Here is a 56,580-nt window from a genome sequence, read left to right as displayed (position 1 = left end):
GCTCGCCTTCGGCGTGGCGATCGCGCCGGCGCGCTGGGCCTTCGTCCCCGGCGCCGTACTGATCGTGATCGTCTTCTCGATGCTCTACTCGACCTTCATGCTCGGCCGCGGCCCCTCACCGGTGCTGCCGATCTACGCGGGCGTGGTCGGCGCCTACTTCGGCGTCGACCAGCAGCTGGGGTGGCAGCTCGTCGGGCTCACCGCCTTCGCCGGGCTCCTGACGACCGTCCTGCTCCTGGTTCCCTTCCTCGTGGCGCCGCACGGACCGGAGGAACGCGCCACAGCCCGCGCCCGGTCCGCGGTCCGGGCGTACGCGGAGCTGCCCGACGATGCCCCCGCCACCGTCGCGCAGCTCTCCCGGAACGCCGCCTACGCGGCCATGAACGACGCCCTGGTGACGCTGCGCTCCGCCTGGCCCGCGACGCGCGGCGTCCGGCACCGCGCCCTGGGCGATGAGCTGTTCGTGGCGCAGCGCGAGCTGGTGACGGCCATGTTTCGGCGGCTCGGCAACGACGCACCGGTCCGCACGTCGGGGCCCGTCGGATCGCTCGTCCTGCGGCAACCCTCGTGGCGCTACCTCGCCGCGCATGCGCTGCACCCCGATTCGGTGCAGTGGTACACGACCTGGCGGATGGCGCTGGCGGCCGCGTTGGGTGGGGTCGCATCGCTGGCCGTGGGCATCGGCTACCCGTACTGGGGCATCCTCACGGCCGTCATCGTGCTCAATCAGTGGATGGACCGCCGTTCCGCGCTGCTGCGCGCCGCGCAGCGCACCGTCGGGACACTGCTCGGCGTGGGCGTCGTGTTCGCCGTCTCGGCGCTGCACCCGGGCCCGTGGGCGTCGGTCGCGGTGGTGTTGATCTGCATGACGGGCATGTACCTGGCGTTCCCGTTGAACTACGCGTGGGCGCTGGTCTGCATCACGCCGATGGCCTTGGTCCTCGTTCAGGCCGCCACGGGCGCCGGCACCGTGCGGATCACCTCCGACCGGTTCCTGGACACGCTGATCGGTGCGGCCGCAGCCCTGGTGGTCATGTGGGTCAGCTCGCTCGGGTTCCCGCGACGCCTGGCCCGCACCCAGTCGCGGCGGTCGGAGCGCGCCGTGATCGCCGTGGAGCACGCCAACGAGCGCGGCCGGCAGTTCGAGCCCGACGGCCAGCACGCTCGCGTGGCACTGATGTACGAGCTGACGCACCACGTCGCCGTGATCGAACGGGCCGTCATCGACGACCCGAAGCTGGCGGACCTGCGCGCGCCCGAGATGCGGCTGGCCGACCGCGGGTACGCGGCCCTCGGCCGGGCGTGGCTCGCGCCGGCCGAGGACGACGGGTCAGGGCAGCGCGAGCAGCCGTGAGGTGAGCGCGAAGGCGCGGTCACCGTCGAGATCGGCGAGCGAGACGCCGGCGAGCTCGGTCGCCTCCGACGCCGTCTGGTACCGGAAGTGGTATTCGGCCGCGGTGGCTGCGTCGGCGATCGCGATGCCGGCGCTCTCCGGGTTCTGGGGCGACGCCGACCCGCTGTTGCCGAAGTACGTGGCCATGAGCTCGCCGTAGGCCCCCGCCTCGGGCGCCCCGCCCGAGTTCGCCCCGAAGGGCGAGGAGACGTACCCCGGCTCGATCACGGACACCCGGACGCCGAACTCCGCGGCCACCGGCGCCAGCGACTGGAGGAATCCCTCGATGGCGAACTTCGAGCCCGCGTAGGCATCCAGGAACGGGTGCGCGACGACGCCGCCGACGGAGGTGACGGTCAGGATCGTGCCCGCGCCGCGCTCCCGCATACCCGGGAGTACCAGCTTGGTGAGCGCGACCGGAGCGATGTAGTTGATCTCGATCTGCCGGCGCACGTCCTCGACGGTGAGTTGCTCGGCGGTGCCGATCTTGCCACGCCCCGCATTGTTGATCAGGGTGCTGATCGGCCCCAACTCGCGCTCGATGTCCGCGAACACGACCGCGGCGGCGGCGTGATCGGAGACATCGAGGTGCCGGACCGCGATGTCAACCCCCGCCGCCGCAGCGACGGCCAGCAACTCGGTCTCGCTCCCCGGGCGCCGGACGATCCCGACCACGGTGTGGCCGCGGCGGGCGAGTTCGACGGCGGCGTGCAGCCCCATTCCGGAGGAGGTGCCGGTGACGACGGTGACGTTTCTGTTCTCAGTCATGCTCCACAGCAACCGGATCGGCCGATAATATATTTCCAGCTAGCCGTGGTGAGACCCTCGTCCGAGGAGTAGCGCGCCATCACGGCGCCGACCCCACCTCGAACAACCCGTCGCGCCGCCGCGGCGCGCACTACCCTGAGCGCCATGCGCATCGCGATCCTCGACGACTTCCAGGACGTCTCCCGCGAGTACGGAGACTTCTCCGGTCTCGACGTCACCGTGTTCACCGAGCCCCTGACGGACATCGCCGGCCAGTTGGCCGGGTTCGACGGGGTGGTCGCGATGCGGGAGCGGACCCGCTTCCCCGCGGAGGTGCTGCGCTCCCTGCCCGACCTGCGACTCCTGGTCTCGACGGGGCGGCGCAACGCCGCCATCGACCTCGCAGCCGCATCCGAGCTGGGAATCACTGTGTGCCACACCGGCTACCGTCCCGCCGCGGCCGCGGAACACACGTGGGCGCTGATCCTCGGTGCCCTACGGCACATCCCCACCGAGGACGCGAACATCCGGGCCGGGCGCTGGCAGAGCACCGTCGGGAAGGAGCTGCACGAGAGCACCATCGGCATCGTCGGGCTCGGCGGCCTGGGCCGCCGAGTGGCGCGGGTGGCGAACGCCTTCCGCGCGGACGTGATCGCCTGGTCGAGCAACATCGACGCCGACAAGGCGGCCGAGGTCGGGGCGACCGTCGTGAGCAAAGACGAACTCTTCGAGCGGTCGGACGTCGTCACGATCCACTACGTGCTCTCGGAGCGCTCGCGGGGCATCGTCGGCGCCGCCGATATCGCGCGGATGAAGCCGGGGGCGCTGCTCGTCAACACGTCGCGGTCGGGTGTGCTCGACACCCCGGCCGCGGCCGCCGCCGCGCGCCGGGGCGACATCAGGCTGGCACTCGACGTGTTCGACACCGAGCCCCTCCCGGCCGACGATCCGCTGCGGGACCTGCCGAACTCGGTGCTCACCGGGCACGTCGGCTACGTCACCGAGCAGCAGTACCGCGCCTTCTACGCCGACGCGGCCGAGGACGTCCGCGCGTATCTCGCCGGCGCCCCCGTCCGCGTCATGAATCCCTAGGCGGTCACCCGGTCCAGCACGAGCGAGCCGCGCGGCGCCGCGGACCCGCCGATGACGGCCGCGCCGTCCAGGGCGGCTTCCGCACCGTCGAACTTCTCCGGAGTGTCGGTGTGCAGGGTGAACAGCGGCTCGCCCGCGTGCACCTCGTCGCCGAGCCCGGCGTGCCAGGTGACGCCCGCGCCCGCCTGCACCGGCTCGCCCTGCCGCTCACGCCCCGCGCCGAGGCGCCAGGCCGCGATGCCGACGCCCATCGCGTCCAGTCCGGTCAGTACGCCGGACGCGGGCGCGGCGACGGTCCGCGTGTGGGCCGCGACGGGCAGCGGCGCGTCCGGGTCGCCGCCCTGTGCCGCGATCATCGCGCGCCAACTGTCCATCGCGCGACCGTTCGCCAGGTGCTCGGCCGGGTCGGCGTCGACGCCCGCCAGCGCGAGCATCTCCCGGGCGAGCGCCAGCGTCAGCTCCACCACGTCCGACGGTCCGCCGCCGGCCAGGACCTCGAGCGACTCGGCGACCTCGAGGCCGTTGCCCGCGGTGCGCCCGAGCGGCGTGGACATGTCGGTGAGCAGGGCGACGGTGTTCACGCCCGAGTCGTGGCCCAATGCGACCATCGTCTCCGCGAGCTCGCGCGCCTGCTCGCGCGTCTTCATGAACGCGCCCTTGCCGACCTTGACGTCGAGCACGAGCGAGGCAGTGCCCTCGGCGATCTTCTTGCTCATGATCGAGCTGGCGATCAGCGGGATCGCCTCGACGGTGCTGGTGACATCGCGCAGGGCGTAGAGCTTCTTATCCGCCGGGGCCAGGCCGGAGCCGGCGGCGCAGATCACGCCGCCGACCTTCTCGAGCTGGTCGAACATCTCCGCGTTGGACAGGTCCGCGCGCCAGCCCGGGATCGCCTCGAGCTTGTCGAGCGTGCCGCCGGTGTGGCCGAGGCCACGCCCCGACAGCTGCGGGACCGCGACCCCGTAGGACGCGACCAGCGGAGTGAGCGGAAGGGTGATCTTGTCGCCGACGCCGCCGGTGGAGTGCTTGTCGGTCGTCGCCAACGGGGCACCGTCGCGGCGCAGGCCCGAGAAGTCCATCCGCTCGCCGGTCCCGATCATCGCGGCGGTCCAGCGCGCGATCTCACGGCGGTCCATCCCGCGCAGGAAGACGGCCATCGCCAGTGCCGACATCTGGTAGTCGGCCACCACCCCCGTCGTGAACCCGTTGATCACCCAGTCGATCTGGCCGTCGGACAGCGCCTTTCCGTCGCGCTTGGCGGCGATGATGGAGACGGCGTCGTACACCTCGGTCATCGTGCTACCTCTTCCATGTCGTCGGGCCCGAAGGCGTCGGGCAGGAGCCGGCTCAGCGGCACCGGACCGGAGCGGTGATCGACGAGCAGGTCGCCGCCGCCGTGTTCGTGGAGCAGTTGGCGGCACCGGCCGCACGGGAGCAGGACGTCTCCGTTCGCATTGGCGCACGAGAAGGCGACGAGGCGTCCTCCGCCCGTCGTGTGGAGCGCGCCGACGAGTCCGCACTCGGCGCAGAGGGTCAGGCCGTATGAGACATTCTCCACATTGCAGCCGGTCACCACGCGCCCGTCGTCGACCAGTGCGGCCGCGCCGACGGGATAGTTCGAATAGGGCGCGTAGGCGTTGTCCATGGCCCTGACGGCGCTGCGCCGCAAGACCTCCCAGTCGATATCGGGCACTGCGTACCACTCCCTTCCGAGCCTTGTTGATCGCCTATCAATTACGGTCAGGCAAACCTAACTAAATCTGTTCGGCCCCAACGGATCGGGACCGTGGTTTCGATTCCACATTCCCGTGGGTTTAAGGTCAAGGCGTGGGTTCAGGTATACATCGCGACTGACGCCGGTGCGAGGGCTCGATACCCTCCGTCGACCGATCTCCCGTCGTATCCAACAACGATGTCGAAGGCAGGGCTCGATGAGCAGTACTACCGAGGTGGCGGCCGCCGAGGAGCCGCGCCGCGTCTCCCTCTACAAGGGCGATCCGGGCATGTTGAACTGGGTGCTGCACCGCATCAGCGGCGTCACCATCTTCTTCTTCCTGTTCGTCCACGTGCTCGACACCGCGGTGATCCGCGTCGACCCGACGGCCTACGACAAGGTCATCGAGACCTACAAGACCCCGATCATCGGCCTGCTCGAGATCGGGCTCGTCATGGCCATCCTGTTCCACGCCCTCAACGGCGTCCGGGTGATCCTCGTCGATTTCTGGAGCAAGGGTGTCCAGTATCAGAAGGCGATGTCCATCGTGGTGTGGACCGTCTTCCTGCTCACCGGCGCCGGAATGGCCGCGCGCCTGCTCTACATCATGATCTCGCACGGGTAGGGGCAACGACAGATGACTACAGCGAACGAACCCAAGCTCGCCAAGACTCTCATGAAGCAGTACGACCGCCCCGCATCCCTCGACGCGCCGCGCTCGCCGCACCGCCCCGCGGGCAACAACTTCGAGAAGTGGGCGTGGCTGTTCATGCGCTTCTCGGGCGTCGCCCTGCTCGTGCTCGTCTTCGGGCACGTCTTCATCATGCTGGCCATCGACAACGGCGTGCACCGCATCGACGCGGCCTTCGTCGCGAAGCGGTGGGCCAGCCCCTACTGGCAGGTCTGGGACATCACGATGCTGTGGCTCGCACAGCTGCACGGCGGCAACGGCCTCCGCGTGATCATCGACGACTACGCCCGCAAGGACCGCACCCGGTTCTGGCTCAAGACGCTGCTGGCTCTGTCGATGATCCTCGTGGTCGTCCTCGGCACCTACGCGCTGCTCACCTTCAATACGGCTACCAACTAGCGCGCGAGAGGACTCACCCGCATCATGCAGGAACATCGTTACGACGTGGTGATCATCGGTGCCGGCGGCGCCGGTATGCGCGCGGCCATCGAGGCCGGGCCCCGCGCCCGCACCGCGGTGCTCACCAAGCTCTACCCCACCCGCTCCCACACCGGCGCGGCGCAGGGCGGCATGTGCGCCTCCCTCGCCAACGTCGAGGAGGACAACTGGGAGTGGCACACCTTCGACACGGTCAAGGGCGGCGACTACATCGTCGACCAGGACGCCGCGGAGATCATGGCCAAGGAGGCCATCGACGCGGTGCTCGACCTGGAGAAGATGGGCCTGCCCTTCAACCGCACCCCGGAGGGCAAGATCGACCAGCGCCGCTTCGGCGGCCACACCCGCGACCACGGCAAGGCCCCCGTCCGCCGCGCCTGTTACGCCGCGGACCGCACCGGCCACATGATCCTGCAGACGCTGTACCAGAACTGCGTCAAGCACGACGTGGAGTTCTTCAACGAGTTCTACGTCCTCGACATCGCGCTGACGGAGACCGAGGACGGCCCCGTCGCCACCGGCGCCGTCGCGTACGAGCTCGCCACCGGCGAGCTGCACGTCTTCCACGCCAAGGCGATCATCTTCGCCACCGGCGGCTCGGGGCGCATGTACAAGACCACGTCGAACGCGCACACCCTGACCGGCGACGGCATGGGCATCGTCTTCCGCAAGGGCCTGCCCCTGGAGGACATGGAGTTCCACCAGTTCCATCCGACGGGCCTCGCGGGCCTGGGCATCCTCATCACCGAGGGCGTGCGCGGCGAGGGCGGCATCCTCCGCAACGCCGACGGTGAGCGGTTCATGGAGCGGTACGCCCCCACCATCAAGGACCTCGCGCCGCGCGACATCGTCGCCCGTTCGATGGTGCTCGAGGTGCTCGAGGGCCGCGGCGCCGGCCCGAACAAGGACTACGTCCTCCTGGATGTCACGCACATCCCGGAGGAGACCCTGATGGCCAAGCTGCCGGACATCATGGAGTTCTCGCGCACCTACCTCGGCGTCGACCCCGTCACCGAGCTGGTTCCCGTGTACCCCACCTGCCACTACGTGATGGGCGGCATCCCCACCAACATCCACGGTGAGGTGCTGCGCGACAACGAACACATCGTCCCCGGCCTCTACGCCGCAGGCGAGTGCGCGTGCGTGTCCGTGCACGGCGCCAACCGCCTGGGTACCAACTCGCTGCTCGACATCAACGTCTTCGGCCGCCGTTCCGGCATCGCCGCGGCGGAGTACGCCAAGACGCACGACTTCGTGCCGCTGCCCGAGAACCCGGCCGACATGGTCGAGAAGTGGGTCGCGTCGATGCTCAGCGACCACGGCAACGAGAACGTCATGGCGATCCGCACCGAGCTGCAGCAGACGATGGACAACAACGCCGCCGTCTTCCGCACCGAGAAGACCCTGACGCAGGCCCTCGAGGACGTGCGCGCCCTCAAGAAGCGGTACGAGCACGTCACCGTCACCGACAAGGGCACGCGGTTCAACAGCGACCTGCTCGAGGCCATCGAGCTGGGCTTCCTGCTCGAGCTGGCCGAGGTCACCGTCGTGGGCGCGCTGAACCGCAAGGAGACCCGCGGCGGCCATGCCCGCGAGGATTACCCGACGCGCGACGACGTGAACTTCATGGTGCACACCATGGCGTACAAGGAGGGCGAGGGCCTGGAGTCCGGGATCCGTCTCGACACCAAGCCCGTCGTGCAGACCCGCTACGAGCCGATGGAGCGTAAGTACTGATGACCGCCGCAGTCGACACCCCCGCCACCGTCCAGCCGCCGGTTCCGCCCGGCTCCACGATGGTCACGATCAAGGTCTACCGGTTCAACCCGGAGGATCCCGACGCGGCGGGCTGGCAGAGCTACCGGGTTCCCGCGCTCCCCTCGGACCGCTTCTTGAATCTGCTCCTCTACATCAAGGGCTACCTCGACGGAACCCTGACCTTCCGCCGCTCCTGCGCCCATGGCGTGTGCGGCTCCGACGCCATGCGCATCAACGGCGTCAACCGCCTCGCCTGCAAGATGCTGATGAAGGACTTCCTGCACGGCGACAAGGACGTGACCATCACGGTCGAACCGATCCGCGGCCTGCCCGTGGAGAAGGACCTCGTGGTCGACATGGAGCCCTTCTTCGACGCCTTCCGCGCCGTGAAGCCCTTCCTGGTGACCTCGGGCAACGAGCCGACCCGCGAGCGCATCCAGTCCCCCACGGACCGTGAGCGTTTCGACGACACCACCAAGTGCATCCTCTGCGCCTGCTGCACCACCAGCTGCCCGGTGTACTGGATGGACGGCTCGTACTTCGGCCCCGCGGCCATCGTCAACGCGCACCGCTTCATCTTCGACAGCCGCGACGAGGGCGCCGCCGAGCGCCTCGAGATCCTCAACGGCGTCGACGGTGTGTGGCGCTGCCGCACCACCTTCAACTGCACCGACGCGTGCCCCCGCGGCATCCAGGTGACGAAGGCCATCCAGGAGGTCAAGCGCGCCCTCCTGTTCAGCCGCTAGAACCCTTACTGCAGCCCGGAACGCCCCGGACCTCACCCGAGGTCCGGGGCGTTTCCCTTTCGACGAGAGGCGCCCCGTGCCCGCGAACCTGATCAGCACCCCGATCGACGACGGACTCCTGCGCGGCCACCTCGACCTCGAGGCGACGGCGCGCGGCCTCCTCCCGCACCGCCTACCCCCGGCGGCCCGCCGCCGTATCCCGGATGCGCGGCTCGCCTCCGCGGAGGCGCAGCCGTCCGGCGTGCGCCTGACCTTCCGGACCACCGCCACCGTCATCGAGCTCGAGACGCTGCCGACCAAACGCGCGTACGCCGGCCTCCCTCCCCTGCCCGACGGTGTCTACGACCTCGTCGTGGACGACCGCCTCGTCGCCAGCACGACGGTGCCGGGCGGGAACGTCGACACCGTCATCGACATGGTGACGCAGGAGGCCGAGCTCACCGAGGGCCCTTCCGGCACCGCGCGATTCGCGGATCTGCCCGCGGGCGAGAAGGACGTCGAGATCTGGTTGCCCCATAACGAGATCACCGAGCTGGTCGCGCTGCGGACGGACGCCGCGGTGCACCCGCAGCCGCGACGCGATCGCCTCTGGCTGCACCACGGCAGTTCGATCAGCCACGGCTCGGGCGCGATGCACCCGACGGGGACCTGGCCCGCGATCGCCGCCGCGGCAGGCGGGGTCGACCTGATCAACCTGGGGTTCGGCGGCAGCGCCGTCCTCGACCCGCTCGTCGCCCGCGCCATCCGCGACACCTCCGCCGACCTGATCAGCCTCAAGATCGGCATCAACCTCACCAACATGGACGTGATGCGCCTGCGCGCGTTCGTCCCCGCCGTGCACGGCTTCCTGGACACCATCCGCGACGGCCACCCGACCACGCCGCTGCTGCTCGTCTCGCCGATCCTGTGCCCGATCCAGGAGGACACCCCTGGACCGGTGATGCCCGTCCCGTCGGCCGCGGGCCTGCGGTTCGAGGCCACCGGCGACCCGGCGGAGATCCCGGCGGGAAGGCTGACGCTGAGCGTCATCCGCGACGCCCTCGGGCGCATTGCGGCCGACCGGGCCGGTGAGGACCCGCACCTGCACCTCCTCGACGGACGCGCCCTGTACAGCGCGGACGACTACGCCCGCCTCCCCCTCCCGGACGAACTCCATCCCGACGCCGCCACCCACGCCCTGATCGGAGCGCGATTCGGCGAGCTCGCCTTCGGAGAGGGCGGCGCCTTCCCGTCCTGACACCCGGCCCGTTCAGGCGCCGACGAGCCGGTTGGCGAAGGTCGAGACGGTGTAGACACCGACGCCGAACACGACCTCGAGCGCGTTTCGTGGCGTGAAGCCCGCGTCGAAGAACTCCTGGAGGTCCGCATCCGCCACCCGCCCGGCACCGTCGAACAGCCGCCCGACGAACGTGACCGTCGCCGCGACTGCCGCGTCGTCGGAGCGCATCCCGGCGGCGATATCGCGCACCACGTCCGTCCGGTCCATCCGGGCGAGCTCCGCCGAGTGGATCCGGACGCAGACCTCGCAACCGTTGCGATGGGCGACGGTGAGGATCACGGTCTCCCGTACCACGGGAGGCAGCGACGCCGCCTCGAACGCCGCGCTCGCCGCGAGGAAGCCGTTGAGCAGGGCCGGTGACTCCGCCTGCAGCGCGGCGGCGCGCGGCACTCCGCCGAACTTCGCGCGGATCGCCTCGAGGGCCGGGCGGGACTCGTGCGGTGCCGTGTCGACCGTGTGCATCGTGAATTCCATGATTACTCCCTTTTTAGACAACTTGGTTGACTATTGGCGTCACGATACAGTCAATCCGGTTGACGAAACAAGGGGTGACGCGGTGTCGAGACCGGGCTACGAGCTACCGCTCCTCCTTCTCGGCGGCTTCCGCGAGGCCGTCGACGAGGCGCACCGCATCCTGGCCGACCAGGGCTTCCCCGAGGCCCGCCCGCGGGACGGGTTCGCGATGCAGGCCGTCGGCGACGGCTCGACCGCCGGCGAGATCGCCGCGACACTCGGAGTGTCGAAGCAGGCCGCCGCGAAGACCATCGCCCGCCTCGTCGACCTGGACTACGTCGCCGTCGGCCACGACCCCGAGGACGGTAGACGGCGACTCGTCGCGCCCACCCCTCGCGGTCGCGCGATGCTCCGGGCGAGCGCAACAGCTTTCGAGGGCGTCCGCGACGCATGGACACAGCGGATCGGTGCCGGCCGACTCGACGCCATGCTCGACGACCTGGCATCTCTGGCGGCATCGCCGATCCGCCTCGACACTCTGGCATCGCTGACTCAGGATGCGGACGACCAGCGGAAACGCACATCACGGGCGAGCGACGCCGAATAGCCATTGACGTGACACCACAGTGGTGTCATAGTTGATGTCATGGACATCACGCCCTACGTCAACGACCTCCAGCGTCAGCTCATCGCCGCGGCGGAGCGCGACTTCGCCGATGCCGGCGTCGACGACGCCGGCGCGAGCGCGGAGCGGCTCGCTTCAGGCCTGGACGCCGCCGTGCGGCTGGTCCTGCTCGACGCGCTGTCCGCGGCCGCGGCCGAGATCACCCGTGACCTGGTGCCGGGCTCCGTCGACCTGCGCCTGCGCGGCCGCGAGGTGGACTTCGTCGTCGCCGCGCCGTGCGCGGAACCGGACGACGCGGCCACCCCCTCCAGCGGCGTCGAGTTCGACGACGCCAGCACCTCCCGGACCACCCTGCGCCTGCCCGACGCGCTCAAGGCCCAGGTCGACGAGGCCGCCGCCGCGGAGGGCGTGTCGGTCAACACGTGGCTGGTCCGCGCCGTCGCGGCGGCACTGGCTCCCCGCAAGCGACGATCCGTGCAGCGCGCGCTCCGCACCGGCGACGACTTCGCCGGCTGGGCTCGCTGACCCCTCCCTGAACCCGGAGTCCAACAGCTCGACGCCGAACCCCGCACCCCGCGGGGTCGGCCGAGCACACCCCGAAAGGCCCGCCATGCCCGTCTTCCCCACCCCCGAGCCCATCGACCTCGCCGTCAACCTGCAGGTCGGCGACCTCGAGGTCGTCGCGACCGACCGCACCGACACCGTCGTCACCGTCTCCCCGAGTTCCCCGAACAAGGCCGCGGACCGCCGGGGCGCCGAGGCCGTCCGCGTGGAGTTCGACGGTGCCCGGCTCGTCATCGTGGGCCCCAAGCCGACGTTCGGGCTCATGAGCTTCCTCGGCGCCGCCGAGTCCGTCGACATCACCGTCGAGTTGCCCGCCGGCTCCCGGTTCACCGCCGAGAGCGCCGTCGGCGGGGTCCGCACCGAGGGCCGCCTGGCGGCCACGCGGATCAAGGCGAGCACCGGCACCGTCGAGCTCGAGACGACGGGCGACCTGTGGCTGCGCGCGGGCCACGGCAACGTCACGGCCGGCGCGGTCGAGGGCACCGCGGAGATCACCGCCGACCACGGGCGGATCCGGATCGCGGCCATCGCGGGCGACGCGGTGCTCAAGGCCTCCCACGGCAGTGTCCGCATCGGGGAGACGACCGGCGGCGTCGAAGCGAACCTGTCCTACGGCGACCTCGACATCGACCGCGCCACCTCGTCCGTTGCGGCGAAGACGGCGTACGGCGCCATCACCCTCGCCGAGGTCTCGGGCGGCGTGATCGACCTCGAGAGCAGCTACGGAAGGCTCACCGTCGGTGTGGCGGAGGGGGTTCCGGCGTGGCTCGACCTGTCCTCCAAGGAGGGACGCGTGCGGAATCGTCTCGAGGAGGGCCTCCCGGACGTGGGCGATCCGGACGCGGAGCCGGCGGGCGCGCACCTCTCCGTGCGGGCGCGAGCGAAGTTCGGCGACATCGACATCCGGCGCGCTCGCTGAGCGCACATCCCTCGTCAGGAGAACATCATGACCATGACCACCACCGCGGCGATCGAGGTCCGTGGCATCGAGAAGAGCTACGGCGATCTGCCGGTGCTCCGCGGGGTCGACATCGACGTCGCCCCCGGCAGCGTCTTCGCCCTGCTCGGCGCGAACGGCGCGGGCAAGACCACACTGGTCCGCATCCTGTCGACGCTGCTGCGCCCCGACGCGGGCAGCGCGACCGTGCACGGCTACGAGGTCACCGCGCAGCCGCAGCGGGTCCGCGAATCCATCAGCCTCACCGGGCAGTTCGCCGCCGTCGACGAGATCCTCACGGGCCGGGAGAACCTCGTGCTCGTGGCGCGGCTGCGCCACCAGGACGACCCCGGCACCGTCGCCGACGCTCTCCTGGAACGGTTCCGCCTGACGGACGCGGGCGGACGCCGCGTCGGTACCTATTCCGGCGGCATGCGGCGGCGCCTCGACATCGCCATGAGTCTCATCGGCGACCCCGCGGTGATCTTCCTCGACGAGCCCACCACCGGCCTCGATCCGGAGGCCCGGATCGACGTGTGGGAGATCGTGAGAGAACTGGCGACACAGGGAACGACGGTCCTGCTGACCACCCAGTACCTCGAGGAGGCCGAGCAACTGGCGGACCGCATCGCGATCCTGCGCGACGGCCGGATCGTCGCGAACGGCACCCTCGCCGAGCTGGGGCGCCTGCTGCCGGCGGCGAGGGTCGAGTACGTCGAGAAGCAACCCTCGCTCGAGGAGGTCTTCCTCGCGCTCACCGGATCTCGCACCGAACCCACCACGGAGGACCGACCATGACCAGCTACGCCGTCTCGGACACCGGTGCGCTGCTGGGCCGATCACTCAAACACATCACCCGCAGCGCCGACACGATCATCACCACCGCGATCACGCCGATCGCGATGATGCTGCTGTTCGTCTACGTCTTCGGCGGGGCGATCAAGGGCAGCACCGGCGGCACGAACTACGTGAACTACCTGCTGCCCGGAATCCTGTTGATGGCCATCGCATCCGGCATCGCCTACACGGCGCTGCGCGTGTTCAACGACATGCAGGGCGGGATCTTCGAGCGCTTCCAGTCGATGCCGATCGCGCGCACGTCGGTGCTGTGGGCACACGTGCTCACGTCGATGGTCGCGAACGCGATCACCGTCGTGATCATCCTCGGCGTCGGGCTGCTCATGGGCTTCCGCTCCTCGGCCGGCCCGCTCGCCTGGCTCGGCATCGCCGGGATCCTGACGCTGTTCACGCTGGCGCTCACCTGGATCGCGGTGGCGGTCGGTCTGACCGCGAAGTCGGTGGACGGCGCGACCGGGTTCTCGTACCCGCTCATCTTCCTGCCCTTCATCAGCTCCGCGTTCGTGCCGACCGCCACGATGCCCGGGCCGGTGCGCGCCTTCGCCGAACACCAGCCCGTCACGTCGATCGTCGACACGATCTCCGCCCTGCTCGCCCAGCGCCCCGTCGACGGTGCCGCTCTCGCCTCCGCACTCGGCTGGAGCGCGGGCATCCTGGTCGTCGCCTACGGCGCCGCGATGCTCGCGTACCGTCGCCGGATCCGCTGAGCCGAACCGGCGCTCAGTCCTTCTGGTGCGTGGGCGTGGCGAAGAACTGCACCAGCACGAAGGCGATCACGAGCGCCGCGGCGGGCAGGATGATCGTCGAGCCCATCGCGTCGGCGAACGGGCCGCGGAGGAACTCCGGCAGGGCGCCGGTGGACATCGCCCCGCCTCCCCCACCGGCGGCGGCGTGCCCCGTGGCGGCGGTGAACTTCTCTTCGATCTGGTGCTGCATGAGCACGCCGACCGCCGCGCTGCCGAGCACAGCGCCCACCTGGCGGGTCATGTTGTAGACGCCGGAGCCGGCGCCCGCCAGCTGCAGCGGCAGGTTCCGGTTCGCGGTGGCCGCGAGCGGTCCCCAGATGAACGCGTTACCGACACCCATCAGCCCGATCGGCAGAAGGATGCCGACCACGGGCGTGGTGTCGTGTGCGACGAAGGCCAACCAGAACAGCGCGATCGCGTTGGCGGCGAAGCCGAATCCGGTGAGGTAGCGCGGGTGCACTTTGTCGGCCAGCTTGCCCGACGGTGCCGCCAGGGCCCCGGAGATCACGGCGAGCGGGATGAGCAGCAGCGCCGAGCGGGTGGGCGTGAGGCCCATCGACTTCTGCGCGAACAGCATCAGCGGGATCGACATGCCCGTCACCGAAAAGCCCATGCACGCGATGGCCGCGTTGGACAGCGAGAAGTTGCGGTCTTTGAACAGCGACAGCGACATCAGCGGCTCGGCCGCCTTGGACTGCCACCACACGAAGACCATCAGCAGCACTACGCCCGCGGCGATCATCCCCCAGATCTCTGCGGACCAGTCCTCCTTCTGCCCCTCCTGCAGTCCGAAGGTCACCAGGAACAGGCCGGCCGCGCTGAGCAGGATGCCCGGGATGTCGAGCTTGTGCTTGTGCGTGGGCAGGTTCGGCACCAGGATCACCGCGGCGATGAAGGCTGCGATACCCACGGGCACGTTGACGAAGAACACCCACTCCCAGCCCAGCCGGTCGACGAGCACGCCGCCGGCCAGCGGCCCGACGAGGATCGCGACACCGGCGACGGAACCCCACAGCGCCATCGCCGTACCGCGCTTGGCCGCCGGGAATGTGCGGGTGATCACGGCCATCGTCTGCGGCGTCATCAGCGCGGCGCCGATGCCCTGCACGACGCGGGCCGCGATGAGCATGCCGATCGTCCCGGACAGGCCGCACCACGCCGACGAGAGCGTGAAGATCGTCAGGCCCACGAGGTAGAGCCGCTTCGGGCCGAACATGTCGCCCAGGCGCCCCGCCAGCAGGAGCGGCACCACGTACGCCAGCAGGTAACCGCTGGTCACCCAGATGACGCCGTTGAGGTCCTTGCCCTGGGTGAGGTCGATCCAGATGGAATCGGTCGCGACCGAGACGATCGTGGAATCGACGAGGATCATGAAGAAGCCCACGACCAGCGCCCAGAGGGCGGGCCAGGGCCGGTACCCCGAGGGCAGCCCGGGCAGCGCGCCCGGATCGTACTGCTGCGGTGCAGCGGTGGCGTCATTCGCCATGGTGGTGAGCCTTCCAGTCCAGGGTTTCGTCATCGAGCCGTCCGACGGTGCGCCGCAGCCAGTCGGCTTCGGCGGCGCGCATCGCGATCAGGTAGTCCAGGTCGAGCAGGTACGCCGCGGCGGTGCGCTCGAGCGCCCGGGCATGGCCCGCACGCATCTCCGTCAGCTCGCGGTCGACGCGTTCGAGTCGCCCCGCGAGGAGCGCACGCACCACGCCGCGGTCGAGGTTGTGCGCCTCCGAGACCGCGAACGGGAACCGCGGATACTCCTCGGCGGGCCGGGCCAGCAGGTCGGCGACGACGGCCTGCAGCCGTTCCCGCCCGGCCGGAGTGATCCCGTACGTCGTGCGCTCGGGCCGGTTGCCGTCCCGTTCCGTGGACACGGCGACGACCATGCCGTCGTCGGCCAGCCGGTTCACCGCGTGGTAGAGCGAACCCGCCCGGAGCTTGACCACGAGGTCCTCGCGCCGGTCGACCATCGTGGTGAACATCTCGTAGGGGTGCATGTCCCGCTCGGTGAGCAGCGCGAGCGCCGCGATCGCCAGCGGTGCCATCTCCCGCGTCCGCGCCATCCCCACCTCCGATCCGTGCGCTCGGCGGCAACACTACGCCGCGAGTACTCCAGACGGAATATGTGCAGCCGGGGTATTCGCCCGAATCGGACGTAACGTCGCTATGTCCCTGATCACAGCGGAATCCGCTCGCAGTCATGCCCCCACTGTCGCGGGCACAAGTGTCAGTTCGTGACCGCTGCGGCGTCCGTCACGCGCCAGGCCCGGGCCGCCGACGGCTTCTTCCCGCACGACATCATCCGCGGCGGCAGGTCCTCCGCCGTGACCGTCATGGTCCACGCGCGCCCGTCCTCGTGCTCGACGGTGACGGCGTGGACACCGGCGGCCGGCGCACCGTCGGACGTGGTGCGCAGGGCATCGGGACCGACGGGACCGAGGACCTCGCGAACGGCGACCTCCGCCGCCTGCTCGGCCGGCGGGATCGACGAGCGGCCGCGCAGTCCGGACGTGGACACCACGCCCGCGCGCGCGGCGTCGAGGGCCTCCCCGGCCTGCGCGCTCGACACGCGACCGTAGGTGTAGCCGGTGGGCAGCACGATCACCACGGGGGCGAACCGGTGGCCGCCGGTGTGCGAGCACTCCCACACCACCGGCTCGGGGTAGCGGGCGGCGAGCTCGGCCGCGATCGGCCGGCCGAGGACCGCGCAGCACACGTCGCGCTTGCCGTTGGTGCACACGAGCGCGATCGGGCCCGCGAGGTCGCCGGCGGCCGGGTCGTCGACGGGCAGGCGCGGGATCTCGGCGTAGTCGGCGACGGTGAACATCCGCAGCGAGCTCCGGCCGGTCACCGAGGCCGCGACGAACACCCGCATCGGCCCGGTGCCGCCCGCGCGGCCGGGCCGGTGGATGAGGAGCACCCGCAGAGCGCGGTCGTCGGCGAACCGTTCGATCGCCTCCCCCACCTCCGGAGCGAAGGTTGCGCCGGAGAACGGATCACGGCCCCAGCCGGACTCGTTCTCGATGCAGAGCCAGCCCGTCTCCGTCGTCGCGGTGCCGGGGAGCGGCTCGTCCGTGAAACTCGAACAACGCTCCGTCATACCGCCACCGTAGCGGACTACCATGAGCCGCGATGATCGCGCGCGCCCTGAGAACCGCAACCGTCGTCGGCCTTCTCGGTGCGCTCGTCGCCCCGGCCGGCGCGACGCCGGCCCCCGCACCGTCGCCCACTCCCGGGCCGGCCGTGGCCACCCTGGTGACCGACGCCTGCCCGCACAAGCACGTCCCACCGCCCGCCGTCGACGCCTCCGAGGTACCCAAGCCCGGGGCGCCCACGCCCGCGCCGCTCGCCGTCCCGGACCCGCCGGTCGGGGGCGCGAAGCTGGGCGGGTGCGGCCTCGTCGTGCCCGACGGTGCGCCGCCCGCCCCGCCCGGCATCGACTCCGCGGGCTGGCTCGTCGCCGACGCCACCGACGGGACGGTGATCGCCGCGAAGGATCCGCACGGCCGGTACCGCCCCGCGAGCACGATCAAGCTGCTGCTGGCGCAGGTCGCGCTCCGCGACCTGAAGCTCGACACCGTCGTCGAGGGGACCGCGGAGGACGCCGCGCAGGAGGGGGACGCCGCCGGCGTCTCCCCCGGCGGCCGGTACACCGTCAAGGACCTGCTCGAGGGCCTGCTGCTGATCTCGGGCAACGACGCCGCGCACGCCCTCGCGCGGCAGCTCGGCGGCGTGGACGCCGCGGTCGCGAAGATGAACGAGCTCGCGTCCGCGCTCGGGGCGCACGACACGCGGGCCGCGACCCCGTCGGGCCTGGACGGCCCCGGCATGAGCACCAGCCCGTACGACCTCGCCCTCATCCTGCGGGCGGCCCTGCAGGACAAGCGGTTCGTGGAGATCGCCGCGACACCGCGGGTCACCTTCCCCGGTCACCCGCCGGTGCCGACGACCGGACCGCCCACCCCCCTGCCTCCGGGGGCGAGCGCACCGCCCGCGCCGACATCCGTTGCGCCCTACCCGATCCTCAACGAGAACCGGCTGCTGACCGATTTCCCCGGCGCGGTCGCCGGTAAGAACGGCTACACGGACGACGCGAAGAAGACCTTCGCCGGCGCCGTCGACCGGGACGGTCATCGCTACGTCATCGTCCAGATGTTCGGCCTCACCCACGCGGGCAACACCTACTGGGACCAGTACCGCCGCCTGCTCGACTACGGCGTCGCGCTGCGCGGCAAGTCCGTCGGCACGCTCGTCGCCGCCACGGGATCCGGTGCGGCGGAGCACCGCCCCGGCGAGGGACACGACGCGGTGGTCGCGAGCGGACCGTCGGGCATGGGCAACGGGACCCGGGTGCTGATCGGCCTGGGCGGCCTCGCGGTCATCGCGGCGCTGGTCGGTGCGGCCATGCGTACGAACCGGGGCCGCTGACGTGGTCACCGCGCCGGCCGGGGCGGCGACGGTGCCCGACAAGGGACTTCGCTCGAACTCCCTGGGGCTGCTCAGCAACATGGCGATCGGCCTGTCGTCGACGGCGCCCGCGTACAGCCTCGCGGCGACGCTCGGCGGCGTCGTCGCGCACGTGCACGGCAAGGCGCCCGCGATGTTCGTGGTGGCCTTCGTGCCGATGCTGCTGGTGGCCCTCGCCTACAAGGAGCTCGCCGCCGACACCCCGGACGCCGGGACCACCTTCACCTGGGGCAGTAGGGCGTTCGGGCCGTGGGTCGGATGGATGGGCGGCTGGGGCCTCGCCGTGTCGGCGATCATCTGCCTGGCGAACGTCGCGGAGATCTCCGCGACCTACCTCCTGCGCTTCGTCGGATTGAACGCACTCGCCGAGAACCGGCTCGCGGTGGTGGGTTTCGGGTGCGTGCTGATCGTGGCGATGACGTGGGTGTCGTACCGCGGGATCGTGGTGTCCGAGCGGATGCAGAACGCGCTGATGTCGATCCAGTTCGCCGTTCTCGCCGTCGCGGCGGGGGCGGCCCTGTGGGCCGTGTACGGCGGGCACGCCGGAGCTCAGGCGGTGCGGCCGACCTGGGATTGGTTGGACCCGACGGGCCTGAGCGCCTCGCAGATCGCGGCCGCCGTGATCCTGTGCATCTTCCTGTACTGGGGCTGGGACGCGTGCCTCGCCGTCGGCGAGGAGACCAAGGACTCCTCCTCGACCCCGGGCCGGGCCGCGGTGCTCGCCACCGTCGTCCTCATGGGCACCTACGTGCTCGTGGCGGTTGCCGTGCAGGCCTATTCGGGATTCGGGGACACCGGCATCGGGCTGGGCAACACCGACAACCACGACGACGTCCTGACGGTGCTCGGCCGTCCGGTCGGCGGTGCGGTGCTGGCGGGCCTGCTCGTGCTCACGGTGGCGCTGTCCGCGCTGTCCTCCACCCAGTCGACGGTGCTGCCCACGGCCCGCGGAACCCTCGCGATGGCGGTCTATCGGGCGGTGCCCGAGCGCTTCGCCCACGTGCACCCCAGGTATCTGACACCGTCCTTCGGCACCGTCGTCATGGGCGCCTCCGCGCTGGCCTTCTACCTGACGCTGGCGTTGCTCAGCAGGAACACACTCGAGGACTCGATCAGCTCGCTCGGGCTGGCCGTCGCGTTCTACTACGCGATCACCGCGTTCGCCTGCGCATGGTACTTCCGGCGGACCGTCCGGCGGTCGCTGCGGAACCTCGTGCTCCGGCTGGTCCTCCCCGTGCTCGGCGGGTCCGCGATGATCTGGGCGTTCGGGCAGAGCGCCGTCGACATGATCGCCCCCGACTACGGACGGACCGTGATCGGCGGCATCGGCGGGGTGTTCGTCATCGGCATCGGCATGCTCGTGCTCGGGATCCCGCTGATGATCGGCTGCGCCGTGCAGCGCCCCGCGTTCTTCCGCGGCCGCACGCTCCCGCGCGCCGGCGCGCCCGAGGACGCCTGAATCAGCGCCTGCGGCGCAGCAGGGAGCCGAGGCCGAGGCCCGCGACCAGACCCGCTGCGCCCGCGATCGCGGTCCGTGCCGCTTCCGGCTCGGACCGGATGACGGGCGAGATCACCACGGGATCGGGGGCCGACGGGATGACGTAGCGCTGGTTGCGCGGGTCCGTGGCCGCCCAGGCCGTGGCGAACAACAGCATCCGCGCGGTGAAGTAGATGAACAGCATGATGCCGAGGATCGGGCCGAAGGTCGCGCCCGCGGGACTGCGCAGCGTGGCACCGATGATCAGGGTCGCGAACTGGGTGAACACCGTGAAGACGACGGCCATCAGCAGTCCGGCGTGCAGGGCGTTGCGCCACGGGAAGCTGACGCGGGGCATCCGCGCGATGACGAAGGTCCACAGGACCCAGGTCGCGAACACCGTGATCAGCAGTGTCACGCACGCGATCAGGATCGCCAGGCCGGGAACGTGATCCAGGCCGACGGCGGTGAGCAGCGTCCTCGTCAGTGGGCTGCTGCCCACGGCGATGAGCGCCGAGCACACCACGATCGCGGCGAAGAGGCCGATGAGTGCCGCGAGATCGCCCAGCTTCTTGCTGACGAAGTTCTGCTCGGGCTCCTCGCTGTCCCACATCTCGGTGAGCGCGGCACGCACGTTGCCCACCCAGCCGAGGCCGGCCCACAGGCCACCGAGCAGGCCGATGAGTCCGACGGTGCCGCGCGAGGAGATCGCTCGGTCCAGCAGCTGGTTGATCGTGGTGGCCATCTCCTGGTTGGACATCAGGTCGCTGATCCGCTGCTTGATCTCCGCCAACAGCTCGGCATCGTTGACCAGCACGTAGCCGCCGATCGAGAACACGACCATCGCGAGCGGGAACAGCGCGAACACACTGAAGTAGGTGATCCCGGCGCCGTAGTAGTCGCCCTTGTTGTCCTGGTACCGCATGGCGGCGGCCATCACGTGATCGAACCACGGCCATTTGTCACGGTACTTCTGGAGCATTCGGGAATCCTCCTGCGGGTGTTCGCTACGTCACATCGGCTAGGGCGCCAGGAACCCTACCCTGTCGTAGACGTCCGCGAGGGTGCGCGCCGCGATCTCCTGTGCGCGCTCACGTCCCGATGCCAGCACCCTGTCCAGTTCCGCGCGATCGTCGAGGTACCCCTTGACCCGGTCGCGCAGCGGCGCGGCGAAGTCGACGAGGACGTCCGCGACCTGCGTCTTCAGATCGCCGTACCCCTTGCCCTCGTAGGCCAGTTCGAGGTCGGGGATCGGGGTGCCGGTGAACGCCGACTCGATGGTCAGCAGGTTCGACACGCCCGGCTTGTTCGCCCGGTCGAAGCGGATCTCCCGCTCCGTGTCGGTGACCGCCGACTTCACGCGCTTGGCGATGACCTTCGGGTCGTCGAGGATGCTGATCAACCCCGCGTCCGACTCCGCGGACTTGCTCATCTTGGCGGTCGGGTTCTGCAGGTCGTAGATCTTGGCGGTGTCGGAGACGATGTGCGCCTCGGGCACCACGAAGGTCTTCTTGAACCGGGTGTTGAAGCGCTGCGCGAGGGTCCGAGTCAGCTCCAGGTGCTGCCGTTGATCCTCGCCGACGGGCACCAGCTGCGGCCGGTAGAGCAGGATGTCCGCCGCCATGAGGATCGGGTAGGTGAACAGGCCGACCGACGAGCTGTCCGTGCCGTTCTTCGCCGACTTGTCCTTGAACTGCGTCATCCGGCTGGCCTCGCCGAAACCCGTGATGCAGGACAGGACCCAGGTCAGCTCGGCGTGCTCGTGGATCTGCGACTGCACGAACATCGTCGACCGCTCGGGGTCCACACCGAGCGCCAGCAGCTGCGCGGCCGCGAAGGCGGTGCGCTCGCGCAGGGCCTTCGGATCGTGCGGCGTGGTGATGCCGTGCATGTTCGGGATGAAGTAGAAGGTGTCGAACTCGTCCTGCAGCTGCACCCACTGCCGCACCGCACCCAGGTAGTTGCCGAGATGGAACGAGTCCGAGGTCGGCTGGATACCCGACAGCGCGCGCTGCCGCTTCGTGGGGGTGGGGGCGGTTTCCGTCACGGGGAACGAGTCTATCGGCCCCGTTCCGGCCCGTCGCCCCAGTATCGGGCCCGACGGTGCCCGCCCGGTCCGACTGCCGCGCCGGTCCGGCCGCCACGGCCTCCGAGCCGGCCGCGCGCGCTCAGGCGTATTCGACGGTGACCGGCGCGTGGTCGGACCAGCGCAGGTTGTACGCATCCGCCCGCTCGACCACGGCCGACGACGCCCGCTTCGCCAGCGCGTTGTTGGCGATCTGCAGGTCGATGCGCCAGCCGGAGTCGTTGTCGAAGGCCTTGCCCCGCCACGACCACCACGCGTACGGGCCGGGCACGCCGGGGTGCAGGTCGCGAACGACGTCCTTGAATGCGCGCCCCTCACCGATGTACTCGCTCATCCAGGCCCGCTCCTCGGGGAGGAACCCCGAGTTCTTGACGTTGCCCTTCCAGTTCTTGATGTCCAGCTCGGTGTGGCCGATGTTCCAGTCGCCGCACACGACGACCTCGCGCCGCCGCCGTCCGAGCTTCGCCAGGTACGCGCCGAACTCCGCACGGAAGCGGTCCTTCTCGTCCTGCCGTTCGGTACCGACGTCACCGGAGGGGAGGTACAGGGAGGCGACGGTGAGATCCTCGAAGTCCGCCTCGATGTAGCGGCCCGCGTGGTCGAACTCCTCGCTGCCGAAACCGATCCGCACGGCGTCGGGCTCGTTGCGGGACAGCACCGCCACGCCGTTGCGGCCCGCCGTCGAGGACTCCGCGGCCGCCAGGTGCCAGCCCGCCTCCAATGCGGGCGCGAGCGCGGTCAGCGTCTGCTTGTGGGTGGCACGCACCTCCTGCAGCAGCACCACATCGGCCCTCGTCTCGCGCAGCCAGGGCAGCATGCCGAGGTTCTCGTCGGACCGCTGCTTCACCGCGGCGCGGATCCCGTTGACGTTGATCGAGGTGATGATCACGCGAGCGCCTCCACCGTGAGGCCCAGGCCGGCCCACTCCGACCGGACGCGAGTGATGTCGGCGGCGTCGGACACGCCGAGGAGCACGCGCGGTCCCCGCTCCGCCAGGATCTGCACGAAGACGGCGACGCCCTCCTCATCGGCCATGACCTGTTCGGCCTGCGCGATGCCGAGCACCACGGCGCCGGGGCCGCCGAGCCAATCGAGGTCACCGATGCTGTCCGCGAGCGCGTCCCAGTTGCCGCCGAAGTCGAGCGGGAACTGCAGGACGGCCGAGACCTCGTTGAGCAGGGCGGCCTTGGTGCGCATCCGGCTGCCGCGGGCCACGAGCACGCGGGGACGGTCGCGACGCTTGAGGGAGTCCAGATCGGTGCCGGTCAGGGCGGCGCCGGAGCCGGACTGGAGGAATTGGGGAAGGGTGCTCATCGGATCCTCGTGAAGGTCTCGTAGTGGTCCAGGGTGTACCAGGCGCCGCCGTCGGCACCCGTGATGATCCGCTCCGCATCGCGCCCACGGCCGGACTTCTTGATGTTGACGTCCCACTCGGTGTACGTGGCGGTCTTGCCCTTCGAATCGGTCTTGGGCAGCCGGTTCTCGAAGTTGCCGAAGTTACGGCCGCCCTGCGTACCCGACCCGTCGTTCGGGGGCCATGTGCCCGCGTCGATCCGGGCGAGTGTCGCGAGCACTCGCTGCGGGACCGCCGAGTTCGACGGTGCCCCGGCCGACGAGCGCGCCGGGCCGGGCTTGGCCGTCACCGTCGGCCCCTTCACCACGGACGAGGACGCGACCGGTGCCGCGGTGGCCCCGGGCTGTGCCGACGACTTGCCGCAGGCGACGAGACCGACGAGGGCGAGTACCACTATCGCGCAGAGGGCCAGGATCCTTCGCATACCCCAAGACCCTACCGACGAGCACCGACAGGTTCCGCGCTCCGTCGTGCTACCAGCACCCCGATGGCGAACACCAGCAGGCCGGCGACCGCGAGCCCACTGCCGACCAGGGCGGGCGCGGTGTACGCGCCGCCGGCGGCGATGACCGCTCCGCCGAGCAGCGCGCCCAGCGCGTTCGCGATGTTGAGCGCGGAGTGGTTGAGCGTCGCGGCGAGGGTCTGCGCCTCGCCCGCGACGTCCATCAGCCGGGTCTGCAGGGCGGGCACCAGCGCCGAGGCGGTGAGACCGATGAGGAAGAACAGGGCCACGGGGGCGACGGGCTGCGGCGCGAACACGGAGAACAACGCCTGCAGCACGACCAGCGCGACGAGCGCGACGGCGATCGACCCGATCACCGAGCGGTCCGCGGCGCGACCGCCGACGGCGTTGCCGATCACCATGCCCACGCCGTAGACGGCCAGTACGATCGGCACCGAGCCCGCGCTCAGCCCGGACACCGAGGTGAGCGTGGTGGAGATGTAGGTGTACACCGCGAACATCCCGCCGAACCCGACGATGCCCGTGAGCAGCGCGAACCAGACCTGCGGCCGGGCGAGCGCTCCGAGCTCGGTGAGCGGGTTGGTCACCGGAATGCTGACCGCGGGCAGGAAGGCCAGCAGCGCGGCGACCGTGACGGCGCCGATGACCACGACGACGCCCATCGCGTACCGCCAGGTGAACGCGTTGCCCAGCCAGGTCACGAGCGGCACCCCGATCACGTTGGCCACCGACAGGCCCATGAGCACCTGCCCCACCGCGCGGCCCCGCCCCTCCGGCCCGGCCAGGTGCGCCGCCACCAGCGCTGCGACGCCGAAGAAGGCGCCGTGCGGCAACCCGGCGACGAACCGGGCCGCCATGAGCGTGCCGTAGGTGGGGGCGAAGACCGACAGCGCGTTGCCCACGGTGAACGCGACCATCAGCCCGATCAGCAGCAGCCGGCGCGGCACCCGGGCGAACGCGGCCGCGATGAGCGGCGCCCCCACGACGACGCCCAGCGCGTAGGCGGAGATCACGTGCCCGGCGACGGGCTCGCTGACCTCGAGGTCCTGCGCGATACCGGGCAGCAGGCCCATGGCTGCGAACTCGGTGGTGCCGATACCGAAACCGCCGAGCGCCATCGCGCCGACCGCGAGCCTGGTCCGGGTAGAGGAATCCACGTGGCCGTGCAACGCCCAGGCCTGTTCCCTCCTTCCCGCAGCCCCTGTGACCTCGTTCACGGGGAATCGGTCGGTTATGATGCAGACGAGGTCATGAGTGTCAGCGCACAGCCCCGGCTTGCTGACCGGCAACCCTCCGCCGCGGTGGGGTGCCCCGGGTGATGACCTGGTTTCCCGGTGATCCCTGCCGGGCGGCAAGCGCGAGGAGAGGTTCGGTGACCATCAGCATCCGCACAGGTCGATCCATCGACAGGTCCCCGGGCGACTGGGCCCGGGTTCCGGACGGTGCGATGCAGTCCCTGTCACTCGGCCCCCTGGTGCTCGAATCAGGTGTCGTCCTCGAGGACGTCACGATGGCCTTCCAGCGCTGGGGCCGCCCGAACGCCGACCGCAGCAACGTCCTGCTGGCCCTGCACGCCCTCACGGGCGACTCGCACGTCACCGGCCCGCCCGACGCCGATCACCGCTCAGCCGGCTGGTGGGACGGCCTGATCGGCCCCGGAGCGGCGGTGGATACGGACGAGTGGTGTGTCGTCTCCGCGAACGTCCTGGGCGGGTGCTCGGGTTCGACGGGGCCGGCGTCGCTCGCCCCCGACGGTCGGCCCTACGGTTCCCGCTTCCCCGTCATCACGGTGCGCGACCAGGTGGAGGCCGAGGCCGCGCTGCTGCGAGCGCTCGACGTGCACGACATCGCGTCGGTCGTCGGCGGCTCCATGGGCGGCGCGCGGGCCCTCGAATGGGCCCTGATGTACGGCGAGTTCCTGCGCTCGGCGCTGATCCTCGCCGTGGGCGCCCGCGCGACGGCCGATCAGATCGGCACCCAGACCACGCAGATCGCTGCGATCACGGCGGATCCGCACTGGCACGGCGGCGATTACCACGACGCCGACGGTGCGCCGACCGCCGGCCTGGGTGTCGCCCGCCGGATCGCGCACTTGACCTACCGCACCGAGATCGAACTCGACAGCCGGTTCCGCAACGACGCGCAGGGCGATGAGGAGCCGCTCGCGGGCGGCCGCTACGCCGTCACCTCCTATCTCGACCATCAGGCCGAGAAGCTGGTCAACCGGTTCGACGCCGGCAGCTACGTGGTGCTCACCGAGGTGCTCAACCACCACGACGTGGGCCGCGGTCGCGGCGGCGTCGAGGCCGCGCTGCGCGGCTGCCCGGTCCCCGTGGTCGTCGGCGGAATCGATTCCGACCGTCTGTATCCACTGCGCCTGCAACAGGAGATCGCCGACCTGTTGCCGGGCTGCGAGGGCCTCGTCGTCGTGCACTCACGCGACGGCCACGACGGCTTCCTCACCGAGATGAACGCCGTCGCGGAGCTGCTGTCGCGCACCCTGGACATCGCGCGCCGCTGACGGAACGCCGCCGAGGGCCTACGGGGCCGGGCTGGTCACCGTCGGCGCGCCCTCGGAGGACGACGGTGCCACCGGCACCATCCGCGGCTCGATCGCCCCGAGGACACGCCGAGACGGATCGGGCGACGCATCCGAGGGCGCGGCACCGTCGGGACGCGCAGTGCCTCCCCCGACGCGCGCACGGGGAGCGCTCAGCCCGTTGCCGGGGAGGAACTCGGAGGACGGCAGAGCCGACCCGGGCGGCGGATTCTGGCCGGAGCCCTCGGCGGGCGGCATGATCGTCGGCGACGGCGTTCCGGACGGCGTGCCCGTCGGGAGGGACGGCAGGATCGTCGTCGGAAGCGTCCGGGTCGGCGTACTCGGTACGGTCGGCGTCGGTGTCGGCCACGGGGCCCGCGTGGTGGACGGGTGGACGGGCGCTGGCGCGAAGGTGGTCATCGTCGGGGTCACCTCGTCCCGGCCGGTGTCCCGGGGAGCCGAGGTGGGTACGAGCGTGTCCACGGGCGGCAGGGTCGAGGCGACGGCGGACGTCGGCGGTGGCCCCACCTCCGAGGTGGGCGCCGTCTCTGCGGACGAGCGCACCTCCGTCGAGGTCGGAACGACCTGATCGGTGGTCTGACCCGCCGGACCGATGATGCCGGTCACGTAGCCGGTGGCGAGGATCGCGCCGGTCAGCGCGGCGAGAACCAGCAGGGGCAGCACGGCGGCGGTCAGGCGGACGCTGTGCCCGCCGATTCCACCGAGGCCGCTGCTCACCAGGGACGACGGCGCCGTTCCCGCGGACCAGCGGTCCGCCGCGAGCAGCGCCGCGCCGGTGGGGGCGATCGCCTCGGGCTCCTCGACGGACAGCGGCTCCGCGCCGGCGGCCCGGGCGATGTCGGCGACGGCCTCGCGCACGCCGGCGTTCTGCGCGCCGCTGCCCACCAGGACCACCGCTTCCGGGCTCGTCTCGGCTCGACCGATCGTGGAGTGCAGGAATTCGGCCACCCCGTGCGCCGCGCCGACTCCCGCGTCCGGCCCGTCGACGACGACGCCGCGCGCCCGGCGCTCGGCGGTGACGGCTCCGCCGCGCACGGTGTAGATCCGCAGGCCACCCGCTCCCAGATTCGCGATCATCACACTCGGATAGCGAGCGATCAGGCCGCGCTCGTCGAGCGCGCGGAGGACCGCGTCCGATTCACGAACGATCCCCGCGGACCGGACGCCGCCCCGCGCGCCGCAGCGCACGGACATCAGGCCCCGGCGCGATTCGACGGTCACGGCGGCGGCGTCGACGGTGCGCTCGGAGTGGCTGGCCAGCAGGTCGAAGCCCGACGAGAGCAGGTTGCCCCGCCGCCCGAGGCGGTACGGCCCGGGATCGATCGTGCGGGCCTGCCGGCCGACGATCCGCCCGTCTTCGAGATCGAGAAGGACGCAGTGCACGGGTCCGGGGCCCACGGACGCGCCGAAGGACGAGATCCCCATGGCACCTCCGTTCGAGTCGCTGACCGAGTCGTTACCTCAGCACATCGTACCCGATGCCAAAACGTTACATACAGGAATCTACATTTGAAGTTTGTATTGCCGGGGCTACTTGGTGCCCAGCGGACTGATCCCCCACGACACGACGAGGATCGCCACCGCCGCCACGGCCAGCACCGAGACGTCGAACCACCGACTGCGGACGCGGAGCAGACCCTGACGCCGCTCGGGGAGGGTCGCGCGCAGGACGGCGGCGAACCCCGTACCCGCGCCGACGACGACGAGGCCGCGGCGCCAGTACTCGAGCCCGACGAGCACCATTCCCACCGCAAGGATCGACACCACCACGACGTACCCCGCGTTCGCGATCACCGTGCGCACCGTCCGGGCACGGCGGAACTGCTCGACCGCGGGCTCGGACACTACGCCCCGTCCGCGCGGGCGAGGTCGCGCTCGGCAGCCTCGATCACGTTGCCCAGCAGGAAGGCCCGGGTGAGCGGACCGACGCCGCCGGGGTTGGGCGAGAGATGACCGGCGACCTCGTCGACGCCCGCCGCCACATCGCCGCGCAGGCCCTCGGCGGTCCGACTGACGCCCACGTCGAGCACGGCGGCACCGGGCTTGACCATGTCCGCGGTGATCAGACCCGGGACGCCGGCGGCGGCGATCACGATGTCGGCGCGGCGCACCTCGGCCGCGAGATCGCGGGTTCCGGTGTGGCACAGCGTGACCGTCGCGTTCTCGGACCGCCTGGTCAGCAGCAGGCCGATCGGCCGGCCGACGGTGACCCCGCGACCGACGACCACGACGTGCGCCCCGGCGATCGGCACGTCGTAACGACGCAGCAGGTGCAGGATGCCGTGCGGGGTGCACGGCAGCGGCCCGGGTGCGCCCAGCACCAGCCGGCCCAGGTTGGTCGGGTGCAGGCCGTCCGCATCCTTGGCGGGGTCGATCCGCTCGAGGATCGCGTTCTCGTCCAGGTGTTTCGGCAGCGGCAGTTGCACGATGTACCCGGTGCAGGCGGGGTCGGCGTTGAGCTCGTCGATGACGGCCTCGAGCTCGGCCTGCGAGATGTCGGCGGGCAGATCTCGGCGGATCGACTCGATACCGACCTTCGCGCAGTCGGCGTGCTTGCCCTTGACGTAGGAGCGCGAGCCCGGGTCGTCGCCGACGAGCACCGTACCGAGGCCGGGGGCGACGCCACGCTCGCGCAGCGCGCGCACCCGCTCCCGGAACACCTCGAAGAGCTCGTCGCGGGTCGCCTTGCCGTCCAACACCTCAGCCGTCACAGCCATATCCTATCCCCCTGATCCGGCGTGCCGATTCCTCCCGGTTCGAGTCGCGAGTGTTCGAGATCCATCCGATACTGAACCCATGACTGATCACAACTCCCTCCACCAGGGATTCCAACAAGGGATCCAACAGGGCATCAAGGCCACCTGGCAGGCCGTCCTCGCCCTCGGCGTCCTCTCCGTCCTGATGGGCGTCGTCATCGCGGTGTGGCCGGGTCCGACGACCCTCGCCATCGCGATCCTGTTCGGCATCTATCTGCTCATCAGCGGCGCCTTCCAGGTGATCGCCGGGCTGATCGGTGAGGCGCAGCACCGCGTGCTCTCGGTGATCAGCGGCGCGCTGTCGATCGTCATCGGCGTGGCCTGCTTCCGCGACGACTTCATCACCTCGATCGCGATCCTCGGCATCTGGATCGGCGTCGCGTGGATCTTCGCCGGCATCACCCAGATCGTCACGGCAGCGAGTGACCGGCTGCTGCCCGGCCGCGTCTGGGTCGTGATCCTCGGCATCATCACCCTGATCGGCGGCGTGGTGCTCGTCTCCAGCCCGTTCTCGGTGGGCGTTCTGGTGTGGGTGGGCGGCATCTGGGCCGTCGCCATCGGCATCACGCAGATCATCACCGCCCTGCAGCTGCGCAGCGCCGCGAAGCGGTTCGGCGCCCAGCAGCCCTCGCAGTACGCCGGCTGATCGGGCCTCCTCTCCCCCATGCGGAGCACGGGTGACAGGATCGTCACCCGTGTTCCGCATTCTGTTCTTCGAGCCCCGGATCGCCCCCAACACGGGCAACGCGATCCGCATCGCCGCCGTCACCGGGTGCGAACTGCACCTGGTCGAGCCGCTGGGCTTCGACCTCTCCGAGCCCAAGCTCCGCCGCGCCGGCCTGGACTACCACGACCTCGCGCACGTGAGCGTCCACGCCGATCTCGACGCGGCGTGGAGCGCCCTCGCGCCGGAGCGCGTCTACGCCTACACGGCGCACGCGACGCGCCACCACCATGAGGTGGACTACCACCCGGGCGACGTCCTACTCTTCGGCCCCGAGCCCACCGGGCTGCCGCCCGAGGTGCTCGCCGACCCGCATGTCACCGCGGCGCTACGCATCCCCATGCTCGCGGGCCGACGCTCCCTCAACCTCGCCAACTCCGCCGCGATCGTCGCGTACGAGGCGTGGCGGCAGAACGGCTTCGACGGTGCGCTCTGACGCCCGGTGCTAACCCGCCGGCCGCGCGTCGGGTTCGTTGAACCCCGTCTGGCTGTTGAGCATCGGGCGCAGGCGCGCGGTCTTCTCGGCCGTCCAGCCCGGCGGCTCCAGGATCGCCGCCCACGCGTCGACGACCGCCTTGACGTACGTGTGCCCGTGCCCGTCGGGCACGCTCCCCGCGACCGCCAGGTCGGCGGAGACCTGCAGGAAGGTCACGATCGGGATCCACGACACCGAGGACAGGACGTCGGGGCCGCGCTTCTCCTTGAGCCAGTCCGGCTGACTGAACAGCAGGTCCGGGCTCCACCGGCCGATCGGGTCGGAGGCGTGCTGCAGGTACACCGCGCGCGGATGGGACCACGGCCGCGCCGGGTTCGCGAGATCCTCTGCGCGCGCCGCGAACCGCACGTCGGCGCCCTGCTGGTACACCGGCAGCCACTCGGGCGAGCCCGCGTCCCGCTGCCGCGTCAACCGCACCCACATCTCGTTGTTGAAGGTCGGCCCGGAGAACAGCGCACCGTCGGTCCTGGCGACGAGGTTGTTGAGGGACAGGAAGGGCGCCTCACCCCCGAACGATCCGAGGCTCTCGCCGAACACGACGAGCTTGGGCCGCTGCCCCTCGGGCAGCGCCTTGACGCGCTTGTCCACGGCCTCGAACAGGGCCTGGCCGGCGTCGAGGGCGTTCTGCTTGTCGACGAGGAAGGACAGCCAGCTGGGCAGGAACGAGTACTGCATGCTGACGATGGCCGTGTCGCCGTTGTACATGTACTCGAGCGCGCCGGCCTCGGCCTCGTTGATCCACCCCGTGCCGGTCGTGGCCGCGACCGCGACCACCTTGCGGCGCAGGCCGCCGGTGCGTTCGAGTTCCGCCGCCGCCTTCTCCGCGATGTCCTTGTACCGGTTCGGGTTCCCCGAGTCGGAGGACTCCAGGCCGGCGTAGGCGCGAATCGGCTCCATCGCGGGTGCGCCGTTGAAGGCCGTGAGGTGCGCGACGGTCTGCGCGTTCGATACGAACACCCGCCCCTGCTTGCCGAGCGAGGACCAGTCGACCAGCGACCCGGGCCCGCCCGAACGGAAGGCGCTGGTGGGCGCGGGCCGATCGGCAGCACCCTCCTGGCTGGCCTTGGAGAATGCGGTGTTCATCGTGTCCATCGCGACTCGCACCACGACACCGTTGACGATCTCGATGCTGAGGAACACCACCAGCGCGACGGCGACCACCGCGGAGACGCGGGGCGGGCACACGCGGTTGAGGCGCGCGATCAGCCAGCGCACGATCCACCGCACACCCTTACCGAGCTCGACGAAGGCGTAGAGGAGGATCACCGACAGCACCCCGATCTGGAGGTAGTCGACGAAGGTCAGGTACGCCACGCCCATCAGGTCGCGCAGGTCGGTCTGCCAGGCGTCGAAGAAGACCACCATCCCGATCGTGCCGATGACGCCGATCGCCAGGAGCACCCACCACCCCTGCTTCGGTACCGGCGGGCTGCTGTCCTTCGATCGCATGAACCGCACCAGCCACACGGCGACGACCCCGATGAGATACCCGATCGCACCCGAGCCGCCACTCACCAGGCTCTGGAACAGCGGGCCGCGGGGCAGCAATGACGGGGTCAGCGAGAGCCAGAGGAAGACCAGGCCCACCGCGGTTCCGGTGAAGGTGTAGCGGTGCGACCACCAGTCCCGCACCCGGTCCAGCACGCGCACCGACTGCTCGGCGGCGTCCCCCGCCACCCGTTCGACCGACTCGCTCACCCGGACCTCCCCCTTCACGATTGCGCTGCGAACTCCGATCATGCCCCGTCGGGATCGGCTGCGCCCGCGAACGTGTACGGGATCGGCTCCGCCCGGTTCTCGTCGACGGTGATCGGCCGGCCCATCTGCGGGAAGGCGCGCTGCGCGCAGCGCGGCCGGTCGCAGACCTTGCACCCGGCGCCGATCGGAACGAAGGAGTCGGGATCGTCGAGCGCCAGGCCCCGGGAGTAGACCAGACGGTGCGCGTGCGCGAGGTCACAGCCGAGGCCGACGGCGAAGTCCCGCCCCTGTCCCAGGTATCCGCCCGCTGCTCGTTCGGACGTCGTCCGCGCGATCCACAGATAGCTGCGTCCGTCGGGCATCTGCGCGACCTGCGTCCGGATCCGGCTCGGTGTCGCGAAGGCATCGTGGACGACCCACAGCGGACAGCCGCCGCCGGCGCGGGAGAAGTGGAACGCCGTGGCGGACTGTCGCTTCGAGATGTTCCCGGCGCGATCGGTGCGGACGAGGAAGAAGGGCACCCCGCGGCGTCCCGCGCGCTGCAGCGTGGACAGCCGGTGGCACACCGTCTCGAAGCCCACCTCGAATCGCGCGCACAGCAGGTCGATGTCGTACCGGAGCTCTTCCGCCGCCCGGAGGAACCGCTCGTACGGGAGCACGAGCGCGCCGGCGAAGTAGTTCGCGAGGCCGACCCGCGCGAGGTCCCGGGAGTCCGTGGGCAGCGAGGTCTCCGCGGCGACGATCCGGTCGATCTCCGCCGCTTGCGTGAGGAAGCCGATCTGCGTGGCGATCTGGAAGGCCCGTTGCCCGTGATCGAGGCGCCGCGCCAGCGTGAGCACGCGCGCCTGCGGGTCGTAGGACCGACGGGGCCCGGGGCGGTCCGGTTCGCCGCCGGAGATCCGCACGGTGACGCCGTGTTCGTCGCGCAGCAGGCGGGCCAGCTGCAGATCCAACCCACCGACGGTGAGCGCCCCGCTCGCGAACAGCTCCTCCGCGGCGCGGTCCAACGAATCCACGTGGTTGCGGCGGTCGTAGAAGAAGTCGCGAACGTCCTCGTAGGGTGTGGAGACCGCCCCGCCTGCACCCCCGGCGATGCCGCTGGAGAGCCGGTCGACCTGCTCGGTGGCACCCTTCAGCTGGCGGTGCATCGCCACGACGGCCCGCGCGACCGAGGGCGACCGGGCCACGATGTCGTCGAGTTCGGCGGCGCTCACCTCCCCCGCCTCCCCGCTCTCGACGAGGGCGTCCTGCAGGTCGGCCACGAGCCGCGCATCGGACTCCGGCGCGAAGAAGGACATGTCGAGGTCGAAGGTGGTGTTCAGTCGCACGAGCACCGGTACGGACAACGGGCGCTGGTCGTTCTCCAACTGATTGACGTAACTGACCGACAGCTCCAGGGCCTTGGCGAGCGCCGTCTGGGTGAGGCCACGTTCGTCCCGGAGCCGCTTGATGCGCCCGCCCGCGTACAGCCTCTGCATGAACGGAAATCTAGCACCGACGCTTCCACAACCTTCGCAATCTCCGGGATCCGCCTTCACAGAGATCCACATCTGCAAGCTATTTCGCACCGAACCGCTGCTGCATAACGTGTGAATCGAACCCGTTCCCGACCCAGAGGAGCCCCCTCGTGCAGACGCACACCGTGCGCACCCGTCGCTCAGCCGAGACCTTCCCCCGCGAGGAACACCTCGCGTGGAAGATCGCGGAGGTCGCCGCCGACCCCGTCGCCGTGCCGGACGACACCGCCGAGATGCTGGTCAACCGGATCATCGACAACGCCTCGGTCGCCGCCGCGTCCGTCGCGCGCCGCCCCGTCGCGAACGCGCGGGCACAGGCGCTCGCGCACCCGTACCAGCCCGGCGCCGCAGTCTTCGGCGTCCCCGGCCGGTACTCCCCCGAGTGGGCGGCGTGGGCCAACGGCACCGCCGTCCGCGAACTGGACTTCCACGACACCTTCCTGGCGGCCGAATACAGCCACCCCGGCGACAACATTCCGCCGATCCTCGCGGTGGCCCAGCACCGGGGCTCGACCGGCGCCGACCTGATCCGCGGGCTGGCCACCGGCTACGAGATCCAGATCGACCTGGTCCGCGCGATCTCGCTGCACGAGCACAAGATCGACCACGTCGCGCACCTCGGTCCCTCCGCCGCCGCCGGCATCGGCACCCTGCTGGGGCTGCCCACCGAGACGATCTACCAGGCCATCGGACAGGCACTGCACACCACCACCGCGACCCGCCAGTCGCGTAAGGGCGAGATCTCCAGCTGGAAGGCCTACGCCCCGTCGTTCGCCGGCAAGATGGCGGTCGAGGCGGTCGACCGCGCGATGCGCGGTGAGGGCGCACCGTCGCCCATCTGGGAGGGCGAGGACGGCGTCATCGCGTGGCTCCTCGGCGGCCCCGAGGCCTCCTACGAGGTGCCGCTCCCCGGCGCCGGGGAGGCCAAGCGCGCCATCGGCGACTCGTACACCAAGGAGCACTCCGCGGAGTACCAGAGCCAGGCCCCGATCGATCTCGCCCGCCGGATGCGGGAGCGCATCGGCGATCTCGAGCAGATCGACAAGATCGTGCTGCACACCAGCCACCACACGCATGACGTGATCGGCACCGGCTCGAACGATCCGCAGAAGTTCGACCCGCACGCCTCCCGCGAGACCCTCGACCATTCCGTGATGTACATCTTCGCGGTCGCGCTGCAGGACGGGACCTGGCACCACGAGCGGTCCTACGCCCCCGAGCGCGCGCAGCGGCCCGACACCGTCGAGCTGTGGCAGAAGATCTCCACCGCGGAGGACCCGGCGTGGACGCGGCGCTACCATTCGACGGACCCGAACGAGAAGGCCTTCGGCGCCCGCGCCGAGATCACCCTGAAGACGGGTGAGGTCATCGTCGACGAGCTCGCAGTGGCCGACGCGCACCCGCTGGGCTCGCGGCCCTTCGCCCGCGAGCAGTACATCGAGAAGTTCCGCACCCTCGCCGACGGGGTCATCGGGAAGGCCGAGCAGGACCGCTTCCTCGAGGTCGCGCAGCGCACGCCCTCGCTCGGGGCCGGCGAACTCGATCAGCTCACCTTCATCGCCGAAGACGAGGTGCTCGCCCGCACCCCGAAGCTGAACCCGGGGCTCTTCTGATGAGCGACAGTGACGCCGGCGTCGGCGGCCTGCTGGCGGCGCGGGCGTCGGCGAACGACAAGCGCAGGGCCTTCCGCGCGGCCCTCGCCTCGGATCGGATCGCCCGGCTGCCCGGCGCGTTCAACCCGTTGACTGCGAGGCTGATCCAGGAGATCGGCTTCGAGGGCGTGTACGTCTCCGGCGCCGTGGTCGCCGCCGACCTCGCCCTGCCCGACATCGGCCTGACGACCCTCACCGAGGTCGCGACCCGGGCGCAGCAGATCGCCCGGGTGACCGACCTGCCCACCGTGGTCGACGCCGACACGGGCTTCGGCGAGCCCATGAGCGCGGCCCGCACCGTCACCGTCCTCGAGGACGCGGGCGTCGCCGGCCTGCACCTGGAGGACCAGGTGAACCCCAAGCGGTGCGGCCACCTCGACGGCAAGGCCGTCGTCCCCACCGACGAGGCCGTCCGCCGCCTGCGCGCGGCCGTCGCGGCCCGCCGCGACGAGGACTTCGTCATCTGCGCGCGGACGGACGCGGCGGGGATCGAGGGCATCGACGCCGCCGTGGAGCGCGCGAAGGCCTACGCGGACGCGGGCGCCGACCTGATCTTCACCGAGGCGCTGCACACGACCGCCGACTTCGAGCGCTTCCGCGCCGCGGTCGACATCCCGCTGCTCGCGAACATGACCGAGTTCGGCAAGTCCGACCTCATCGACGCGGGCACCCTCGAGACGATCGGGTACGACGCGGTGATCTACCCGGTCACCACGCTGCGGCTGGCGATGTTCGCGGCGGAGGAGGGCCTGCGCGAGATCGCCGCGCAGGGCACGCAGAAGGAGCTGCTCCACCGGATGCAGCACCGCAGCCGCCTCTACGACCTCTTGCAGTACGAGCGCTACAACGACTTCGATTCCGGCATCTTCACTTTCAACCTGAACGGGAACCAGTGATGACATCTGCAATCCCCGGTCGGCCTTCCGCCTCCAGCCCGCCGCCGGACATTCGCAAGGGTCTCGCCGGCGTCGTCGTCGATACGACGGCCGTGTCGAAGGTCGTGCCCGAGACCAATTCCCTGACCTACCGCGGCTACGCCGTGCAGGACCTCGCCGAGCACTGCAGCTTCGAGCAGGTCGCCCACCTGCTGTGGAACGGCGAGCTCCCGACCGACGCACAACTCTCGCTCTTCACGCAGCGCGAGCGCGCGGCGCGCCGCGCCGACCGGTCGTTGTTGAACCTGGTGGCGCGGCTTCCCGAGACCTGCCATCCGATGGACGTCGTCCGCACCGCGGTGAGCTACCTCGGCGCCGAGGACACCGACGAATGGAACCGCGATCCCGTTGCGCTCCAGGCCAAGGGCCTGCGTCTGCTCGCCGTCCTCCCGACCGTCGTCGCCGCGGATCAGCGCCGTCGCCACGGCCTGCAGCCGATCGCGCCGGACCACACGCTCGGCTTCGCCGCGAACTTCCTGAACATGTGCTTCGGCGAGGTCCCCGAGCCCGCGCTGGTGCGTGCCTTCGAGGTCTCGCTGATCCTGTACGCGGAGCACAGCTTCAACGCCTCGACCTTCGCGGCCCGGGTGGTCACGTCGACCATGTCGGACATCTACAGCGCGGTCACCGCCGCCATCGGCGCCCTCAAGGGTCCGTTGCACGGCGGCGCGAACGAGGCCGTCATGCACGACATGGAAGAGATCGGCGATCCCGCCGCCGCCGAGGCCTGGATGCGCGGCAAGCTCGAACGCCGGGAGAAGGTGATGGGCTTCGGACACCGCGTGTACAAGAACGGCGACTCGCGCGTCCCCACGATGAAGCAGGCCTTCCTCGAGATCGCCGACCGCACCGACGGTGGCCGCTACGTCCGGATGTACGAGATCCTCGAGACGACGATGGCCGACGCGACGGGGATCAAGCCCAACCTGGACTTCCCGACGGGCCCCGCGTACCACCTGCTGGGATTCGACACGGAGGTGTTCACGCCGATCTTCGTGATGTCCCGGATCACCGGCTGGACGGCCCACATCATCGAGCAGACCGAGGCGAACGCCCTCATCAGGCCGCTCAGTGAGTACGTCGGAGTGGCGCAGCGGCCCGTGGTGGCGTAGCCGCGCGGCGGACGCCGCCCTCATCCGGGAAACGCACGGGTCGTCCTGTTCCCCGGATCGGTGGCGGCGCCCGCCGCGCGGTCCATATCATCGAGCACGACAACGGCGGGGCGCACTGTCCCCGACCGCTGGCAGAAGTACGTCGGAGTCCCACGAAGACCGGTGGTAGCATAAAATATGTTTAATAAAGTCCTGGTGGCGAACCGCGGCGAGATCGCGATCCGCGGCTTCCGTGCGGCCGTGGAGAGCGGCGCGCGAACCGTCGCGGTCTACCCGTACGAGGATCGCAATTCCCCGCACCGGCAGAAGGCCGACGAGGCGTATCAGATCGGTGTCGAGGGACATCCGGTCCGGGCGTACCTGAGCGTCGACGAGATCCTGCGGATCGCGGTGAAGGCCGGCGCGGACGCGGTGTACCCCGGCTACGGGTTCCTCTCGGAGAATCCGGACCTGGCGTCTGCCTGCGCTGAGAACGGCATCACGTTCGTGGGTCCGCCGACCGAGGTGCTGGAGCTGACCGGCAACAAGGCCCGGGCCATCGCCGCGGCACGGGAGGCCGGGCTTCCGGTGTTGACGTCGACGGCGCCGTCGTCGGATGTCGACGAGCTGATCGCGGCGGCGCAGGACATGCACTTCCCCGTCTTCGTGAAGGCCGTCGCAGGCGGCGGTGGGCGCGGCATGCGCCGCGTCGCCGTGATCGAGGACCTGCGTGACGCCATCGAGATCGCCTCGCGGGAGGCGGAATCCGCCTTCGGTGATCCGACGGTGTTCCTCGAGGAGGCGGTGATCGACCCGCGGCACATCGAGGTGCAGATCCTCGCGGACAACGCGGGCAACGTGATCCACCTGTTCGAGCGCGACTGCTCCTTGCAGCGGCGGCACCAGAAGGTGATCGAGATGGCCCCGGCGCCGAACATCTCGGAGGACCTTCGGGAGCGGCTGTGCACGGACGCGGTGAACTTCGCCAAGCAGATCGGTTACAGCTGCGCCGGCACCGTCGAGTTCCTGGTCGACCCGAAGGGCCGGCACGTGTTCATCGAGATGAACCCGCGGATCCAGGTGGAGCACACCGTGACCGAGGAGGTCACCGACGTCGACCTGGTCGCCGCGCAGCTCAAGATCGCCTCCGGCTCCACGCTGCCCGAGCTGGGATTGACTCAGGAGAACATCCGCCTCAACGGCGCCGCGCTGCAGTGCCGCATCACCACCGAGGATCCCACGGACGGCTTCCGCCCGGACACCGGCCGCGTGTCGGCGTACCGCACGCCCGGCGGCGCGGGCATCCGCCTCGACGGCGGCACCTCCGTCGGTGCCGAGATCAGCCCGCACTTCGATTCGATGCTGGTCAAGCTCACCACCCGTGGCAGGGACCGGGCCACGGCCATCGTCCGCGCCCGACGGGCGTTGGCGGAGTTCCGCATCCGCGGTGTGGCGACGAACATCCCGTACCTGCAGGCGGTCCTGGCCGATCCCGCGTTCGTGGCGGGCGAGGTCACCACGTCGTTCATCGAGCAGCGTCCGGAGCTGCTCACGGCCCGCGGCTCCTCGGACACGGCGAGCAAGATCCTGCGCTACCTCGCCGATGTCACCGTCAACAAGCCGCACGGTGTGCGCCCGACGAGGGTGTACGCGATCGACAAGCTGCCGGCGGTGGATCTGTCGGCGCCGGCCCCGGAGGGATCGAAGCAGCGGCTGGAGCGGCTCGGCCCGGCCGGCTTCGCGGCGGACCTGCGGGCGCAGACCGCGCTCGCGGTGACCGACACGACCTTCCGTGACGCGCACCAGTCGCTGCTCGCGACCCGGGTGCGGACCTCGGCACTGGCGACGATCGCTCCGTACGAGGCGCGACTGACCCCCCAGCTGCTCTCCGTGGAGGCGTGGGGCGGCGCCACCTACGATGTGGCGCTGCGGTTCCTGCACGAGGATCCCTGGGAGCGCCTGGCCACCCTTCGGGAGGGGCTGCCCAACATCTGCTTGCAGATGCTGCTGCGCGGCCGCAACACCGTGGGCTACACGCCGTACCCCCAGCAGGTGACGGACTCCTTCGTCGCCGAGGCCGCCGCCACCGGCGTCGATGTCTTCCGGATCTTCGACGCGCTCAACGACGTCGAGCAGATGCGCCCGGCCATCGAGGCCGTCCTGGCCACGGGCACCGCCGTCGCCGAGGGCGCCCTGTCCTACACCGGTGACCTGTCGAACCCGGCCGAGTCCCTGTACACGCTGGACTACTACCTCGGCGTCGCGGAGCAGATCGTCAAGGCCGGCGCGCACATCCTGGCGATCAAGGACATGGCCGGACTGCTCCGGCCCGCGGCCGCCACGAAGCTGGTCACCGCGCTGCGCAAGGAGTTCGACCTCCCCGTGCACGTGCACACCCACGACACTCCCGGCGGGCAGCTCGCCACCTACCTCGCCGCGTGGACCGCCGGCGCGGACGCCGTCGACGGTGCCGCCGCCCCGCTGTCCGGCACGACCAGCCAACCCTCGCTGTCATCGATCGTCGCCGCCACCGCGCACACCGAGCGGGACACGGGGATCGACCTCGACGCGGTCTGCGCGCTCGAGCCCTACTGGGAGGCCGTACGGGGGGCCTACGCGCCCTTCGAGTCCGGTCTCAAGGCTCCGACGGGACGGGTGTACCACCACGAGATCCCCGGCGGGCAGCTGTCGAACCTCCGGCAGCAGGCGGGAGCGCTCGGCCTCGCCGAGCGGTTCGAGGACATCGAGAACGCCTACGCCTCCGCCGACCGGATGCTCGGCCGGCTGGTCAAGGTCACGCCGTCGTCGAAGGTCGTGGGCGATCTGGCCCTCGCCCTCGTGGGTACCGGCGTGTCCGCCGACGAGTTCGCCGCCGATCCCGGCAAGTACGACATCCCCGACTCGGTGATCGGCTTCCTCCGCGGCGAGCTCGGCACCCCGCCCGGTGGCTGGCCCGAACCGCTGCGCACCCGCGCTCTCGAGGGCCGCGCCGAAGCCGCCCCCGTCAGCGACGTTCCCGCCGACGAGGCGGCCGAACTCGAGGGCACCTCGGAACAGCGCCGGGCATCCCTCAGCCGGCTCCTGTTCCCCGGCCCGATGCGCGAGTTCACCGAGCACCTCGCCGAGTTCGGCGATGTCTCGAAACTGTCGACCAACCAGTTCCTCTACGGTCTGCGGCAGGGCGAGGAGCACCGCGTCCAGCTCGCGACCGGCGTCGAGCTGCTCATCAAGCTCGAGGGCGTCGGCGAGCCGGACGAGCACGGCAACCGCACCCTGGTCTGCACCCTCAACGGGCAACTCCGCACCGTATCCGTGCGGGACCGCGCCGTGCAGGCGGACGTGCCCGCCGCGGAGCGCGCCGACAAGAGCAACCCCGGTCACGTCGCCGCGCCCTTCGCCGGCGTCGTCACGCCGACGGTGCACGCGGGATCCACGGTCGAGGTGGGCGATCAGATCGCCACCATCGAGGCCATGAAGATGGAGGCCGCGATCACGGCCCCCGTCGCCGGCACCGTCGGACGGGTCGCCCTCGCCGGGCCCACCCAGGTCGACGGTGGCGACCTCGTCGCCGTCATCGACGCCTAGAGATCACGGAGAGACCGAGGGCCCGGCCGCATTCGCGCGGCCGGGCCCTCGCCGTCGGGCGCCGGGCTACAGCGTCGCGCGGACGGCCTGCGCCGCGGCGACCAGGTTGCGCAGCGAGGCCACCGTCTCCTCCGTGCCCCGGGTTTTGAGGCCGCAGTCCGGATTCACCCAGAGGCGATCCGCGGGAACGGCTTCCAGAGCGGCGCGGAGCGATGCCTCGACCTCGGCCTGGGCGGGCACGCGGGGCGAGTGGATGTCGTAGACGCCGGGGCCCACCTGATTGGCGAAGCCCGCCCCGTTGAGGTCGTCGAGGATCTCCATGCGCGAGCGGGCCGCCTCGATCGACGTGACGTCCGCGTCGAGGTCGGCGATGGCGCCGATCACGTCGCCGAACTCGGAATAGCACAGGTGCGTGTGGATCTGCGTGTCGTCATCGACGCCCGAGGTCGACAGCCGGAACGAGCCGGTGGCCCACTCCAGGTACGCCGGACGATCCGCGGCGCGCAGCGGCAGCAGCTCGCGCAGCGCGGGCTCGTCGACCTGAATGATCTGCACGCCCGCCCGCTCGAGGTCGACCGTCTCGTCGCGGATCGCGAGCGCCACCTGATCGGCGGAGTCGGCGAGCGGCTGATCGTCGCGCACGAAGGACCACGCGAGGATCGTGACCGGGCCGGTGAGCATGCCCTTGACGGGCCGCTCGGTCAGGCTCTGCGCGTACGTGATCCACGCGACCGTCATCGGCTCGGCCCGCCGCACGTCGCCGTACAGGATCGGCGGCCGCACGCACCGCGTGCCGTAGGACTGCACCCAGCCGTTGTCGGTGGCCAGGAAGCCCTCGAGTCGCTCGGCGAAGTACTGCACCATGTCGTTGCGTTCGGGCTCGCCGTGCACGAGGACGTCGATGCCGAGGTCCTCCTGGAGCCGGATCACGTCGCCGATCTCGGACTGCATGCGGCGCACGTACTCGGCCTCGTCGATCCGTCCGGCACGCAGATCCGCACGGGCGACGCGGATCGCCCCGGTCTGCGGGTAGGAGCCGATCGTCGTGGTGGGCAGAAGGGGCAGGCCGAGCCGGTCCCGCTGTGCGACGGCGCGTTCTGCGGCAGCGGCGCGGCCGGTGCCCGCCGCACGGAGGGCGGCGAGCCGATCGCGGACGGCACCGTCGTTGAGACGTTCGTCGGCGCCGCGCGCGGCGCGCACCGCGGCGCTCCGCGCGAACTCGGCCGCCACCACGGGCCGGCCCTCCGTGAGCGCTCGGGAGAGGACCGCGACCTCGCCGATCTTCTCCTCGGCGAAGGCCAGCCAGGACCGTACCCCCTCGGCGCCGGCCGGTTCGGGCGCCGCCTCGGCGGCGACGCTGTACGGGACGTGGAGCAGCGAGCATGACGTGCTGACGGCCAGCGCGGCAGCGGACCCGGACAGTGCGCCCAGTGCGGCGAGCGCCGCGTCGAGATCCGTACGCCAGACATTGCGGCCGTCGACGATGCCGGCGAGCAGCAGCTTGCCCGCGAGCGCCGGGGTCCCGGCGACGAGGTCGACGACAGCGGGATCGGTGACCAGATCGACGGCGATCGCCTCGATTCCCGTGGCCGCCAGGGCGGCGAGCGACGGTCCGGGCGAGCCGAAGTAGGTGGCGACGGCGATCGACGGGCGCTCGGCGGCCGACGCCAGCGCGCCGTACGCCTTCGCGGCGGTGTCCGCGAGGCCCAGCCCCGCCTCGCTGACCAGCACGGGCTCGTCGAGCTGGACCCACCGCGCGCCCGCAGTGGCGAGTCGTGCGAGCAGCTCGCGGTACAGCGGCAGCAGCTCGTCGATCCGGTCGAGAGGGTCGCCGGCACCGTCGACGGCCTTGGACAGCGCGAGGAAGGTGACGGGCCCGACCACGACGGGGCGGGCCGGAACCCCCTGCGCGAGCGCCTCGTCGAGGTCACCGAGGACCTTCTCCGGATGCAGCGCGAAGGCGGTGTCCGGGCCGATCTCGGGCACCAGGTAGTGGTAGTTCGTGTCGAACCACTTGGTCATCTCGAGCGGGGTGACCTCCGCGGTGCCGCGCGCCGCGGCGAAGTAGCGGTCGAGCGGGTCCTCGATGCCCGCGACGCGGGACGGCAACGCGCCGAGCAGCTCGGCGGTGTCGAGGATCTGGTCGTAGTAGCTGAAGGTGTTCGTGGGCACGGAGTCCAGGCCGGCGGCGACCAGGCGTGCCCACTCGTCGCGCCGCCGGCCCGCGGCGGCCTGATCGAGATCGGCGCGGCTCACGGAGCCCTTCCAGTAGCCCTCGATCGCGCGCTTGAGCTCGCGACGGGGGCCGATACGGGGAACACCGAGAACGGTGCGGGTGAAGTTCGGTGCGGTCACGGGTGGACCGTTCCTTTCGTGCGTAACGGGCGGTGACCGCCTGTCCGGACGCACGTACGCACGACGACGAGCCCGCCTGCCGACGGCCCGTCCTCCCGCGGTCGCGCGCCCATTCCACGAGGCGGCACACCACCGGACGCGGCGCGTCCGGTACAGCGGGCAGGTATTCGGACTCGCAGGCCTCGTACTCGTTCCTACCGGTCGCTGCTTCCCAGACCGAGGGTCCAGTGCGTCGTCGCGACTTTCGTTCCTGCTCACCGCTGCGGGACAGTCCCGGATTCCCACCGGGTTCCCTCTTCACGTCGCGGCGCACCGCGCGCTTCGATGCCGCGTCCGAGGCCTCGGGCGGCAGACCAGCTGCGCTTCCAGCATGCCAGTTCGCGCTTCCGTGCCCGCGCGTGGGCACCGCCCGGAGCACGGTCCGGCCGTCCACCCCTCCGGTTCAGTCGTCGACGGTGAACCGCTTGAGCCGGCTCGTGTGTCCGGCGATCAGCCGCACGCGGGACTTCGGCACACCGAGGTGGGCGGCGAGCAGGACGACGGCCGCGGTGTTCGCCTTCCCCTCGGTCGCGGGTTCGCGGACGAACAGGGTCAGCGCACCGTCGTCGCCGACCTCGACGACGGGTCCCTTGCGGCTCCCCGGCTTGATCGTGCAGGTCACGGTGCGCGGGCTCATCGGTCCATGATGTCAGGTTCGCCACTGAGTACGGTGGATCCATGGGGTTACGGAGGATGGGACTGGGCGCCGCGGCGATGCTCGCCGTAGTGGTGGTGCTCGCGGGCGGTGCCGTGTGGTGGTCCACGGCCCACGAGACGCCGCTCTCGCGGCATCTCCCCACCGAACTGAAGCCGCGCACCTTCCCCGCCGTCAGCACGACGGGGCTCGATCCGTCCAGGGTTCGCATCATCGAGAATCTGCGGCGGGAGTTCGACGCGAATCGGCCCGGCACGTACTACTCGGAGGGCGTGGAGGAGCCGTGGTGCGCCGACTTCGTCTCGACGGTGCTCCGCGATTCCGGCCTGCCCCTGCGCAACCCGAACTCCGGCACGTGGCGGATTCCGGGCGTCTACACGCTCACCGAGTACTTCCAGAAGGCCGGGAAGCTGGAGCCCGCGACGCCGTACCGCCCGCGGCCCGGCGACGTGGTGCTGTACGCACCGGAGCACCCGCAGTTGCGGCAGCACACGAACATCGTCGTGTCCGTCGACGGTGACACGGTCACCACGGTGGGCGGCAATCAGGAGGGTGGGATCAGCGCGCTGACCTACCGACTGGCCGACACCTTCGGCATCGTCGGGTACGGGGTGCCCGTCCGATGACGGTGCTCGACGCGCTGCGGGCGCGGATCGCCACTGCGAGCACACCGGGCGCGCGCACGGACGGGCTGCGGATCGCCCTCTCGATCGAGGGCGGGGGCTCGCGATCGGCGTACTCGGCGGGAATGGCCATGGCCGTCGACGAACTCGGCCTGCTGACGGCCTTCGACGCGGTCTACGGGACGTCGGGCGGCGGGCTCAATGCGGCGTGGCTGTTGTCCGGGGAGGGGCTTCGCTGGCTGCCCTCCTGGGGCTGGGACGCGGTCCTCGCGGAGCGGGTGGTGCACCCGCGGCGCGCCCTGCGCGGCGGCGTCGTCGTGGACACCCGCCGCCTGGTGGACCGGGTGTACTCCGACGTGACCCCCATGGATTTCGCGGCGATTCTCACCAACCCGATCAGCCTGCACCCCTTGGCCGTCGATGCGCACACGCGACGCGTCGCCGACCTCTCCCCGTACCTCACCGACACGGCGTCCGTGCGCACCGCGCTGCGCGCGACGACGGCGCTGCCGCTGCTCGCCGGTCCCCCGGTGCGCCTGGCCGGGCGGGAGTTCCTCGACGGAGGGCTTGCGGAGAAGGTCCCGCTGGCAACCCCGATCGAGCAGGGCGCCACCCACCTGCTGGTGCTGCGCACCGTCGAGGCCGGCGCCACGCCCCGGTCCTCGCGGGCCGAGAAGTGGATCCTCGACGCGTATTTCACGGCGCGGCGCGCCGCGCCGGCGCCCGAGCCCGTCGTGCCGGGCGCCGCCGAGGTGCTGCAGATCTGGGTTCCGGAGGGCAGCCCGGCCGTCGGCCGGCTCTCGAACGACGGTCCGCTGATCTCCCGCGCCGTGGAGATCGGCCGCGCGGCGGCGCGGCGCGCCCTCACATCGTGAAGTCGGCCGATTCCGCCAGCACGAGGGCGCTCAGCGGCTGGTAGCTCAGGAATCCACCGGAATCACGACCACGGTGCCCTGGTGGAACATCACGGACCAGCGATTCTCGCGGCGCCGCCACACGGTGAGCCTGCGGGTGATCCGGTCGCCCTGCGCCAACGTGTAGGTGAGCAGGTAGACGGAAGCCCCGAGTGCGCGGACCTGGAACTCACTGGTCTCCCAGTCCGATTCGTCCGGCGGCGAGTTCAACCGCTGCTCGATCACCTCGCGGACGTACTCGCGGCTGTACCGCCGTCCCGAGGCGCCGATCTCCCAGAAGTCCGGGGCGACGGCGTCATCGAAGTCCGCGAGGGTGCTCCACGCCGAACCGTGGAAGAGGGGCTCGCGGCGGCGGAGCTCCGCGAGCACGTCGCGCAGCTCCGGCGCCGTGCTGCGATCCGGTTCGTACGCCTCCTCCATCACTACCCAAGGCTAGCCTCACTGCCAATCGCGGGAGCGGGAGGGCACGGACAGGTCCATGCGCTGCAGCCTGTCGGCGACGACGGTGACCGCCCCCTCCGCGTTCTGCAACTTCCCCCGCACCAGCAGCGCGGGCGCCGACTGCGCGAGCCGCCGGTACCGCGCCCACAGCCCGGGGCTGCACACCACGTTGACCATGCCCGTCTCGTCCTCGAGGTTGAGGAAGGTGACGCCGCCCGCGGTGGCCGGCCGTTGCCGGTGCGTGACGGCCCCGCCCACCAGGACACGGTCACCGTCGGGCAGCGACAGGAGCCGGTCGGCGACGACGACCCCGAGGGCGTCGAGCGTGGGACGGAGGAACTCCGTCGGGTACTTCCCCGGAGTGACGGACATCGCCCACACGTCCGCAGCGGCGAGCGCCGATTCGCTCATGCCGGGTAGCGTCGGCGGAGCCCCCGCGGTCGCAGTGCCGGGCAGCCGATCCGGGCGTTCCCTCGCCGCCGCCCCCGCCTCCCAGAGCTCTCGCCGCCGGCCGCGGCCGAAGCAGTCCAGCGCCCCTGCCGTGGCCAGCGCCTCGGACTGCGCCACAGTGAGCTCCACGCGGGATGCAAGATCCACCAGGCTCGTGTACGCACCACCCGTATCCCGCTGGGCGACGATGCGTTCGGCCAGCTCGTCACCGATGGTGCGGATCGCCCCGAGGCCGAGCCGCACCTCGAGCCCCGCGTTCTCCAGGTTCGCCCACACCAGGCTGGCGTTCACGTCGGGGCCGTGCACCACGACGCCGTGCCGGCGCGCGTCGGCCACGAGGGACTGCGGCGAGTAGAAGCCCATCGGCTGTGCCCTCAGCAGTGCCGCGCAGAAGGCCGCGGGGTGGTAGCACTTGAACCACGACGAGTAGAACACCAGCGACGCGAACGACTGCGAATGACTCTCGGGGAAACCGAAATTGGCGAACGCCACCAGCTTCTCGAAGATCCGGTCGGCCACCTCCACCTCGATGCCGTGCTGCTCCTTCGCGCCCGCGCGGAACAGATCCCGCAACCGCTCCATCCGGTCGACGGAGCGTTTCGAGCCCATCGCGCGCCGCAGCTGATCCGCCTCCGCGGGACTGAACCCGGCCACGTCGACCGCGAGCTGCATGAGCTGCTCCTGGAAGAGCGGCACCCCCAGGGTGCGTTTCAACGCCTTCCACATCGACGGGTGCTCGACCGTGGGTACCTCCTGCTCGTTGCGGCGGCGGATGTACGGGTGCACCGAGCCGCCCTGGATGGGACCGGGCCGGATGAGGGCGACCTCGACCACCAGGTCGTAGAACTCCCGCGGCTTCAGCCGCGGAAGGGTCGCCATCTGCGCGCGGGACTCCACCTGGAAGACACCGACCGAGTCGGCGCGGCAGAGCATCTCGTACACCTTGTGATCCTTCAGGTCGAGCTTCGCGAGATCGACCTCGATGCCCTTGTGCTCCGCGAGGAGGTCCTGCATGTAGTGCAGCGCGCTGAGCATGCCGAGCCCCAGCAGGTCGAACTTCACCAGACCGACGTTCGCACAGTCCTCCTTGTCCCACTGGAGCACGCTGCGATCCTCCATGCGGGCCCACTCCGTGGGGCACACGTCGGCGATGGGGCGGTCGCAGATCACCATGCCGCCGGAGTGGATGCCCAGGTGTCGCGGTAGGTCGGCGATCTGGGAGGCCAGTTCCAGAACCCGGTCCGGAATCCCGTCCGGCACCGGATCCGACCGCCAACCGTAGCTGGAGACCTGCTTGCTCCATGCGTCCTGCTGCCCCTGCGAATAGCCCAGCGCGCGTGCGGTATCGCGCACCGCGGAGCGACCGCGGTAGGTGATGACGTTCGCCACCTGCGCGGCGTACTCGCGGCCGTACTTCGTGTAGACGAACTGGATCGCCTCCTCGCGACGGTCCGATTCGATGTCGACGTCGATGTCGGGCGGACCGTCACGCTCCGGCGCCAGGAACCTCTCGAACAGGAGGTCGTTCCCGATCGGGTCGACCGCGGTGATGCCGAGCGCGAAGCACACCGCGGAGTTGGCGGCGCTGCCGCGCCCCTGGCACAGGATGTCGCGCTCGCGGCAGAAGCGCACGATGCTGTGCACGATGAGGAAGTAGCCGGGAAAGGTGAGCGTCTCGATCACGTTCAGTTCGTGCTCGATCTGCCGGTAGGCCTTCGGGTTCCGCTCCGGTGGACCGTACCGCTCCAGTGCCCCGCGCCGGGTCAGTTCGCGCAGCCAGGTGGCCTCGGTGTGCCCGGGCGGGACGTCGAAGGGCGGAAGGTTCGGCGCGATCAACGCGATCTCGAACGCGCACTCCGCCCCCACCTCCGCAGCGCCGGCGATCGCACCGGGATGCTCCGGCAGCAACAACGCCATTTCGTCGCCCGAGCGCAGGTGCGCGCCGCCTGCGGCCGGCAGCCATCCGTCCAGTTCGTCGAGGCTGCGACGGGCCCGGACGGCCGCGAGCGTGGACGCGAGGCGACGCTGGTCCGGCCGGGCGAAGTGCGCACCCGTGGTGGCGACGGTGCCCACCCCCATCCTGGCGGCGACCCCGGCCAGGAGGTGGTTGCGCTCGTCGTCCTCGGGGACGCCGTGCACGGTGAGCTCCATGCTCACCCGGTCCTGCCCGAACCGGTCGACGAGCTGCGCGAGGGCGGCGGCGGCACCGTCGGGCCCCGCGGCCTGCAACCCCCGGCGGACCGCGCCCTTGCGGCAGCCCGTGAGGATGTGCCAGTGGCCGCCGGACCACTCGGCGAGCCGATCCGGATGGAAGCGCAGACGCCCCTTCTCCCCCGCCTCCATGTGCGCCTCGGCCATCGCCCGCGACAGCCGGCGGTAGCCCTCCTGCCCGCGGGCGAGCACGAGCAGATGCTCGCCGGACGGATCCTCGGAACCGGTGCGCTCGGCGTCGTGCTCCAGGGAGAGCTCCGCGCCGAACACCGTGGGGATACCGAGTTCCCGCGCCGCCTCGGCGAACCGGACCACGCCGTAGAAGCCGTTGTGATCGGTGACCGCGAGCGCCGTCAACCCCAGCGCGTGCGCCTGTTCCACCATCTCCTCGGGCTGCGCCGCGCCGTCGAGGAAGCTGAACGCGGTGTGCGCATGCAGCTCGGCATAGGGCACCCGGGAGACCCCCGGCCCATCCGGGAGCGGAACATAGGGCCCGCGCTTGCGGGACCACGCCGGAGCGTCGCCACCATCGCCCGGGGGCTCCTCCGCGCGGCGCACGGGCGCCCGCCCGGAGAGCACCCGCTCCATCTCCGCCCAGCTCCGCGGCCCGTTACCCCAACCCACACTTCGACGATACGCTCATGCGTTCGATCCATTCAAGGTCATCGAACGCTACGCACTCACCGCAGGCGCGTGAGGAGCACCTTCAGCGCCGGAAGCGGGTCGTAGCCCTCGATCGGCATGGCGAGCTGCCGGGTGACGAGGGCGTCCGTGGCGTCCATCACCAGCGCGGATTCGACGAGGCCGAGGCCGATCGAGGCACCGATCTTCTCGCCGACCTCCTCCACCGCGCGCCGCCCGCGCCGCAGTGGTTCCCGCAGGTCCGGCTCGACCGATGCGGCGGCGAACAGGTTGAGCCGGGCGACACCCCGCGTCCGGCCGCCGTCGATCGACCAACGGACGAACTCCGCCAGCCGCTCGGCGACCTCCCCGGGCGTGGACTTCTCGACGCCCTCGAAGGCCGCCCAGAAGGCGAGATCCTCCTCGACCATGTGATCGACGATCCCGCGCACCAGCGCGGCGCGTGAGCGGAAGTAGTTCGACGCCGTCCCGGCGGGCACGCCCGCGACACTGTCGACCGCACGGTGCGTCAGCCCCCGGAGACCGAGCGTGCCGAGCACCTCGATCGCCCCGTCCAACACCTCGTCGCGCCTGCCCATGGGCGAGAACTGTACCCGATACTACGTGCGCAGTAGGGGGCGATCAGGCCCCGTCGGCGAGCCCGGGAGCGAGCTTGGCGAGAGCGACCCGCACGGCGGCGACGTCCCGGTCCGTCAGATGGTCGAAGACCAACCGGCGCACCTCCTCGACGTGGCCGCGGGCGGCACCGTCGAGCGCGGCGAAGCCCGCATCGGTGAGCTCGGCGAACGCGGAGCGCCCCTCGGCGTGCCGCACCAGCCAGCCGCGTTCGCCCAGCTTGCGCAGCACGTGCGACAGGCGCGAGGGCGACGAGTTGGCGGCCTCCGCCAGCGCCGAGAGCCCCAGCGTGCGGTCCGGCGCCTGCGAGAGCTGAGAGAGCACCATGAACTCGTAGTGGGTGATGCCCGCGTCGACCCGGAGCTGGGTGTCCAGCTTCGCGGGCAGCCGCATGGCGACGTTGATCAGCGGCAGCCACGCCTGCATCTCCTCATCGGACAACCACCGGGTACTCCCTGCGTTCGCCGTCATGCCGCACCCCCGAAACATCACATCGTCGCTCGAGTTTACCGACTGCCGATTTCAGTGAACGGCCCATCACCGAGTCGGTAGAGTCGGCCCCTATGAGCCGACCGAGCACGACGACGGGCCCCTCCTCGGACGCGGACATCCCCGCCTACCTCGAATCGCTCGGCATCCCCGGCCTCTCGGACATCCACGTGCACTTCCTGCCCGAGCCCATGCTGGTCAAGGTGTGGGACTTCTTCGACCGTGCGAGCGCCGAGTACGGGCGCGAGTGGCCCATCGCCTACCGCTTCGACGAGGCCACCCGACTGGAGCTCATCCGCGGCATGGGCGTCCGCGCGATCCCCGCACTCACGTACCCGCACAAGCCGGGCATGGCGGTCTGGCTCAACGACTGGTGCGCCGAGTTCGCGCGGCGCATCCCCGACGCGATCCACTGCGCCACCCTCTACCCCGAGCCCGGGGTCGGGGAGTACGTCGCGGCCGCGATCGCCGACGGTGCGCGGTTGTTCAAGATGCACGTCCAGGTGGGCGTGTTCGCGCCGGACGATCCGCTGCTCGATCCGGCATGGGAGGCGTTGTCCGAAGCGAAGATCCCCGTCGTCATCCACGCCGGGTCGGGCCCGGTGGAGGGCCCCTACACCGGCCCCGGCCGGGTCGCGGAGGTGCTGCGGCGCCACCCCGATCTCACGCTGGTGATCGCCCACCTCGGCATGCCCGAGTACGACCTGTTCGCCGACCTCGCCGAGCAGTTCCCCAACGTGTACCTCGATACCACCATGGCGGCCACCGATTTCACCCTGCGGACCGCCCCCATGCCTCCGGGCTATGTCGAGCGACTCGGCACGCTCGCCGACAAGGTCGTGCTGGGCAGCGACTTCCCGAACATCCCGTACCCCTACGCGCACCAGCTCTTCGGGCTCGCGCGCCTGGACCTCGGCGACGACTGGATGCGCAAGGTGCTGTGGCACAACGGCCGCGCCCTGCTGGAGCGCGCGGGCGCCTGAGCCCGCGGACTCCTGAACGCGGCCGATACCATGGCCCTCATGCAGATCCGACGGACCGCGCTGGCGCTGGTCGTCGCGGGGACCCTCGCGGCGTGCGGCGGCGCACCGTCATCACCGAAGGTGCTGTCGCTCGACCGCTCGAAGACGGAGTTCGAGCAGGTCGGGATCGACGAGACCCGGGCCGACGTCACCGCGCTCGTCGCGACCGCGACCCGTCTCGGCGCGCAGCTGGCGGTCCGCGACACCCGCGCCGGGAGCACCGCCGTCTCGCCGTGGTCCGTACTGAGCCTGCTGGGGATGCTGCGGGCCGGCGCGGAGGGCGAGACCGCTGCGCAGCTCGACGGTGCCGGGCTCGGCGTCGCGAAGAACCTCCCCCGGGCGATGGCGGCCCTGACGGGCCAGACCGCGCAGTGGGCGGGCGACCCCGGCACGATACCGGCGACCACCCCGCCGGCGGCGCCACTGTTCCAGTCGCAGGTGGCACTGCTGGCGGCGAAGGAGCCGCAGGATCGTCGGGTGCGGCCGGCGTACCTGGACGCGCTCTCCGCCTCGTACGGCACGGGCGTCTACCCCGTGGACTTCCGTCAGGACGTGGGTGCGCCCCTCGGCGAATGGGTCGCGGTGAACACCGATAGCACGCTCACCGCGGCCCCGCTGAGGACCGGCACCGACGCCCGGCTGGCGGCGGTGACCACCGCCTACCTCGCCGCGGCGTGGCGCTTCCCGTTCGACGCCGCCAGGACGCGACCGTCGCCGTTCACCGCCGCCGACGGTGCCGTGGTCGACCCGCCGACCCTGCGCGGCACGGTGCCCGCGCGGGTGGCCGCCGGCGAGGGCTTCTCCGCGCTGCAACTCGACTACGGCACCACGCTGGCGCTGCAGATCGTGCTGCCCGCGCCCGGCACGCCGGTCACCGATGCGGCGAGCGAGGGCCGGTTCACGGCCGCCCGGATCGCGCTCGCGGCGGCACCGTCGATCCCGCACGAGGTGAGCCTGCCGAAGTGGCGTTCGACGTCGTGGACCCCGCTCGTCGCCCCGCTCCGCGATGCCGGCCTGACGGGGCTGTTCGCCGCGCCCGGCCTCGGCGGCATCGCGCCGGGATCGCCGACGGTGGCCGACGCCCGCGCCGCCGCCGTGTTCACCGTGGGCGAGAAGGGCACCGCATCGGACACCGCGACCACACCCGCTCCCGAGACCGGCCCCGGGCCCGCCCCGTTCGCGGTGGACCGCGCCTTCGCGTACGCGGTGGTGGACACCGCGACCGGACTCCCGTTGCTCATGGGCACCGTCGACCGCCCGGGCTCCTGACAGCCCGCTGCCCGGTCGACGAGCACCGTACGCGTACGACTTGCGATACCAAAACAATGATGGCGGTTGCGGTTTCACCAAAAGTCTCGACTTCACGTTAAGGTTGAGGCATGACCTCGAAGCTCTCCCGCCCGCTCCGCGCGGCGGCCCGTTCGGCGTGGGCCCTCACGGGCACCGCGCTGCTCGCCGTCATGGTCGCGCTCGTCGCGGGCGGCGCCGTCTTCCTCGTGGCCGCCGGGACCACTCCGCCGGCCCCGGCGCAGGAGCGGGAGAACGCCGAGAACACGCGCGTCGCTCTCAAGGCCGCCGACGAGTCGCGCACCCTGTTCGGTCTGCTGTCGAACGCCGTGGTCTCCGCCGGCAATGGCCTGAACATCTCGGCGGGCTCGGTGCCGCAGATCTTCGACAGCATCGACACCGCGAAAACCGGTTCCGAGCAGTTGGTCTCGGGCCTGGATGAGGCGTCGTCGCTGTCCGCCGCCTTGACGCAGGTGAACCGCGCCACCGCCACCCTCGGCGGCGCACTCGAGCGGACGCAGGGCCTGCAGCAGGTGGCGGCGGGGACCCGCGCGGCGCTCGTCGCACTGCGCGGACGGCTCGTCGAGCACCCGTCGCCCGGTTCCGCCGAGGCGGTCGCGCAGCTCGATCGCGCGTTGGCGGGCTCGAAGGGCGTGGGCGCCCTCGACGACGTCGCCGGTCTGCGCGGCACGCTCGCCGGCATGACGAGCAGCCTGAGCAACGCCTCCGCCAACGCCGACGCCTCGCTCACCTCCGCACGCAGCGCGGCCCGCCAACTGCGGGACGGCCTGACCAAGCTGGCCTCCGCCCGCAAGGACGTGAACACCTCCATCACCAACCTGACCACCGGTATGGGACAACTGAAGACGGCGCTGGGCGCCATCGACGGCCAGCTCGCCCTCACCCAGACCCGCCTGCGCTCGGTGACCAGTGCGCCCGCACCGGCGCCCGACCCCGGCATCGCCCGACCCCTGGCCTGGGCGCTCGTCGCGGGCGGCGCGGCCGGCACCGTCACCTATCTCGTCGCGCTCGGCGTCGCGCACCGGCTGCGCCGCCGAGAGGCGACAACGGCGCCGGCTGCGGCGGCGGCAGGAGCTGCGGTCGAGCCTGCGGCGGACGTCATCGAAGTCCCCGCCACCGGGCACCACCGGGTCCTGCCGCCGGCCGGAGCCGACGAGCCCGACGATGCCGCGGCGCCCGCCGCCACTGACGACGACGCCGCGCCGGCGGCACCGTCGGCCGAGGACCCGACGGCGACGCCCGGGAAGCCGGCCAAGCACCGTCGGAACCGCTTCCGTCCCGCACCCTCCGACGACACCAACCCGTATCTCGCGGTGGCGTTCTCGGGCAGCGCGGGCTAGGCGAGCTACTCGTACACGCCCTCCACCTCCCATCCGCCGGCGTACTGCAGCAGCAGGGCCCGGCCGTCGTCGCGGCCGGGCGCGGGCTCGAGCAGCACCTGCGCGCGGGCGCGGGGTCCGGCGGCGGCGTCGGGCGCCCACCACCGTTCGTCGACCAGCCACGGCCCCGCCCACCAGCGCAGTGCCCAGTCCCGCGATCCCCACGTGAGATGCGTGGGTTCACCGGTGAAGCCGCCGCGTTCGGTGACCCGGACGGCGTTGCCCGCGGCGTCGGTCATGGTGACCGCCGCGCCCGGGATCAGCACCGCCGGCGCCGGTTCCGGCATCCGCCCCGGCCACGGCGCGTCCGGGTCGAGGGCCGGGACCGTCTCGTCGCCCAGCGGCACCCAGGTGACCCGCTCCGCGGGGCCGCGGCCGCCGCTGCGCACCCCCATCCGGACCGCCTCGCCGCCGAGGAGGCCCTGCACCCGGACCAGGGCGCGACGGAAGCGGGCGGCACCGTCCCCCTCGTCGCCCCACATGCCGGCCTGCAGCGCCCCGGCGTCCACCACCTCGACGGGTTCGAGCCGCAGCAGGACGATCGGGGCGCCCGGGCCGCCCTGTTCGCCTCGGCCGCCGGTGAGCCAGCCGTCGATCTGCCAGCGCACCCGGTCCGCGGTGCCGTCGGGGGTGAGGGGCTCGGCGCAGCGCCAGATGCGGGTGTGCCGCTCACCGTTCTCCGCGATCGCGGACACCTCCAATCGCAGGCACGCCACCCCCGCCGCGGACAGCTTCCCGTGCAGCTCCGAGGCCAGGGCGCGGCCGACGAAGGCGGCGGCGTCGACCCGGTCGATCGGCGGGTCCGGCCGCAGTTCCGCCTCCAAGCCGGGCGGGAGCGCCGCGGTGGACGGGGGCCGGTCCGCCACCGCCCGGGCCTGACGGTGCGCGGCGATCGCATCGACCCCGAAGCGGGTGGCCACGTCGGTCGCGGACAACGCCGCGAAGGCGCCGACGGTGCGCAGCCCCAGCCTGCGCAGCAGGTCGATGAAGTCGGTCCGATCCTCCGCGGCGAGCGCCGGCTCGGCCCCCAGTTCGGCGATGTCCAGTGGGGCCAGGAAGGCGGCCGACTCCCCCGGCGGCACGACGACGCCGCGGCGGGCGGCCAGGGCCGCGGTGAACACCTCGTCGGCGATGCCGGCGAGCGACTCCGCGCCCACGGACGAGGCGGCGTCCACCAGGCGTTCGGCCGCCTGCTCCTCGCCGCCGAAGAACCGCGCAGCACCGCGCGCGGGGATCACCACCAGCCCCGGGCGCAGCACCTCGATGAGCGGGATCAGCGCGGCCACGGCGCCCGCGACGGGCTCGAAGACCCGCGCGTCCCGGCCCTCGTCCGCCTGCGCGACGTGCAGGTCCGGGCAGCGGGCCTGCGATTCGCGGCGCTTCATGCCGCGCCGCACCCCGTCCGCCCGGGCCGGGGCGTTGCACGCGACCACCCGGTTCCCGTGCAGGACCGCCACGGGGCGATCGGGCGCGAGGTCGGCATCGGCCGCCGCCGCGGCCGCCGGCCAGTCGGGACACCACAGGGCGAGGATGCGCTGGGCTTTCGGCTGCGGCACGGTCTGCTGCAGGGGGTGCGGCGCGGTCACCGGGCCACCGCCAGCCCGGTGGTCGACGATGCCGTGCCCGCCGAGCCCCGGTAGGGGTTGCGGCAGCCGCGACCGCGCGCGGAGAAGACCAGGTCGATCCCGCGGATCCGCCCGCGGCCGGGCCGGCTGCCGAGGCCGGTGTAGCCCTGGACGCGGGCGCCGAGGTGCAGCGAGGCGCCCTCCCACGTGCCGCCGGTGACCAGCAGCACCGAGCCCCGAGACCGGGCGCGGGCGGCGATCGCCCGGCCGCGACTGGGCGGCACCGCGATGCCGCCGAGCTCGCACAACACCACGTCGGCACCGTCGAGCAGGACCGACGCGACGGCCACCGGATCCGCGAGCGGCCCCTCGATGAGCGCGATGCGCTCCGGGTCGGCCCCCTGCTCGAGTGCCGCGGCCATGCCGAAGCCCTGAGCCCCGCACAGCGCGACGCGGGCGCCGGCCCGCGAGACCGTGGCCACCAGCGAGACGGCGAGCGATCCCGCGCCCTCGAGTGTGGCGACGCTGCCGCGGGGCAGGCCGCGGCCGGGCAGCAGCGCGGCGAGCTCCTCGTGCACCGGGAGCACACCTGCGTCGGGAACGGCACCGAGCTGCGCGGATTCCTCCTGCAGCGGCGGTCCCTGCGGCGCCTGAGCCTTCCCCGGACGGTGCTTCTCCGGCAGCGCCGCGAGTCTTTTGCGCAGCTCCGCGAGCTTCTCCTCGCGGTTGCCGCCCATCGCCTGAACACGTGTGGACACCTGTCACACCCCTCCCCTACGTTCTGATCCACGTTCGGAAGCTGAGCCACAGGGAAGGTGTGACTAGAACTTCTGTTCGATTCAGAGTCCAGAGTAGGACCGCCGCGGCGGCGGCGTCAAGCGTCGAGGCGGGAGGGTCCAGCGGGGCGATGCGCGCGACGCATCGATACATTTCCACAGGTGAGAGACAGTTCCGACGCTGAAGCGGTGCGCCAGGC

52 protein-coding genes and 2 riboswitches (1 of these 54 only partly in view) are annotated in these 56,580 nt (G+C 71.2%); of the genes, 26 read left to right on the top strand and 26 right to left on the bottom strand.

Annotated features, from left to right (window positions below):
* On the top strand, nt 1-1,354 hold the 3' portion of the coding sequence (locus tag ABZX10_RS15620) for an FUSC family protein (RefSeq protein WP_355541432.1). The gene continues 245 nt to the left of window position 1, outside the view; only the last 1,354 of its 1,599 coding nucleotides appear in the window; the start codon falls outside the window, past its left edge; the stop codon is at nt 1,352-1,354.
* On the opposite strand, the gene ABZX10_RS15615 is transcribed toward ABZX10_RS15620, so the two are convergent.
* Nucleotides 1,331-2,161: an SDR family NAD(P)-dependent oxidoreductase gene (locus tag ABZX10_RS15615; RefSeq protein WP_355541429.1), complete on the bottom strand. Its 831-nt coding sequence runs from the start codon at nt 2,159-2,161 to the stop codon at nt 1,331-1,333. The genes ABZX10_RS15620 and ABZX10_RS15615 overlap by 24 nt on opposite strands.
* 144 nt (nt 2,162-2,305) lie before the next feature.
* Here ABZX10_RS15615 and ABZX10_RS15610 point away from each other — a divergent pair, with 144 nt between their 5' ends.
* A complete protein-coding gene (locus ABZX10_RS15610) occupies nt 2,306-3,232 on the top strand; it encodes a D-2-hydroxyacid dehydrogenase family protein (RefSeq protein ID WP_355541426.1) in 927 nt (308 codons plus the stop codon).
* Here the strand turns inward: ABZX10_RS15610 and ABZX10_RS15605 are convergent.
* Nucleotides 3,229-4,527 carry a thymidine phosphorylase gene (locus ABZX10_RS15605; protein ID WP_355541423.1) on the bottom strand — a complete coding sequence of 433 codons (1,299 nt, stop codon included), beginning with the start codon at nt 4,525-4,527 and terminating at the stop codon, nt 3,229-3,231. The two genes, ABZX10_RS15610 and ABZX10_RS15605, sit on opposite strands and share 4 nt — an antisense overlap.
* On the bottom strand, nt 4,524-4,925 hold the full coding sequence (locus ABZX10_RS15600) for a cytidine deaminase (protein ID WP_355541420.1): 402 nt from the start codon (nt 4,923-4,925) through the stop codon (nt 4,524-4,526). The genes ABZX10_RS15605 and ABZX10_RS15600 overlap by 4 nt, the downstream gene beginning before the upstream one ends.
* 238 nt (nt 4,926-5,163) lie before the next feature.
* On the opposite strand from ABZX10_RS15600, the gene sdhC reads away from it, so the two are divergent.
* From sdhC to ABZX10_RS15575, 5 genes are all read left to right on the top strand, one after another.
* Nucleotides 5,164-5,571 (top strand): succinate dehydrogenase, cytochrome b556 subunit, encoded by a 408-nt coding sequence (gene sdhC / locus ABZX10_RS15595; RefSeq protein ID WP_355541417.1) that lies wholly within the window; start codon nt 5,164-5,166, stop codon nt 5,569-5,571.
* A 12-nt stretch (nt 5,572-5,583) separates the two neighbouring features.
* On the top strand, nt 5,584-6,036 hold the full coding sequence (locus ABZX10_RS15590; protein ID WP_068743580.1) for a succinate dehydrogenase hydrophobic membrane anchor subunit: 453 nt from the start codon (nt 5,584-5,586) through the stop codon (nt 6,034-6,036).
* Between the two features lie 24 nt (nt 6,037-6,060).
* The gene (gene sdhA / locus ABZX10_RS15585) at nt 6,061-7,812 is read left to right on the top strand and encodes a succinate dehydrogenase flavoprotein subunit (protein ID WP_355541413.1); all 1,752 of its coding nucleotides are present in this window, start codon (nt 6,061-6,063) and stop codon (nt 7,810-7,812) included.
* Nucleotides 7,812-8,579, top strand: a complete 768-nt coding sequence (locus ABZX10_RS15580; protein ID WP_355541410.1) for a succinate dehydrogenase iron-sulfur subunit — start codon at nt 7,812-7,814, stop codon at nt 8,577-8,579. The genes sdhA and ABZX10_RS15580 overlap by 1 nt, the downstream gene beginning before the upstream one ends.
* Nucleotides 8,580-8,655: 76 nt before the next feature.
* A complete protein-coding gene (locus ABZX10_RS15575) occupies nt 8,656-9,816 on the top strand; it encodes an SGNH/GDSL hydrolase family protein (protein ID WP_355541407.1) in 1,161 nt (386 codons plus the stop codon).
* A 12-nt stretch (nt 9,817-9,828) separates the two neighbouring features.
* Here the strand turns inward: ABZX10_RS15575 and ABZX10_RS15570 are convergent, their stop codons facing one another.
* The gene (locus ABZX10_RS15570; protein WP_355541404.1) at nt 9,829-10,332 is read right to left on the bottom strand and encodes a carboxymuconolactone decarboxylase family protein; all 504 of its coding nucleotides are present in this window, start codon (nt 10,330-10,332) and stop codon (nt 9,829-9,831) included.
* Nucleotides 10,333-10,414: 82 nt separating this feature from the next.
* On the opposite strand from ABZX10_RS15570, the gene ABZX10_RS15565 reads away from it, so the two are divergent.
* The 5 genes from ABZX10_RS15565 to ABZX10_RS15545 all read left to right on the top strand — a co-directional run bounded on the left by ABZX10_RS15565 (nt 10,415) and on the right by ABZX10_RS15545 (nt 14,002).
* Entirely contained in the window at nt 10,415-10,918 is a 504-nt protein-coding gene (locus ABZX10_RS15565) for a MarR family winged helix-turn-helix transcriptional regulator (RefSeq protein WP_355541401.1), read from the top strand.
* A gap of 39 nt (nt 10,919-10,957) precedes the next feature.
* Complete coding sequence (locus ABZX10_RS15560) at nt 10,958-11,461, top strand: toxin-antitoxin system HicB family antitoxin (protein ID WP_355541398.1); 504 nt, start codon at nt 10,958-10,960, stop codon at nt 11,459-11,461.
* Between the two features lie 85 nt (nt 11,462-11,546).
* A complete protein-coding gene (locus tag ABZX10_RS15555; RefSeq protein ID WP_355541395.1) occupies nt 11,547-12,419 on the top strand; it encodes a DUF4097 family beta strand repeat-containing protein in 873 nt (290 codons plus the stop codon).
* Nucleotides 12,420-12,452: 33 nt separating this feature from the next.
* Complete coding sequence (locus ABZX10_RS15550) at nt 12,453-13,235, top strand: ATP-binding cassette domain-containing protein (RefSeq protein ID WP_355541517.1); 783 nt, start codon at nt 12,453-12,455, stop codon at nt 13,233-13,235.
* Entirely contained in the window at nt 13,232-14,002 is a 771-nt protein-coding gene (locus ABZX10_RS15545; RefSeq protein ID WP_355541392.1) for an ABC transporter permease, read from the top strand. The genes ABZX10_RS15550 and ABZX10_RS15545 overlap by 4 nt, the downstream gene beginning before the upstream one ends.
* 13 nt (nt 14,003-14,015) lie before the next feature.
* Here the strand turns inward: ABZX10_RS15545 and ABZX10_RS15540 are convergent, their stop codons facing one another.
* The 3 genes from ABZX10_RS15540 to ABZX10_RS15530 form a co-directional block, all read right to left on the bottom strand.
* The gene (locus ABZX10_RS15540) at nt 14,016-15,413 is read right to left on the bottom strand and encodes a DHA2 family efflux MFS transporter permease subunit (protein ID WP_355541513.1); all 1,398 of its coding nucleotides are present in this window, start codon (nt 15,411-15,413) and stop codon (nt 14,016-14,018) included.
* Nucleotides 15,414-15,516: 103 nt separating this feature from the next.
* On the bottom strand, nt 15,517-16,098 hold the full coding sequence (locus ABZX10_RS15535) for a helix-turn-helix transcriptional regulator (protein WP_355541390.1): 582 nt from the start codon (nt 16,096-16,098) through the stop codon (nt 15,517-15,519).
* A 164-nt stretch (nt 16,099-16,262) separates the two neighbouring features.
* Nucleotides 16,263-17,135, bottom strand: a complete 873-nt coding sequence (locus ABZX10_RS15530; protein WP_355541387.1) for a sucrase ferredoxin — start codon at nt 17,133-17,135, stop codon at nt 16,263-16,265.
* A gap of 32 nt (nt 17,136-17,167) precedes the next feature.
* Between ABZX10_RS15530 and ABZX10_RS15525 the strand changes: the two genes are divergently transcribed.
* Both ABZX10_RS15525 and ABZX10_RS15520 read left to right on the top strand, forming a co-directional pair.
* Nucleotides 17,168-18,463 carry a serine hydrolase gene (locus tag ABZX10_RS15525; protein ID WP_355541384.1) on the top strand — a complete coding sequence of 432 codons (1,296 nt, stop codon included), beginning with the start codon at nt 17,168-17,170 and terminating at the stop codon, nt 18,461-18,463.
* A gap of 1 nt (nt 18,464) precedes the next feature.
* Entirely contained in the window at nt 18,465-19,961 is a 1,497-nt protein-coding gene (locus ABZX10_RS15520) for an APC family permease (RefSeq protein WP_355541381.1), read from the top strand.
* A gap of 1 nt (nt 19,962) precedes the next feature.
* On the opposite strand, the gene ABZX10_RS15515 is transcribed toward ABZX10_RS15520, so the two are convergent.
* The 6 genes from ABZX10_RS15515 to ABZX10_RS15490 all read right to left on the bottom strand — a co-directional run bounded on the left by ABZX10_RS15515 (nt 19,963) and on the right by ABZX10_RS15490 (nt 25,039).
* On the bottom strand, nt 19,963-20,961 hold the full coding sequence (locus ABZX10_RS15515) for a YhjD/YihY/BrkB family envelope integrity protein (protein ID WP_355541378.1): 999 nt from the start codon (nt 20,959-20,961) through the stop codon (nt 19,963-19,965).
* Nucleotides 20,962-21,000: 39 nt separating this feature from the next.
* The gene (gene trpS, locus ABZX10_RS15510; RefSeq protein WP_355541375.1) at nt 21,001-22,026 is read right to left on the bottom strand and encodes a tryptophan--tRNA ligase; all 1,026 of its coding nucleotides are present in this window, start codon (nt 22,024-22,026) and stop codon (nt 21,001-21,003) included.
* Nucleotides 22,027-22,147: 121 nt separating this feature from the next.
* Complete coding sequence (locus ABZX10_RS15505; RefSeq protein ID WP_355541372.1) at nt 22,148-22,954, bottom strand: exodeoxyribonuclease III; 807 nt, start codon at nt 22,952-22,954, stop codon at nt 22,148-22,150.
* Nucleotides 22,951-23,379, bottom strand: coding sequence for a barstar family protein (locus tag ABZX10_RS15500; protein WP_355541369.1), 429 nt, complete (start codon nt 23,377-23,379; stop codon nt 22,951-22,953). The genes ABZX10_RS15505 and ABZX10_RS15500 overlap by 4 nt, the downstream gene beginning before the upstream one ends.
* Nucleotides 23,376-23,843: a ribonuclease domain-containing protein gene (locus ABZX10_RS15495; protein ID WP_355541366.1), complete on the bottom strand. Its 468-nt coding sequence runs from the start codon at nt 23,841-23,843 to the stop codon at nt 23,376-23,378. Before ABZX10_RS15495 ends, ABZX10_RS15500 begins: the two co-directional genes overlap by 4 nt.
* Before the next feature lie 11 nt (nt 23,844-23,854).
* On the bottom strand, nt 23,855-25,039 hold the full coding sequence (locus ABZX10_RS15490) for an MFS transporter (RefSeq protein ID WP_355541363.1): 1,185 nt from the start codon (nt 25,037-25,039) through the stop codon (nt 23,855-23,857).
* An 89-nt stretch (nt 25,040-25,128) separates the two neighbouring features.
* Nucleotides 25,129-25,246, top strand: a riboswitch (SAM riboswitch).
* A gap of 8 nt (nt 25,247-25,254) precedes the next feature.
* On the opposite strand from ABZX10_RS15490, the gene ABZX10_RS15485 reads away from it, so the two are divergent.
* A complete protein-coding gene (locus ABZX10_RS15485; protein ID WP_355541360.1) occupies nt 25,255-26,403 on the top strand; it encodes a homoserine O-acetyltransferase in 1,149 nt (382 codons plus the stop codon).
* 18 nt (nt 26,404-26,421) lie between these two features.
* On the opposite strand, the gene ABZX10_RS15480 is transcribed toward ABZX10_RS15485, so the two are convergent.
* The 3 genes from ABZX10_RS15480 to ABZX10_RS15470 all read right to left on the bottom strand — a co-directional run bounded on the left by ABZX10_RS15480 (nt 26,422) and on the right by ABZX10_RS15470 (nt 29,153).
* Nucleotides 26,422-27,867 carry a hypothetical protein gene (locus ABZX10_RS15480; protein ID WP_355541357.1) on the bottom strand — a complete coding sequence of 482 codons (1,446 nt, stop codon included), beginning with the start codon at nt 27,865-27,867 and terminating at the stop codon, nt 26,422-26,424.
* Between the two features lie 105 nt (nt 27,868-27,972).
* Nucleotides 27,973-28,287 (bottom strand): DUF3017 domain-containing protein, encoded by a 315-nt coding sequence (locus ABZX10_RS15475; RefSeq protein WP_355541354.1) that lies wholly within the window; start codon nt 28,285-28,287, stop codon nt 27,973-27,975.
* Nucleotides 28,287-29,153 (bottom strand): bifunctional methylenetetrahydrofolate dehydrogenase/methenyltetrahydrofolate cyclohydrolase, encoded by an 867-nt coding sequence (locus tag ABZX10_RS15470; RefSeq protein ID WP_355541351.1) that lies wholly within the window; start codon nt 29,151-29,153, stop codon nt 28,287-28,289. The genes ABZX10_RS15475 and ABZX10_RS15470 overlap by 1 nt, the downstream gene beginning before the upstream one ends.
* 85 nt (nt 29,154-29,238) lie before the next feature.
* Between ABZX10_RS15470 and ABZX10_RS15465 the strand changes: the two genes are divergently transcribed.
* Together ABZX10_RS15465 and ABZX10_RS15460 are read left to right on the top strand one after the other, a co-directional pair.
* On the top strand, nt 29,239-29,844 hold the full coding sequence (locus tag ABZX10_RS15465; protein ID WP_355541348.1) for an HdeD family acid-resistance protein: 606 nt from the start codon (nt 29,239-29,241) through the stop codon (nt 29,842-29,844).
* A 49-nt stretch (nt 29,845-29,893) separates the two neighbouring features.
* On the top strand, nt 29,894-30,358 hold the full coding sequence (locus tag ABZX10_RS15460) for a tRNA (cytidine(34)-2'-O)-methyltransferase (RefSeq protein ID WP_355541345.1): 465 nt from the start codon (nt 29,894-29,896) through the stop codon (nt 30,356-30,358).
* Nucleotides 30,359-30,367: 9 nt separating this feature from the next.
* Here the strand turns inward: ABZX10_RS15460 and ABZX10_RS15455 are convergent, their stop codons facing one another.
* Entirely contained in the window at nt 30,368-32,158 is a 1,791-nt protein-coding gene (locus ABZX10_RS15455) for an alpha/beta-hydrolase family protein (RefSeq protein WP_355541342.1), read from the bottom strand.
* Complete coding sequence (locus ABZX10_RS15450; RefSeq protein WP_355541339.1) at nt 32,155-33,594, bottom strand: short-chain fatty acyl-CoA regulator family protein; 1,440 nt, start codon at nt 33,592-33,594, stop codon at nt 32,155-32,157. The genes ABZX10_RS15455 and ABZX10_RS15450 overlap by 4 nt, the downstream gene beginning before the upstream one ends.
* A 149-nt stretch (nt 33,595-33,743) precedes the next feature.
* Between ABZX10_RS15450 and prpD the strand changes: the two genes are divergently transcribed.
* From prpD to ABZX10_RS15430, 4 genes are all read left to right on the top strand, one after another.
* Nucleotides 33,744-35,246: a 2-methylcitrate dehydratase PrpD gene (gene prpD / locus ABZX10_RS15445; RefSeq protein ID WP_355541336.1), complete on the top strand. Its 1,503-nt coding sequence runs from the start codon at nt 33,744-33,746 to the stop codon at nt 35,244-35,246.
* Entirely contained in the window at nt 35,246-36,181 is a 936-nt protein-coding gene (gene prpB / locus ABZX10_RS15440) for a methylisocitrate lyase (protein ID WP_355541333.1), read from the top strand. The genes prpD and prpB overlap by 1 nt, the downstream gene beginning before the upstream one ends.
* Entirely contained in the window at nt 36,181-37,332 is a 1,152-nt protein-coding gene (locus ABZX10_RS15435) for a bifunctional 2-methylcitrate synthase/citrate synthase (RefSeq protein WP_355541330.1), read from the top strand. Before prpB ends, ABZX10_RS15435 begins: the two co-directional genes overlap by 1 nt.
* Before the next feature lie 177 nt (nt 37,333-37,509).
* Nucleotides 37,510-40,896, top strand: coding sequence for a pyruvate carboxylase (locus ABZX10_RS15430; protein ID WP_355541327.1), 3,387 nt, complete (start codon nt 37,510-37,512; stop codon nt 40,894-40,896).
* A gap of 66 nt (nt 40,897-40,962) precedes the next feature.
* On the opposite strand, the gene metE is transcribed toward ABZX10_RS15430, so the two are convergent.
* Together metE and ABZX10_RS15420 are read right to left on the bottom strand one after the other, a co-directional pair.
* A complete protein-coding gene (gene metE, locus ABZX10_RS15425; protein WP_355541323.1) occupies nt 40,963-43,251 on the bottom strand; it encodes a 5-methyltetrahydropteroyltriglutamate--homocysteine S-methyltransferase in 2,289 nt (762 codons plus the stop codon).
* 158 nt (nt 43,252-43,409) lie between these two features.
* Nucleotides 43,410-43,565: riboswitch (cobalamin riboswitch) on the bottom strand.
* A 128-nt stretch (nt 43,566-43,693) separates the two neighbouring features.
* Complete coding sequence (locus tag ABZX10_RS15420; RefSeq protein WP_355541320.1) at nt 43,694-43,927, bottom strand: DUF167 domain-containing protein; 234 nt, start codon at nt 43,925-43,927, stop codon at nt 43,694-43,696.
* Nucleotides 43,928-43,968: 41 nt separating this feature from the next.
* Between ABZX10_RS15420 and ABZX10_RS15415 the strand changes: the two genes are divergently transcribed.
* Together ABZX10_RS15415 and ABZX10_RS15410 are read left to right on the top strand one after the other, a co-directional pair.
* Nucleotides 43,969-44,571: a CHAP domain-containing protein gene (locus ABZX10_RS15415; protein ID WP_355541317.1), complete on the top strand. Its 603-nt coding sequence runs from the start codon at nt 43,969-43,971 to the stop codon at nt 44,569-44,571.
* Nucleotides 44,568-45,443 carry a patatin-like phospholipase family protein gene (locus tag ABZX10_RS15410; RefSeq protein WP_355541314.1) on the top strand — a complete coding sequence of 292 codons (876 nt, stop codon included), beginning with the start codon at nt 44,568-44,570 and terminating at the stop codon, nt 45,441-45,443. Before ABZX10_RS15415 ends, ABZX10_RS15410 begins: the two co-directional genes overlap by 4 nt.
* 45 nt (nt 45,444-45,488) lie before the next feature.
* On the opposite strand, the gene ABZX10_RS15405 is transcribed toward ABZX10_RS15410, so the two are convergent.
* From ABZX10_RS15405 to ABZX10_RS15390, 4 genes are read right to left on the bottom strand one after another with little or no spacing between them, the layout of a single operon-like run.
* On the bottom strand, nt 45,489-45,902 hold the full coding sequence (locus tag ABZX10_RS15405; protein ID WP_355541311.1) for a DUF4440 domain-containing protein: 414 nt from the start codon (nt 45,900-45,902) through the stop codon (nt 45,489-45,491).
* Nucleotides 45,903-45,920: 18 nt separating this feature from the next.
* Nucleotides 45,921-49,208, bottom strand: coding sequence for an error-prone DNA polymerase (locus ABZX10_RS15400; protein ID WP_355541308.1), 3,288 nt, complete (start codon nt 49,206-49,208; stop codon nt 45,921-45,923).
* 56 nt (nt 49,209-49,264) lie between these two features.
* Nucleotides 49,265-49,804, bottom strand: coding sequence for a TetR family transcriptional regulator (locus tag ABZX10_RS15395; RefSeq protein ID WP_355541305.1), 540 nt, complete (start codon nt 49,802-49,804; stop codon nt 49,265-49,267).
* Nucleotides 49,805-49,847: 43 nt separating this feature from the next.
* Entirely contained in the window at nt 49,848-50,312 is a 465-nt protein-coding gene (locus tag ABZX10_RS15390) for a MarR family transcriptional regulator (protein ID WP_355541302.1), read from the bottom strand.
* A gap of 92 nt (nt 50,313-50,404) precedes the next feature.
* On the opposite strand from ABZX10_RS15390, the gene ABZX10_RS15385 reads away from it, so the two are divergent.
* From ABZX10_RS15385 to ABZX10_RS15375, 3 genes are all read left to right on the top strand, one after another.
* Nucleotides 50,405-51,313 (top strand): amidohydrolase family protein, encoded by a 909-nt coding sequence (locus ABZX10_RS15385; protein WP_355541299.1) that lies wholly within the window; start codon nt 50,405-50,407, stop codon nt 51,311-51,313.
* A gap of 39 nt (nt 51,314-51,352) precedes the next feature.
* Entirely contained in the window at nt 51,353-52,621 is a 1,269-nt protein-coding gene (locus tag ABZX10_RS15380; protein WP_355541296.1) for a serpin family protein, read from the top strand.
* A 110-nt stretch (nt 52,622-52,731) separates the two neighbouring features.
* Nucleotides 52,732-54,000: a hypothetical protein gene (locus ABZX10_RS15375; protein WP_355541293.1), complete on the top strand. Its 1,269-nt coding sequence runs from the start codon at nt 52,732-52,734 to the stop codon at nt 53,998-54,000.
* 5 nt (nt 54,001-54,005) lie between these two features.
* Here the strand turns inward: ABZX10_RS15375 and ABZX10_RS15370 are convergent, their stop codons facing one another.
* Together ABZX10_RS15370 and ABZX10_RS15365 are read right to left on the bottom strand one after the other, a co-directional pair.
* Complete coding sequence (locus tag ABZX10_RS15370) at nt 54,006-55,595, bottom strand: DNA polymerase Y family protein (protein ID WP_355541510.1); 1,590 nt, start codon at nt 55,593-55,595, stop codon at nt 54,006-54,008.
* A 26-nt stretch (nt 55,596-55,621) separates the two neighbouring features.
* A complete protein-coding gene (locus tag ABZX10_RS15365) occupies nt 55,622-56,362 on the bottom strand; it encodes a hypothetical protein (RefSeq protein WP_355541290.1) in 741 nt (246 codons plus the stop codon).
* Nucleotides 56,363-56,580: the final 218 nt, after the last annotated feature.

Origin of the sequence: Tsukamurella sp. NPDC003166 (genome assembly GCF_040611135.1) — a bacterium.
Taxonomy (GTDB): Bacteria; Actinomycetota; Actinomycetes; order Mycobacteriales; family Mycobacteriaceae; genus Tsukamurella.
This window is presented reverse-complemented; position numbering and strand designations above follow the sequence as displayed.

Excerpts from the sequence above, each read along its gene's own strand:
- ABZX10_RS15615 (WP_355541429.1), bottom strand. The coding sequence starts at position 2,161 with ATGACTGAGAACAGAAACGTCACCGTCGTCACCGGCACCTCCTCCGGA.
- ABZX10_RS15610 (WP_355541426.1), top strand. The coding sequence starts at position 2,306 with ATGCGCATCGCGATCCTCGACGACTTCCAGGACGTCTCCCGCGAGTAC.
- ABZX10_RS15605 (WP_355541423.1), bottom strand. The coding sequence starts at position 4,527 with ATGACCGAGGTGTACGACGCCGTCTCCATCATCGCCGCCAAGCGCGAC.
- sdhC (WP_355541417.1), top strand. The coding sequence starts at position 5,164 with ATGAGCAGTACTACCGAGGTGGCGGCCGCCGAGGAGCCGCGCCGCGTC.
- ABZX10_RS15590 (WP_068743580.1), top strand. The coding sequence starts at position 5,584 with ATGACTACAGCGAACGAACCCAAGCTCGCCAAGACTCTCATGAAGCAG.
- sdhA (WP_355541413.1), top strand. The coding sequence starts at position 6,061 with ATGCAGGAACATCGTTACGACGTGGTGATCATCGGTGCCGGCGGCGCC.
- ABZX10_RS15580 (WP_355541410.1), top strand. The coding sequence starts at position 7,812 with ATGACCGCCGCAGTCGACACCCCCGCCACCGTCCAGCCGCCGGTTCCG.
- ABZX10_RS15570 (WP_355541404.1), bottom strand. The coding sequence starts at position 10,332 with ATGGAATTCACGATGCACACGGTCGACACGGCACCGCACGAGTCCCGC.
- ABZX10_RS15560 (WP_355541398.1), top strand. The coding sequence starts at position 10,958 with ATGGACATCACGCCCTACGTCAACGACCTCCAGCGTCAGCTCATCGCC.
- ABZX10_RS15555 (WP_355541395.1), top strand. The coding sequence starts at position 11,547 with ATGCCCGTCTTCCCCACCCCCGAGCCCATCGACCTCGCCGTCAACCTG.
- ABZX10_RS15550 (WP_355541517.1), top strand. The coding sequence starts at position 12,453 with ATGACCACCACCGCGGCGATCGAGGTCCGTGGCATCGAGAAGAGCTAC.
- ABZX10_RS15545 (WP_355541392.1), top strand. The coding sequence starts at position 13,232 with ATGACCAGCTACGCCGTCTCGGACACCGGTGCGCTGCTGGGCCGATCA.
- ABZX10_RS15540 (WP_355541513.1), bottom strand. The coding sequence starts at position 15,413 with ATGATCCTCGTCGATTCCACGATCGTCTCGGTCGCGACCGATTCCATC.
- ABZX10_RS15535 (WP_355541390.1), bottom strand. The coding sequence starts at position 16,098 with ATGGCGCGGACGCGGGAGATGGCACCGCTGGCGATCGCGGCGCTCGCG.
- ABZX10_RS15530 (WP_355541387.1), bottom strand. The coding sequence starts at position 17,135 with ATGACGGAGCGTTGTTCGAGTTTCACGGACGAGCCGCTCCCCGGCACC.
- ABZX10_RS15525 (WP_355541384.1), top strand. The coding sequence starts at position 17,168 with ATGATCGCGCGCGCCCTGAGAACCGCAACCGTCGTCGGCCTTCTCGGT.
- ABZX10_RS15515 (WP_355541378.1), bottom strand. The coding sequence starts at position 20,961 with ATGCTCCAGAAGTACCGTGACAAATGGCCGTGGTTCGATCACGTGATG.
- ABZX10_RS15500 (WP_355541369.1), bottom strand. The coding sequence starts at position 23,379 with ATGAGCACCCTTCCCCAATTCCTCCAGTCCGGCTCCGGCGCCGCCCTG.
- ABZX10_RS15495 (WP_355541366.1), bottom strand. The coding sequence starts at position 23,843 with ATGCGAAGGATCCTGGCCCTCTGCGCGATAGTGGTACTCGCCCTCGTC.
- ABZX10_RS15480 (WP_355541357.1), bottom strand. The coding sequence starts at position 27,867 with ATGGGGATCTCGTCCTTCGGCGCGTCCGTGGGCCCCGGACCCGTGCAC.
- ABZX10_RS15465 (WP_355541348.1), top strand. The coding sequence starts at position 29,239 with ATGACTGATCACAACTCCCTCCACCAGGGATTCCAACAAGGGATCCAA.
- ABZX10_RS15455 (WP_355541342.1), bottom strand. The coding sequence starts at position 32,158 with ATGATCGGAGTTCGCAGCGCAATCGTGAAGGGGGAGGTCCGGGTGAGC.
- ABZX10_RS15450 (WP_355541339.1), bottom strand. The coding sequence starts at position 33,594 with ATGCAGAGGCTGTACGCGGGCGGGCGCATCAAGCGGCTCCGGGACGAA.
- prpB (WP_355541333.1), top strand. The coding sequence starts at position 35,246 with ATGAGCGACAGTGACGCCGGCGTCGGCGGCCTGCTGGCGGCGCGGGCG.
- ABZX10_RS15435 (WP_355541330.1), top strand. The coding sequence starts at position 36,181 with ATGACATCTGCAATCCCCGGTCGGCCTTCCGCCTCCAGCCCGCCGCCG.
- ABZX10_RS15430 (WP_355541327.1), top strand. The coding sequence starts at position 37,510 with ATGTTTAATAAAGTCCTGGTGGCGAACCGCGGCGAGATCGCGATCCGC.
- ABZX10_RS15420 (WP_355541320.1), bottom strand. The coding sequence starts at position 43,927 with ATGAGCCCGCGCACCGTGACCTGCACGATCAAGCCGGGGAGCCGCAAG.
- ABZX10_RS15415 (WP_355541317.1), top strand. The coding sequence starts at position 43,969 with ATGGGGTTACGGAGGATGGGACTGGGCGCCGCGGCGATGCTCGCCGTA.
- ABZX10_RS15410 (WP_355541314.1), top strand. The coding sequence starts at position 44,568 with ATGACGGTGCTCGACGCGCTGCGGGCGCGGATCGCCACTGCGAGCACA.
- ABZX10_RS15405 (WP_355541311.1), bottom strand. The coding sequence starts at position 45,902 with ATGGAGGAGGCGTACGAACCGGATCGCAGCACGGCGCCGGAGCTGCGC.
- ABZX10_RS15395 (WP_355541305.1), bottom strand. The coding sequence starts at position 49,804 with ATGGGCAGGCGCGACGAGGTGTTGGACGGGGCGATCGAGGTGCTCGGC.
- ABZX10_RS15390 (WP_355541302.1), bottom strand. The coding sequence starts at position 50,312 with ATGACGGCGAACGCAGGGAGTACCCGGTGGTTGTCCGATGAGGAGATG.
- ABZX10_RS15385 (WP_355541299.1), top strand. The coding sequence starts at position 50,405 with ATGAGCCGACCGAGCACGACGACGGGCCCCTCCTCGGACGCGGACATC.
- ABZX10_RS15380 (WP_355541296.1), top strand. The coding sequence starts at position 51,353 with ATGCAGATCCGACGGACCGCGCTGGCGCTGGTCGTCGCGGGGACCCTC.
- ABZX10_RS15375 (WP_355541293.1), top strand. The coding sequence starts at position 52,732 with ATGACCTCGAAGCTCTCCCGCCCGCTCCGCGCGGCGGCCCGTTCGGCG.